The organism is Halobacterium zhouii (assembly GCF_021249405.1).
Classification (GTDB): domain Archaea; phylum Halobacteriota; class Halobacteria; order Halobacteriales; family Halobacteriaceae; genus Halobacterium; species Halobacterium zhouii.
In genome coordinates this window covers 2,334,184-2,391,346 of sequence record NZ_CP089593.1, presented here as the reverse complement: position 1 = coordinate 2,391,346, position 57,163 = coordinate 2,334,184, and the positions used below count along the sequence as shown (strand labels likewise).

53 protein-coding genes (2 of these 53 running past the window's edge) are annotated in these 57,163 nt (G+C 67.4%); 27 read left to right on the top strand and 26 right to left on the bottom strand.

The genetic code is table 11. The features are described 5' to 3' along the window. Positions 1-454, top strand: the 3' end of a protein-coding gene (gene ligA / locus LT970_RS12530) for an NAD-dependent DNA ligase LigA (RefSeq protein WP_232686814.1). The gene continues 1,673 nt to the left of window position 1, outside the view; 454 of the gene's 2,127 nt are visible here — the last part of the coding sequence; its start codon lies off the left edge, out of view; the stop codon is at positions 452-454. A gap of 94 nt (positions 455-548) precedes the next feature. Here the strand turns inward: ligA and LT970_RS12525 are convergent, their stop codons facing one another. The 3 genes from LT970_RS12525 to LT970_RS12515 all read right to left on the bottom strand — a co-directional run bounded on the left by LT970_RS12525 (position 549) and on the right by LT970_RS12515 (position 2,903). Further along, the gene (locus tag LT970_RS12525; protein WP_232686813.1) at positions 549-743 is read right to left on the bottom strand and encodes a cold-shock protein; all 195 of its coding nucleotides are present in this window, start codon (positions 741-743) and stop codon (positions 549-551) included. Between the two features lie 386 nt (positions 744-1,129). Further along, positions 1,130-1,759 carry a ferritin family protein gene (locus tag LT970_RS12520; protein ID WP_232686812.1) on the bottom strand — a complete coding sequence of 210 codons (630 nt, stop codon included), beginning with the start codon at positions 1,757-1,759 and terminating at the stop codon, positions 1,130-1,132. A 274-nt stretch (positions 1,760-2,033) separates the two neighbouring features. Further along, positions 2,034-2,903 (bottom strand): sulfurtransferase, encoded by an 870-nt coding sequence (locus LT970_RS12515; protein WP_232686811.1) that lies wholly within the window; start codon positions 2,901-2,903, stop codon positions 2,034-2,036. A gap of 220 nt (positions 2,904-3,123) precedes the next feature. Here LT970_RS12515 and LT970_RS12510 point away from each other — a divergent pair, with 220 nt between their 5' ends. From LT970_RS12510 to LT970_RS12495, 4 genes are read left to right on the top strand one after another with little or no spacing between them, the layout of a single operon-like run. Continuing rightward, on the top strand, positions 3,124-3,900 hold the full coding sequence (locus tag LT970_RS12510) for a sulfurtransferase (RefSeq protein WP_232686810.1): 777 nt from the start codon (positions 3,124-3,126) through the stop codon (positions 3,898-3,900). Between the two features lie 51 nt (positions 3,901-3,951). Further along, complete coding sequence (locus LT970_RS12505) at positions 3,952-5,007, top strand: thiamine ABC transporter substrate-binding protein (protein ID WP_232686809.1); 1,056 nt, start codon at positions 3,952-3,954, stop codon at positions 5,005-5,007. Beyond that, positions 4,968-6,851, top strand: coding sequence for an ABC transporter permease (locus LT970_RS12500; RefSeq protein WP_232686808.1), 1,884 nt, complete (start codon positions 4,968-4,970; stop codon positions 6,849-6,851). The genes LT970_RS12505 and LT970_RS12500 overlap by 40 nt, the downstream gene beginning before the upstream one ends. 34 nt (positions 6,852-6,885) lie before the next feature. After that, positions 6,886-7,905: an ABC transporter ATP-binding protein gene (locus tag LT970_RS12495; protein WP_232686807.1), complete on the top strand. Its 1,020-nt coding sequence runs from the start codon at positions 6,886-6,888 to the stop codon at positions 7,903-7,905. A gap of 22 nt (positions 7,906-7,927) precedes the next feature. Here LT970_RS12495 and LT970_RS12490 read toward each other — a convergent pair whose 3' ends face one another. Continuing rightward, entirely contained in the window at positions 7,928-8,605 is a 678-nt protein-coding gene (locus LT970_RS12490; protein ID WP_232686806.1) for a class I SAM-dependent methyltransferase, read from the bottom strand. Between the two features lie 189 nt (positions 8,606-8,794). On the opposite strand from LT970_RS12490, the gene LT970_RS12485 reads away from it, so the two are divergent. Both LT970_RS12485 and LT970_RS12480 read left to right on the top strand, forming a co-directional pair. Further along, positions 8,795-9,232, top strand: a complete 438-nt coding sequence (locus LT970_RS12485) for a DUF2391 domain-containing protein (protein ID WP_232686805.1) — start codon at positions 8,795-8,797, stop codon at positions 9,230-9,232. A gap of 73 nt (positions 9,233-9,305) precedes the next feature. Next, complete coding sequence (locus LT970_RS12480) at positions 9,306-9,884, top strand: DUF7090 family protein (RefSeq protein WP_232686804.1); 579 nt, start codon at positions 9,306-9,308, stop codon at positions 9,882-9,884. 55 nt (positions 9,885-9,939) lie between these two features. Here the strand turns inward: LT970_RS12480 and LT970_RS12475 are convergent, their stop codons facing one another. From LT970_RS12475 to LT970_RS12455, 6 genes are all read right to left on the bottom strand, one after another. Further along, on the bottom strand, positions 9,940-10,710 hold the full coding sequence (locus LT970_RS12475; RefSeq protein WP_232686803.1) for a DUF7089 family protein: 771 nt from the start codon (positions 10,708-10,710) through the stop codon (positions 9,940-9,942). Continuing rightward, positions 10,710-10,796 (bottom strand): hypothetical protein, encoded by an 87-nt coding sequence (locus LT970_RS14715; protein WP_432419615.1) that lies wholly within the window; start codon positions 10,794-10,796, stop codon positions 10,710-10,712. The genes LT970_RS12475 and LT970_RS14715 overlap by 1 nt, the downstream gene beginning before the upstream one ends. Positions 10,797-10,887: 91 nt before the next feature. Continuing rightward, on the bottom strand, positions 10,888-12,423 hold the full coding sequence (locus LT970_RS12470; protein ID WP_232686802.1) for an MATE family efflux transporter: 1,536 nt from the start codon (positions 12,421-12,423) through the stop codon (positions 10,888-10,890). Positions 12,424-12,657: 234 nt separating this feature from the next. Continuing rightward, positions 12,658-13,422, bottom strand: coding sequence for an OapC/ArvC family zinc-ribbon domain-containing protein (locus LT970_RS12465; protein ID WP_232686801.1), 765 nt, complete (start codon positions 13,420-13,422; stop codon positions 12,658-12,660). Between the two features lie 28 nt (positions 13,423-13,450). Beyond that, positions 13,451-13,840, bottom strand: a complete 390-nt coding sequence (locus tag LT970_RS12460; RefSeq protein ID WP_232686800.1) for a DUF2073 domain-containing protein — start codon at positions 13,838-13,840, stop codon at positions 13,451-13,453. 2 nt (positions 13,841-13,842) lie between these two features. After that, positions 13,843-14,487: an Era-like GTP-binding protein gene (locus LT970_RS12455; protein WP_232686799.1), complete on the bottom strand. Its 645-nt coding sequence runs from the start codon at positions 14,485-14,487 to the stop codon at positions 13,843-13,845. A gap of 1,470 nt (positions 14,488-15,957) precedes the next feature. On the opposite strand from LT970_RS12455, the gene LT970_RS12450 reads away from it, so the two are divergent. Then, positions 15,958-17,490: a Cdc6/Cdc18 family protein gene (locus tag LT970_RS12450; protein WP_232686798.1), complete on the top strand. Its 1,533-nt coding sequence runs from the start codon at positions 15,958-15,960 to the stop codon at positions 17,488-17,490. A 292-nt stretch (positions 17,491-17,782) separates the two neighbouring features. Here LT970_RS12450 and LT970_RS12445 read toward each other — a convergent pair whose 3' ends face one another. Further along, the gene (locus tag LT970_RS12445) at positions 17,783-18,655 is read right to left on the bottom strand and encodes a S26 family signal peptidase (protein WP_232686797.1); all 873 of its coding nucleotides are present in this window, start codon (positions 18,653-18,655) and stop codon (positions 17,783-17,785) included. 144 nt (positions 18,656-18,799) lie between these two features. Between LT970_RS12445 and LT970_RS12440 the strand changes: the two genes are divergently transcribed. The 8 genes from LT970_RS12440 (at position 18,800) to LT970_RS12405 (ending at position 29,205) form a co-directional block, all read left to right on the top strand. Beyond that, the gene (locus LT970_RS12440) at positions 18,800-20,452 is read left to right on the top strand and encodes a DNA-directed DNA polymerase II small subunit (protein ID WP_232686796.1); all 1,653 of its coding nucleotides are present in this window, start codon (positions 18,800-18,802) and stop codon (positions 20,450-20,452) included. Between the two features lie 563 nt (positions 20,453-21,015). Next, positions 21,016-21,174 carry a hypothetical protein gene (locus tag LT970_RS12435; RefSeq protein ID WP_232686795.1) on the top strand — a complete coding sequence of 53 codons (159 nt, stop codon included), beginning with the start codon at positions 21,016-21,018 and terminating at the stop codon, positions 21,172-21,174. A 48-nt stretch (positions 21,175-21,222) separates the two neighbouring features. Continuing rightward, positions 21,223-23,286: an excinuclease ABC subunit UvrB gene (gene uvrB / locus LT970_RS12430; RefSeq protein ID WP_232686794.1), complete on the top strand. Its 2,064-nt coding sequence runs from the start codon at positions 21,223-21,225 to the stop codon at positions 23,284-23,286. Positions 23,287-23,400: 114 nt separating this feature from the next. Then, positions 23,401-24,363: an ABC transporter ATP-binding protein gene (locus LT970_RS12425; RefSeq protein WP_232686793.1), complete on the top strand. Its 963-nt coding sequence runs from the start codon at positions 23,401-23,403 to the stop codon at positions 24,361-24,363. After that, positions 24,360-25,211 carry an ABC transporter permease gene (locus LT970_RS12420; RefSeq protein WP_232686792.1) on the top strand — a complete coding sequence of 284 codons (852 nt, stop codon included), beginning with the start codon at positions 24,360-24,362 and terminating at the stop codon, positions 25,209-25,211. The genes LT970_RS12425 and LT970_RS12420 overlap by 4 nt, the downstream gene beginning before the upstream one ends. Before the next feature lie 49 nt (positions 25,212-25,260). Next, positions 25,261-25,593 (top strand): hypothetical protein, encoded by a 333-nt coding sequence (locus tag LT970_RS12415; protein ID WP_232686791.1) that lies wholly within the window; start codon positions 25,261-25,263, stop codon positions 25,591-25,593. Positions 25,594-25,768: 175 nt separating this feature from the next. Beyond that, positions 25,769-28,210 carry a ribonucleoside-diphosphate reductase subunit alpha gene (locus LT970_RS12410; RefSeq protein WP_232686790.1) on the top strand — a complete coding sequence of 814 codons (2,442 nt, stop codon included), beginning with the start codon at positions 25,769-25,771 and terminating at the stop codon, positions 28,208-28,210. After that, complete coding sequence (locus tag LT970_RS12405; protein ID WP_232686789.1) at positions 28,210-29,205, top strand: ribonucleotide-diphosphate reductase subunit beta; 996 nt, start codon at positions 28,210-28,212, stop codon at positions 29,203-29,205. Before LT970_RS12410 ends, LT970_RS12405 begins: the two co-directional genes overlap by 1 nt. 18 nt (positions 29,206-29,223) lie before the next feature. Here the strand turns inward: LT970_RS12405 and LT970_RS12400 are convergent, their stop codons facing one another. Both LT970_RS12400 and LT970_RS12395 read right to left on the bottom strand, forming a co-directional pair. Continuing rightward, a complete protein-coding gene (locus LT970_RS12400) occupies positions 29,224-29,703 on the bottom strand; it encodes an acyl-CoA thioesterase (protein ID WP_232686788.1) in 480 nt (159 codons plus the stop codon). A gap of 66 nt (positions 29,704-29,769) precedes the next feature. Further along, the gene (locus LT970_RS12395; protein ID WP_232686787.1) at positions 29,770-31,518 is read right to left on the bottom strand and encodes an excinuclease ABC subunit C; all 1,749 of its coding nucleotides are present in this window, start codon (positions 31,516-31,518) and stop codon (positions 29,770-29,772) included. 116 nt (positions 31,519-31,634) lie between these two features. Between LT970_RS12395 and LT970_RS12390 the strand changes: the two genes are divergently transcribed. The 4 genes from LT970_RS12390 to LT970_RS12375 all read left to right on the top strand — a co-directional run bounded on the left by LT970_RS12390 (position 31,635) and on the right by LT970_RS12375 (position 34,634). Next, the gene (locus LT970_RS12390; protein ID WP_232686786.1) at positions 31,635-31,886 is read left to right on the top strand and encodes a DUF7967 family protein; all 252 of its coding nucleotides are present in this window, start codon (positions 31,635-31,637) and stop codon (positions 31,884-31,886) included. Between the two features lie 108 nt (positions 31,887-31,994). Next, positions 31,995-32,777: an ABC transporter permease subunit gene (locus tag LT970_RS12385; RefSeq protein WP_232686785.1), complete on the top strand. Its 783-nt coding sequence runs from the start codon at positions 31,995-31,997 to the stop codon at positions 32,775-32,777. Between the two features lie 103 nt (positions 32,778-32,880). Next, a complete protein-coding gene (locus LT970_RS12380) occupies positions 32,881-33,795 on the top strand; it encodes an ABC transporter ATP-binding protein (RefSeq protein ID WP_232686784.1) in 915 nt (304 codons plus the stop codon). Continuing rightward, positions 33,792-34,634: an ABC transporter permease gene (locus LT970_RS12375; RefSeq protein ID WP_232686783.1), complete on the top strand. Its 843-nt coding sequence runs from the start codon at positions 33,792-33,794 to the stop codon at positions 34,632-34,634. The genes LT970_RS12380 and LT970_RS12375 overlap by 4 nt, the downstream gene beginning before the upstream one ends. Positions 34,635-34,644: 10 nt before the next feature. Here LT970_RS12375 and LT970_RS12370 read toward each other — a convergent pair whose 3' ends face one another. After that, complete coding sequence (locus LT970_RS12370; RefSeq protein WP_232686782.1) at positions 34,645-35,034, bottom strand: GNAT family N-acetyltransferase; 390 nt, start codon at positions 35,032-35,034, stop codon at positions 34,645-34,647. A 162-nt stretch (positions 35,035-35,196) separates the two neighbouring features. Here LT970_RS12370 and LT970_RS12365 point away from each other — a divergent pair, with 162 nt between their 5' ends. Both LT970_RS12365 and LT970_RS12360 read left to right on the top strand, forming a co-directional pair. After that, on the top strand, positions 35,197-36,381 hold the full coding sequence (locus LT970_RS12365) for an aspartate kinase (RefSeq protein WP_232686781.1): 1,185 nt from the start codon (positions 35,197-35,199) through the stop codon (positions 36,379-36,381). A gap of 127 nt (positions 36,382-36,508) precedes the next feature. Next, complete coding sequence (locus tag LT970_RS12360; protein WP_432419601.1) at positions 36,509-37,885, top strand: tryptophanase; 1,377 nt, start codon at positions 36,509-36,511, stop codon at positions 37,883-37,885. 310 nt (positions 37,886-38,195) lie between these two features. On the opposite strand, the gene LT970_RS12355 is transcribed toward LT970_RS12360, so the two are convergent. From LT970_RS12355 to LT970_RS12315, 9 genes are all read right to left on the bottom strand, one after another. Then, on the bottom strand, positions 38,196-38,855 hold the full coding sequence (locus tag LT970_RS12355; protein ID WP_232688707.1) for a metallophosphoesterase family protein: 660 nt from the start codon (positions 38,853-38,855) through the stop codon (positions 38,196-38,198). A 25-nt stretch (positions 38,856-38,880) separates the two neighbouring features. Next, the gene (locus tag LT970_RS12350; protein WP_232686779.1) at positions 38,881-39,555 is read right to left on the bottom strand and encodes a DedA family protein; all 675 of its coding nucleotides are present in this window, start codon (positions 39,553-39,555) and stop codon (positions 38,881-38,883) included. Between the two features lie 43 nt (positions 39,556-39,598). After that, positions 39,599-40,201, bottom strand: a complete 603-nt coding sequence (locus tag LT970_RS12345; protein ID WP_232686778.1) for an IMP cyclohydrolase — start codon at positions 40,199-40,201, stop codon at positions 39,599-39,601. 336 nt (positions 40,202-40,537) lie between these two features. Continuing rightward, positions 40,538-41,809 (bottom strand): VWA domain-containing protein, encoded by a 1,272-nt coding sequence (locus LT970_RS12340; protein ID WP_232686777.1) that lies wholly within the window; start codon positions 41,807-41,809, stop codon positions 40,538-40,540. Continuing rightward, a complete protein-coding gene (locus LT970_RS12335) occupies positions 41,806-42,828 on the bottom strand; it encodes an AAA family ATPase (RefSeq protein ID WP_232686776.1) in 1,023 nt (340 codons plus the stop codon). The genes LT970_RS12340 and LT970_RS12335 overlap by 4 nt, the downstream gene beginning before the upstream one ends. A 95-nt stretch (positions 42,829-42,923) precedes the next feature. Beyond that, positions 42,924-43,814: an FAD binding domain-containing protein gene (locus LT970_RS12330; protein ID WP_232686775.1), complete on the bottom strand. Its 891-nt coding sequence runs from the start codon at positions 43,812-43,814 to the stop codon at positions 42,924-42,926. Then, positions 43,814-46,300: a xanthine dehydrogenase family protein molybdopterin-binding subunit gene (locus LT970_RS12325; protein ID WP_232686774.1), complete on the bottom strand. Its 2,487-nt coding sequence runs from the start codon at positions 46,298-46,300 to the stop codon at positions 43,814-43,816. The genes LT970_RS12330 and LT970_RS12325 overlap by 1 nt, the downstream gene beginning before the upstream one ends. Continuing rightward, positions 46,297-46,914 (bottom strand): (2Fe-2S)-binding protein, encoded by a 618-nt coding sequence (locus LT970_RS12320; protein ID WP_232686773.1) that lies wholly within the window; start codon positions 46,912-46,914, stop codon positions 46,297-46,299. Before LT970_RS12320 ends, LT970_RS12325 begins: the two co-directional genes overlap by 4 nt. Beyond that, complete coding sequence (locus LT970_RS12315; protein WP_232686772.1) at positions 46,911-47,663, bottom strand: SRPBCC family protein; 753 nt, start codon at positions 47,661-47,663, stop codon at positions 46,911-46,913. The genes LT970_RS12320 and LT970_RS12315 overlap by 4 nt, the downstream gene beginning before the upstream one ends. Positions 47,664-47,906: 243 nt before the next feature. Between LT970_RS12315 and LT970_RS12310 the strand changes: the two genes are divergently transcribed. The 4 genes from LT970_RS12310 (at position 47,907) to LT970_RS12295 (ending at position 52,985) form a co-directional block, all read left to right on the top strand. Further along, positions 47,907-50,819 (top strand): bacterio-opsin activator domain-containing protein, encoded by a 2,913-nt coding sequence (locus tag LT970_RS12310; RefSeq protein WP_232686771.1) that lies wholly within the window; start codon positions 47,907-47,909, stop codon positions 50,817-50,819. Between the two features lie 112 nt (positions 50,820-50,931). Beyond that, positions 50,932-51,075 (top strand): rubrerythrin-like domain-containing protein, encoded by a 144-nt coding sequence (locus LT970_RS12305; protein ID WP_232686770.1) that lies wholly within the window; start codon positions 50,932-50,934, stop codon positions 51,073-51,075. Position 51,076: 1 nt separating this feature from the next. After that, positions 51,077-52,360 (top strand): glutamate dehydrogenase GdhB, encoded by a 1,284-nt coding sequence (gdhB, locus tag LT970_RS12300; RefSeq protein WP_232686769.1) that lies wholly within the window; start codon positions 51,077-51,079, stop codon positions 52,358-52,360. Between the two features lie 238 nt (positions 52,361-52,598). Beyond that, a complete protein-coding gene (locus tag LT970_RS12295; protein WP_232686768.1) occupies positions 52,599-52,985 on the top strand; it encodes a hypothetical protein in 387 nt (128 codons plus the stop codon). Between the two features lie 221 nt (positions 52,986-53,206). Here the strand turns inward: LT970_RS12295 and LT970_RS12290 are convergent, their stop codons facing one another. Genes LT970_RS12290 through LT970_RS12280 form a run of 3 tightly spaced genes read right to left on the bottom strand, consistent with a single transcriptional unit; the run spans position 53,207 to position 56,696 of the window. Continuing rightward, complete coding sequence (locus LT970_RS12290; protein WP_232686767.1) at positions 53,207-53,719, bottom strand: DUF5789 family protein; 513 nt, start codon at positions 53,717-53,719, stop codon at positions 53,207-53,209. Between the two features lie 56 nt (positions 53,720-53,775). After that, positions 53,776-54,285, bottom strand: a complete 510-nt coding sequence (gene cgi121 / locus LT970_RS12285; RefSeq protein WP_232686766.1) for a KEOPS complex subunit Cgi121 — start codon at positions 54,283-54,285, stop codon at positions 53,776-53,778. Next, positions 54,282-56,696: an ATP-dependent DNA helicase gene (locus LT970_RS12280; protein WP_232686765.1), complete on the bottom strand. Its 2,415-nt coding sequence runs from the start codon at positions 56,694-56,696 to the stop codon at positions 54,282-54,284. The genes cgi121 and LT970_RS12280 overlap by 4 nt, the downstream gene beginning before the upstream one ends. A 457-nt stretch (positions 56,697-57,153) precedes the next feature. Here LT970_RS12280 and LT970_RS12275 point away from each other — a divergent pair, with 457 nt between their 5' ends. Next, positions 57,154-57,163, top strand: the 5' portion of a protein-coding gene (locus LT970_RS12275) for a ferredoxin (RefSeq protein ID WP_232686764.1). It continues 236 nt past the right edge of the window; 10 of the gene's 246 nt are visible here — the first part of the coding sequence; its start codon is at positions 57,154-57,156; its stop codon lies beyond the right edge, outside the window.

Sequence of the window (57,163 nt, the reverse complement as noted above, 5' to 3'; positions counted from 1 at the left end):
CGCCGCGGAGTTCGGCACGCTCGACTCGTTCCTCGCCGCGAAGGAAGCCGACTTCCGCACGGTCGACGGCGTCGGTCCGACGGTCGCACACCACATCGCGGAGTTCCTCGGTAACGAGCGCAACCGCCGCGTCATCGAGCGCCTGCGCGACGAATCCAGGCTCGGCGAACCCGAACCGGTCGAGCGCGAGGAGAGCGGGAGCGCGCTCGAGGGCCTGACGTTCGTGTTCACGGGGAGCGTCGAGGACTGGACGCGCGGCGACCTCCAGGACCTCGTAGAACGCCACGGCGCGAACGCCACCTCCTCGGTGTCCTCGAACACGGATTACCTCGTCGTCGGGGAGAACCCGGGGCAGTCCAAGCGCGACGACGCCGCCGCGAACGACGTCGAGGAACTCGATTCGGGAGCGTTCTTCGCGTTGCTCGAGGAGCGCGGTGTAGACGTCGCGGAGTAGGAGACGCGTTGCTGGGCGTTCGAAAGACAACTGCTCACCCGACGCGTCGCTACGCGATAGGAAAGCGGAAAAACCGCTCGTCAGTTACCGGGGATTACAGGCGAACGACGTTCGTCGCTCGCGGTCCCTTGTCTGCCTGTTCGATATCGAATTCGATCTCCGTACCCTCCTCGAGGTCCGCACCGCCCACGTCCTCCATGTGGAAGAACACGTCGTCGTCCTCGGCCTCAGTCTCGATGAATCCGTAACCGCCAGTCTGGTTGAAGAAGTCAACCGTACCTTCTGCCATTGCATCCAAACACATGCCCCGTCCACGGATAACGCTTCCGAGGGTCGCGGTACCACGCCGGTCGGACGGCCGAACGTCCAGAATTCGGGTGTCCAGCCACCGCCACAATCCAGAGACTGAAGCCCAATCGAACAGCCGACGACCACTAGCATCCGCGAGCGAGCGGCGGGCGGTTCGGAGCGAAGCGAGAACCGCCGAATGAGCGAACGGGGAGCAACGCGACCCGTGAGCGGCTCGACGAGCCCGAGCGAAGCGGTTCGCTCCGCGAGCGAAGCGAGCGGAGGCCGACGAGCGAACGGAGTGAAACGAAGTGAGCGAGGAGTGCTTTTAGTGCAGGTTTTGCCGAGTGGGCGCGCGAAGCGCGCCCACGCAGCGCAAAACGTGCATTAGCAGACCGGTTTGGGGTCGACGCCCTGCGCTTGGAGTTGTTCGACGTAGTCGTCGTAGGCGGCCTGGATGGTGTCGTCGGCGGCGGTTTTCGCGCGGTTCCAGGCGTCGTCGGTGTCACAGAGCGCGTCGAGGAGGTCGAGAGTGCGGTCTCGCTGGTCGTCGACGTCGGCTTTGAGGTCGCGGAAGACGTCCGCGGTCTGGGGGTCGGCCTGGCCGACGAAGAAGCCGACGAGTTGTTGTTTGGACTGTTCGGCGGCGAGCGTGCGGCCGAGGAGGCCGCCGGCGCGTTCGACGGTGGTCTCGAGTTCGCGGAGGTGGGCGTGCATCGCGGATGGGGTTTCGTCGGGGTCGTAGTCGTCGAGTTCGGCGGTGATGGCCTGTGTGTGGGCGCGTTCTTCGTCGGCGGTGGTGTCGAACGTCTCGCGGGCGTCCTCGTTTGGTTCCTCCTGGGCCCACGCCTCGAAGGTCTCCATGGCGACGAGTTCGGCGTCGGCGGCGGCTCGCAGGACGTGTTCGGCGTCGAGTTCGCCGCCGGTGTCGGCGTACAGTGCTTTCGAGGAGCCGAGGCGAGAGAGCGCGGTTTCGTTGTCGGTTCGGACGGCCTCGAGGAACTCACTGGGGGTCATGGTGGTGCGTACGCTCGCCACGGGTTTGTATGCTGGCGTCGGGGAGATGGCCGGCGTCGCGTGGCGGTACCTGGTGGACGTTCAGTGCCAGGAATGGGGAGAGGGTGCCGGGGGCTCGGCACCCTGGACAGCACACAGGGGCGACGTTCGCCCATTAGTGACATTCGTTACCATGATACATACATTTTACTGAATATCGGTTACCATAATACGACAAGGTGTCGATACGTCGGAAAAGGCGGCAGCGTTCTCGAAGACGATTCCTCGACTCCGTTCAGTTGTCGGCCTCGCCTTTCTCTATCGGCGCATCCACCAGATTCCCCCACTCGGTCCACGACCCGTCGTAGTTCACGACGTTGTCGTAGCCCAGCAGTTCCGACAGCGCGAACCACGCGATGCTGGAGCGTTCCCCGATGCGGCAGTACGCGACGACCTCCTGGTCGTCCGTGACGCCCTCGGACTCGTAGAGGTCCGCAAGTTCGTCGCGAGTCTTGAACGTCCCGTCGTCGTTCACCGTGGCCGCCCACGAGACGTTCTTCGCGCCCGGGATGTGGCCGCCGCGCTGGGCGGTCTCCTGGAGTCCAGGCGGCGCGAGGATCTCGCCGCGGAACTCCTCGGGCGAGCGCACGTCCACGAGCGGGATGTCGCGGTCGATGGCCTTCTCGACGTCGTCGCGGTACGCGCGAACGCCCTCGAAGGGGCCCCGGGGTTCGTACTCGCGCTCGGAGTGCTCCGGCACCTCGTCGGTGGTCGGGTAGTCGTTGGCCAGCCAGTAGTCCCGTCCACCGTCGAGGATGCGGACGTCGTCGTGGCCGTAGTACGTGAACTGCCAGTACGCGTACGCCGCAAACCAGTTCGAGTTGTCGCCGTACAGCACCACGGTCGAGTCCTCGGTGATGCCGTGGCTCCCCAGGAGGTCCGCGAAGTCCTGCTTCTCGAGGACGTCGCGCTGGGTCTGGTCCTGGAGCTGGGTCTCCCAGTTGAAGCCGATGGCGCCCGGCGCGTGGGAGTCGTCGTAGGCCTCCGTGTCGACGTCGACCTCCACGAGTCGGTACTCGGGGTCGTCGCTCTGGAACGCCTCCAGGTTGTCCTCCACCCAGTCGGCGGTGACGAGCACGTCGTTGGCGTAGCTGTCGTCTACCATACGACCACGTACTGTCGGCACACGCATAACTGTCGGCCACCGCGGCAGATTCCCCCGCACGTCAGTCCTACCGGCGACAGTCGCCGACTTCGACGCGCGGAGCGGCCAGCCAGCCGAAAACCCGCCAGAGATGCGGCAGAATTTGCCTGCATCGCGGATTTGGGGCCGGGCTGCTGACCGCCCGCGAGTCTAAAGGCCGGGGAACGCGTAGGAAACGACGATGACCGACGACTGGGTGGTGTCTGCGGATTGGCTTGCCGACAACCTGGAGGACGTGCGCGTCGTGGACGTCCGAGACCCCTGGGAGTACGACGGCATCGGCCACGTTCCGGGCGCGGTGAACGTCCCGTTCGAGTCGTTCCGCTCGGGGGAGCGCGACGGCGAAGGCGGGATGATGCCCGACCCCGAGGAATGGGCCGACCTGCTGGGGGAGGCGGGCGTCTCTGCGAACGACGCGCTCGTGGCGTACGACGACACTCACGGCGTGTTCGCGGCGCGGTTCCTCGTGACCGCCCTCTACTTCGGCCACGACGACCTCCACCTGCTCGACGGCGACTACTCGGGCTGGATCCAGGGCCACGAGGCGACCACCGACGCGCCGGACGTGACGCCCGTCGAGTACGAACTCCGGGACCGGCGTGGCACCCAGTTCGTGGACGCCGAGGCGGTGTCGACGGCGGTGGACGACCCCGATTCGGTGGTCGTGGACACCCGCGACCCGGAGGAGTTCGCGGAGGGCCACGTTCCGGGCGCAGTGAACCTCGACTGGCGCGAGCTCGTGGACGGCGAGACGCGACGGTTGAAGCCACGCGACGAGATCGAGTCGATCCTCGAGGCGAAGGGCGTTACACGCGAGAAACACGTCCTGCTGTACTGCAACACCGCTCGCCGCATCAGCCACACGTTCGTCGTGCTCTCGTGGCTGGGTTTTCCGGACGTCGCGTTCTACGAGGGGAGTCTCACCGACTGGGTGGCGCGCGGACACCCCGTGGAGTGACCGGCTCCGGAAGCGACGACCTTTTCTACCACTGGTTGGAACAACCAGGTAATGAGACGCCGCGAGTACCTGAAGGCCGCCGGTGCGGGCGCGCTCGGACTCACGACCGCCGGCTGTCTCCAGATCGGTGGCGGCGGTTCTGGTGGCCCACTCCAGATTGCCACGTACGATTCGTTCTTCGGCGACGAGCGCACCGCCGGACGGTGGCTGAAGACCGAGTGGGAGAAAAACCACGACGTCGACGTGGAGTTCACCGCACCCAGCAACGGCATCAACGAGTTCATCCAGCGGAAACGGGAGGGTGTCGGCATCGACGCCGACCTCTACGTCGGCCTGAACACCAGCGAACTCGTTCGCGTCGACCAGGAGTTGCCCGACGCCACGCTGTTCGACGGCATCGCCGACGACCTCCAGCACGACAGCCACATCAAGGACAGCCTCCGGGTCGACCCGGAGAACCGGGCGCTCCCCTACGACACGGGGTACATCTCCCTGGTCTACGACAGCACCGACGTGGAGAACCCGAAGACGTTCGACGCGCTCACCCAACCGGCCTACGAGGGCGCGCTGCTCGCCGAAAACGCCCAGTCGAGTGACCCCGGACGGGCGTTCCTGCTGTGGACCATCAAGCAGTTCGGCGAGGACGGCTACCTCGACTACTGGCGGAAACTCCTCGAGAACGACGTGCGCGTGCTCTCGGACTGGCAGCCCGCCTACGACGCGTTCCTCGCGGGCGAACGCCCCATCGTGGTGTCGTACTCCACGGACCAGGTGTACTACCACAGCGAGGACGAACTCCCCCACCACCAGGTCGGCTTCCTGAACGACCAGGGGTACGCCAACCCCGAGACAGTCGCCCGGTTCGCCGGCGCCGACCGGTCGGAGACCGCCGGCGAGTTCGTCGACTTCATGCTCTCCAAGCAGGCCCAGCCGAAGATCGCACAGAGGAACGTCCAGTTCCCGTCGACCGACTGGGCCGACCTTCCCGAGGGGTACGCCGAGTACGCCTACGAGCCGCCGGAGCCGGTGACGTTTACGTACGAGGAACTCGCAGGCAACGTCGAAGGATGGGTGGAGACGTGGGCACGCGAGATCGCCGCCAACTGATCCGTCACGTCGGGTGGCTGACCCACCGCGCCCGGGACCGACTGACGCGGGACACGGACCGCCTCGCGCTTCCGGTCGCAGGCGCCGTCACAGCCGCGGTGCTGGCGGTCGTCTTCTACTACCCCGTGCTGACGGTGTTCTCCGAGGCGCTCGCCGGCTACGGAGATCCCGTGTGGCGGATTCTGACCTCGGAGTTCTACCTCGGCGCGGCCCACGGCGTCTTCACGCACCCCCTCGAGGTGCCGGGCGACGTGCTCGCGTGGCTAGCGAGCGTCCGCGTGCACGCCGCGTGGGCTGGCCTGCTGCCCGACGTCTGGGTGACCGCGCCCCGGGTCCGCCTCGGACTGTTCGGATTCACGGCGTGGCAGGCGCTGCTCTCGACGCTCGCGAGCGTCGCACTCGGCCTTCCCGGCGCGTACGTGCTCGCGCGCTTCGAGTTCCCGGGGCGGCGGACGCTGCGCTCGCTGACCATCCTCCCGTTCGTCCTCCCCTCCATCATGGTCGTCGTCGGATTCGTCGCGACGTTCGGGCAGTTCGGGACGGTCAACGCCGTTCTCACTGCGTTCGGCCTGTCGCGCGTGACGCCGCTGTACACGCTCGAAATCGTGGTGCTCGCGCACGCGTTCTACAACGCGCCGCTGGTCACGCGGATGGTCGGGACCGCCTGGGAGAACGTCAACGCCAGTACGGTCGAGACGGCGCGCTCCCTGGGCGCATCGCCGTTTCACGCGTTCCGGCACGTCGTCGCCCCCCAGTTGTATCCGGCGCTCGCCGCGAGCGCGCTGCTGACGTTCGTCTTCACGTTCATGACGTTCCCCATCGTACTCGGCCTCGGCGGCCTGCGACTCGCGACCGTGGAGGTGTGGCTGTACTCGCTCGTCGGAGACCTCAACTACGACACCGCCGCCGCGCTCGCCGCGCTCGAGACGGTGCTCTCGCTTGCGCTCACGTACATCTACCTGCGCTACGAGGCCCGGCGCGCGGAGAGCGGCACTGGGAACCCGCTCCCCCGAAACCGGCTGCTGGACGCCGACACCGTGCGCGAGTGGCTGACTCGGGCGGGAATCGCCGTCTACGGCGTCGTCGTCGCGTTCGTCTTCCTCGCGCCGCTCGCCAGTATGGTGTTCGCGAGCGTCGGCGGCGTGAGCGACCCGACGCTGCGGTGGTGGTCGTTCCTGCTCGAACGCCAGTCCGGGCGAACCCGGCCCAGCACCGCGGTGTGGAACTCGCTGCTGTTCGGCGTCGGCGCGCTCGCACTCGCGCTCCCGATGGGCGTCGTCATCGCGGCGTTCACGACCCGGAGCGGGCGCGGCCGGAAGGTCGTCGACGCGGTGCTGATGGCGCCCATCGCCGTCTCCGGCATCGTCGTCGGGTTCGGCATCCTGCAGTCGCTCGTGTTCGGCGTGGAGCTGTTCGGCACGCGCGTTCGCGTCGTCGGCCCGGCAGCGGTCGTCGCCGCGCACGCCGTCGCTGGCTACCCGTTCGTGGTGCGGTCCGTCGCGCCGATGCTCGGGTCCGTAGACCACCAGCTCGTGGAGTCCGCGCGGGCGCTCGGCGCGAGTCGCGCGCGAGCGCTCTGGGACGTCGAAATCCCGCTCGTCTGGCCGGGCGTGCTCGCGGGCGCGGCGTTCGCGTTCGCCATCAGCGTCGGCGAGTTCGACGCGACCGTACTGCTCGCGGGCGAAGGCACGTACACGATGCCAGTCGCCCTGGAGCGGTATCTCGTGGACCGCACCGCCGGCCCGAGCGTCGGCCCGGCGGCCGCGATGGGCACCGTCTTGCTCGTTGTCACCGCTGCCAGTTTCGTGGTCATCGACCGCGTCGGGGGTCGGTATCGACCATGACTTGTCGCCGGACGCCCGAGCGAGGAGTCCAGCCATGACTGGCCTCGAACTGGACGGCGTCACGCGGCGGTTCGGCGCGACGACCGCCGTGGACGACGTGACGCTCTCGGTCGACGACGGCGAGTTTTTCACGCTCGTCGGCCCCTCTGGCTGCGGGAAGACGACGACGCTCAGACTCATCGCGGGCTTCGAGGGCGTGGACGAGGGCGAGGTGCGCTTCGGTGACGAATCGGTGGCGGGCGTCCCGCCGGAGGAACGCGACGTCGGCATCGTGTTCCAGAGTTACGCGCTGTTCCCCCACATGACCGTCGCGGAGAACGTCGGCTACGGCCTGCGCTTCACGGACCCCCCGGCGGGGCAGAGCCGCGAGGAGCGCGTCGAGGAGTTACTCGATCTGGTGGACCTCTCAGGGTTCGGGGACCGGTCGCCCGAAGAACTCTCCGGCGGGCAACAACAGCGCGTGGCGCTCGCTCGCGCGCTCGCCCCCGAGCCGAGCGTACTCCTGCTCGACGAACCGATGAGTGCGCTCGACGCTCGACTCCGGGAGCGCCTGCGCGTGCAGGTCAAGGAGATACAGTCCGAACTCGACATCACGACGGTCTACGTCACGCACGACCAGGAAGAGGCGCTTTCCATCTCCGACCGCGTCGCCGTGATGAACGACGGACGCGTCGAGCAGGTTGGCACGCCTGAGGCGGTGTACCGCGACCCGGCGTCCACGTTCGTGGCGTCGTTCGTCGGCGACAACAACGTCTTCTACGGCGCGTCTCCAGTCGAAATGGAGGGGTCGGCGGTTCGTGTCGGGGATTCGACGTTCGAGGTCGAGGGGGGCGTCGACGGGGTCGACACGCTCTGTATCAGGCCAGAATCCCTCCACTTCGACTCCGGAGTGAACACCATCCCGGTTCGCGTCGAGAGCGTGGAGTTCCTCGGCGACGCCTACCGCGTGCACTGCGACTGGAACGGCCGGGACGTTCTCGTGAAGACCCGCGAGAAACCGCCGACCGGCGAGGGCGTCGTCGGGTTCGACCCCGAGGACGCGACGCTGCTCTGAGTAGTCGGGCCTGCCGTCGCTCTCAGGGCGCCACGCCCACCGTCAGCAGCGTTCCGAACGTCCGGTAGCGTTCGACCATCTCCTCCCGGGTGTCGAAGCCCTCGTGGGGGAACTCGCTGGCGGGCGGAATCGGCGTCTCGTCGTCGGCGACGTTGTCCTGCTCGGCGACGTACAGGCCGGCGTCGCGGAACGCCTCGCGGTACTCCGCGCGACTCCAGCGCGTCATCTCCACGTCGATCTGCTCCTGCCACTGGTGGCTGTGGACGTTCTCCTCGTAGTAGTTCACCGCGCAGTAGAACGTCCCGCCGGGCTTCAGGATCCGGCACACCTCCTCGAGCGTCTCGCGGGGGTTGGCCGCGTAGTAGAACGCCTCCATCGTGAAGACGTGGTCGACGCTGTCGTCGGCGAACGGAAGACTCCCGAAGTCCCCGACGACGAACCCGACGTCCGGGTCGTCCGTGTACGAGCGAGCGTTGTTCGCCATCTCCGGGGAGCCATCGAGGCCGTAGCCCCGGGCGACGCCGCGCTCCCGCAGCGCGCGGAGCGCGTACCCACTCCCCGTTCCGAGGTCGAGCACGTAGTCGTCGTCCTCCACTGGCATCCGCGCGAGCACGTGCTTCGCGGTGTGCCAGTGGCGGTCCTCCATCCCCTTGTCGCGCCCGTCCGACGCCCACTCGTCGAACTCCTCGCGTACGCTCATGGCGGCACCCACGCTCGCGGCGGGCAAAACCCCACCGAACGCAGAACGCCGCGTCGAAACGGCGGTTGCAAGACCGCACCGCGAGGCGATCCGAGTACTCCAACCGCAGGACAATACAACCCCACCGCGAGACGATCCGAACACTCCACTACCCGGTGACGTTTTCCCGTCCCCCCACAATCTGCGGGTATGGTCGGTCGGAAGAAGCGCTACGCGCTCGCGGACACCGCCCAGCAGCTCGTCGGCGGGTTCCTGCTCGCGGGCCCGTTCGTCGTCACCGAGGAGGTGTGGGTGCTCGCCAACGAGATGGCGTGGTACCACGTCCTCCTCACGCTCGTCATTATCTTCGGCATCGGCTACGGCGCGCTGTACAAGGCCGACGACGACCGTGACCCCGACCGAGAGGTCGACGTCGTGGGAATCCCCGTGCGGTTCGTCTCGCTGATGAGCGTGGCGTTCGGCTCCGTCCTCCTGCTCGCGCTCGCGTTCAACGCGCCGCTGACGTTCGCGGAGAACATCGGCGTCGCAACCGACGCACGGACGCTCGCACTCCTCACCGTGAAAGCGACCGCCGTCGGCGCTATCTTCAGCGTCGTCGGCGCCGCGACCGCGGACAGCGTCTTCTGACCGGAGAGAACACCCTGTACTGCGAGACACCGTACCCCGCAAGATTAAGACGACGCGAGCGAGTATCCGCCGTATGGACTACGACCTCGCCATCGACGGCGCACCCGATACGGTCCCCGGCGGCACCGTCGTGTTGCTCCTCCACCCGAGCACCGGCGAGACGGACCGCATCGACACCGACTTCCTGAAGACCGACACCGACCACTTCCTGGTCGTCTCCACGCGAACCACAGCCCGCGAGGTGACCCAGAAACTCGAACACTACGGCGTGGACGAGGAGAAGGCCGACATCCTCGACACGCTCAGCGTCGAGCGCGGCTACTCCCGGCGCGGCGCGGCCCACATCCACTACGTCTCCGCACCAGACGACGTCGACGGCATCCTCACGTCCGTCGAGCGGTTTCTCGGCGACAACCCCGGGAAACGCCGCGTGAGTTTCGACTCGCTGACCGAACTCGCGTACTACGCCGACGAAGAGCGCGCGCTCGACGCACTCGTCCGCCTCGGCGACCTCCTCGAGGAACACGACGCCGTCGCGCTCGTCCACGTCTCCCGTGAGGTCCACGACGACGACACCATCACGGGCTTCGAGGACGCCAGCGACCTCGTCATCGAACTCGACGACGACGGCACCGTCACCGCCGACTACTGACCGCGAAAAACGAGCGGCGCCAGTTCGACATCCGCACCGCATCCACCCACTGCCGTCACTCGAACACCTTCTCCGCCCACTTCACGGCGTACCCGGCGCCGTGCTTCCGGTACGCGAGCGTGTCCAGCGCCGCGAACGGCGCCGGTAACTCGAGGTCGTGTTTCACGCCGCTGACCGCGAGTTCCGTGGCGTCCGAGAACGACGTCTCCTCGCGCGCGAGTTCCCGCGGAAGATCCTCGAGTCGCGGCGCGATCCGCTCGCCGGCGTCCACCCACGCGTCGTAGAGGGCGGGGAACTCGTCGTCCCACTCGCGGAACACCTCGCGCGTGTGGAGGCCCCGGTACGCGTCGAGGCACGCGACGGCCAACTGGTAGACGGTAGCCGGGTCCAGATCGCAGGCCGCGTCGAAATCGCGATACTGCTCCTCGAAGAAGCCCAGAAACTGCTCCGGCAGGTCGAGGCCGGCCTCGACGAGTGCCTCCGCGACGAGGAAGTCCACGAACGACTCCGGGGTCCCCTCGGTGCGCGCCTTCACGAAGACCACCGGCGGGTCGGTCTGAGTGGTCCACGCGACCGACCCGTCGCCCGGCGCCCCCACCAGGAAGTCGGTGGTGGTGAGTCGCCGGAGGAGTTCGGGCGCGTCCCCGGGGAGCCACGCCTCGTCGTAGTGGTGGGGCGTGATGGCGTCGGTAAGAAGCGCGAGGTCGTCGCGGTTCGCCGCCGGGAGCGTCTCGAAGTCCCGCTCGCAGTCCAGCACGACTGCGCCCGGTGCGTGGGCGTCGCGGACGCCCGCGAGGTCGTCCGTGAGGTCGCGCTCCGAGAACATCACCCGACGAGCGTGAAGAGAACGAACACCGATAGCAGCGCGGCGATGCCGACGGTTCCGACGACGAGTTTCGTTGCCGTGCTCATTGCCCGAGTGTGCGCGCCGCTCGCACTTGACGATAGTGGTTCGCGGCGTGATGCCAGTGGCTCGCAGCGTGATACGGTGTCACAGGCTGGCCTAGTCCGCCGTCGCCGGCGCGCCGTACGCCCGCCACGCGCCGGACCTGAAACGCACCAGGTTGACCGCCGCACGCGCGTACATGTCCCCGAGAATGGCCGCGTAGATGGCCACGAGACCGAAACCCAGGCCCGGCGAGAACGAGAGCGCGGGGATGGCCAGCGGCCCGAGCGAGAGCGGACCGAACGTGAACGCGAACCCGACCGGGAGGGCGACGAACGCGAGTGGAAGGCGCACCACGTACGTGCTGATGATGCCGCCGTAGAACGGCCACCGGGTGTCCCCCGCGCCGCGCAAGCCGCCGCGCAGCGTTCGAGACACGGAGAAGGCGGCGACGCCGAGGCCGAACACGCGCACGAACGTCACCGTGAGCTCGAGGTTGCCGGCGTCGAACGCCCGCGCGATGGGCGTCGCCGCGGCGAAGATGACCGCGCCGATGAGTAACTGGGTGGCGAGCGCGATGCGCAGCGTCTGCCACCCGTACTCGGCGGCCTCGTCCGGGTCGCCCGCACCGAGGCGCTGACCGACGAGCGTCGAGGAAGCCGTCGAGTACCCCCACGCGGGCATCAGCGCGAGCAACATCACGCGGCGCGCGATGGCGTACGCCGCGACCACCGTCGGTCCGAACACGCCGAGCACGAACAGGAACGGGAACCGGCCGAGCGTCCGTGAGAGTCGCGTACCGGCGAGCGGCAGCGCGACGCGCACGATCTCCCTGGCGACCGCCCAGTCCCACTGCTTCCCGCCGAGGTGCAACTGCACGCTCCATCGACCCGACAGCAGGACCGCGAAGAACGCCACGCCCGCGAGCGTGTTCGCGGCCGCGGTCCCCCACGCCGCGCCGACGACGCCCAGTTTCGGGAAGCCGAGCAGGCCGAAGATGAGCAACGCGTTCAACACGATGTTCGTCGGGAGCGTCACCAGGCGGACGTACATCGGTGTGCGGGTGTCGCCCGCGCCCGCGAGCGCTCGCGCCGCGGTCATGCTCCAGAACCGGAACGCCACGGAGAGCATCACCACGCGCAGGTAGTCGGCGCCGAGTGCGGTGGTCTGTGGGTCGTGGGCGAGCAGGCCGACGAGGAAGTCCGCGTACACCCACGTCCCGACCGTGATCGGCACGGAGATGAGGACGGAGAGCCACAGCGACTGCTTGATGGCGAAGTCCGCGCCGACGTCGTCCTCGGCGCCCTTCAGTCGGGAGACGACGCTGATGGTGCCACTCGTGAGCGCGAGTGCGAGACCGAACGGGATGAAGTAGTACTGGAACCCGAACTCGAGGGCGGCGACGGCCGTCGACCCGGCGGCGACGCTCACCATCAGGAAGTCCGCGGTGCGGAGCAGGGTCCGCAGGCCACCGGTGACCATCGCGGGAACCGCCAGGTCGAAGGCCTCCTCGCCCTTCTCGCGGTCGAGCACGCCGAGTCGAGCGAGTAGCGCGGGGAACGCTGCGAGCAACGCCCCAATTCGACTGGAGAGCGCCGCGAACACCGCGGCGAGGGAGGCGAGGGCCGACCGGGTTCGCTGGCGAAGACGCATCTATCGGAAGGGGGGTTCCGCGGCGGAAAACAACTTCGGCACGCGGCAAATCACTCGCCGTTTCGTGTCCGCTGGCCGCTCATCCCACCGTTTCGTTTCCACAAACTGGCCCGGTGTCTCGTGTCCGCGAACGTAGTCACCGCACCGTTTCGAGCACAAAACGGAACGTTCCACTCGAAAGAAGGGGTGGAGAGCGGTTGGTCGGTTGCCGCGTCGGCAAACAATGACTGTTCGCTACTCGTCGCCCGGTTCCGGCGCGTCCCAGGCGTCCGGCACCTCGATGACGTACCGACCGTTCTCCTGGAGCGCGATGATGTACTCCTGGCGGTCGTACAGCTCCATCAGGTTGAGCTCATACTGTCCGGGTGCGACGATGCGGATGGACTCGAACTGGTCGTTCAGTTCCGCCCGGAGCGAATCGATGTCGGGGCGGTCCTCGGGGTCGTCGGGTTCCTTGACGACGCGCCCGTCCTGTGAAGCGTCCGGCAGGGAGTTCCGGTCGACGACGTCGCTTCGCGCGCTCGCCTGCGCGATGTCCTCCTCGGACGCGCCTGAGCTCTCGGGCGCGTCTAAGCTCCCAGACGCGTCCGATTGGTCTGCGGACGCACTCGGCTCTTCGCCGTCGGCCCCTCCACTCGAGCGCGCGGACGCATTCGACCGCTCGCTGGACGCACTCGCACTCTCGTCGCCAGCAGTCGGCGACGAATCGCTCACGGCACCACCAGAGACCCCCTCCGTTTCCGGTGGAGAATTTCCTCGGACAGCCGTCTGATCGCTCGTCACGGCGTCACGAACCCGGTTCGCCGCGCGTCCGACCGCACTCGAGACGGACCCCCCTTCCGGTTCTGGCGGCTCGGAGGGTTCCGTGTCTCCGGGTTCCTCGGGCACCTCGCCGGGGTGGTACTGGAACTTGTTCCCGCCGCAGTCCGGACACCCCGACAGCATCTCCTTCGAGCCGTCGTTGAAGACGTGCCCGCAGTTCGTACACTGGTGAGGCATTACGTGAGTTGGGTGAACGTGTGGGACATTACTTGCGTGAGATGAGTGCGCTGATGAGCGTCTCGTCCTTGTGCAGGGACTGGATCTGGTTCGCCGGCCCGATGACCGTCAGCTTCGAGGTCGACTCGCGACCCATCAGCCGACCGAGCAGACTCGTATCGTTGGTCTCGGACTGCGGGAAGCTCTCGATCTCGATGCCGGAGAAGCCGTCCGGGTTGATCTCGCTCATCGTCACCTCGATGAGTTTCGACTCCTCGTCGGGCGTCAATCCGGCCTCCAGAATGACGATCTTGCCGTCTCGGACGCCGTCTAAGATCATCCGGATCTTCTCCATCGACGTCTTCCCGGCCATACGGTCGCCGCTGATGAGATCGATCTGGACGCCGTCCTCGCCGTCACCGTTCGTGATCTCAGGCATGATTAGGCGAAGTACTCCGCGATCTTCTCGTAGACCTCGTCCATGTTCTCGCCCTCCAGGGCCGAGAGCGGAATCGTCTCGTGCTGGGGGAACGCGTTCGAGATCTGCTGGATGTTCGCGCCGTCGAGGTCGGTCTTGTTCGCGAGGATGAGCACGGGCAGCTCTCGGCTCTCGATGATGCCGATGAGCATCGTGTTCACCTGCGTGAACGGATCCGTCGTGGAGTCCAGAACGTAGATGACGCCATCGACGTCCTCGCGGAGCCAGTGCATCGCCTCCGCGACACCTTCCGTGGCCTCGCGGGAGCGACGCACAGCCTCGTCTTTCTCCATGTCGTGGTCGAGGAACTCCGAGTAGTCGACTTTCGTCGTCACGCCGGGCGTGTCGACGATGTCGATTGTGACGGTCTTCCCGTTGCGCTCGATCTCGACGTTCTCCTTTCGACGCGCGCGGCGCGTCTCGTGCGGAATGTGACTCTCCGGGCCGACGGCGTCGCCGGTCCAGTCGCGAGCGATGCGGTTCGCTAGCGTCGTCTTACCCGCGTTAGGCGGGCCGTATATTCCGATGCGTTTCGGTTCCGAGTCGTCGTCGAAGAGGCTCGCCGTGACCCGGGAGATGCTGTCTCTGAGTTCTGCGAACAGTCCCATCCTTGACCTCCATACGCACCCCGCGCCTTGTATGTTTGACGCAGTATGCGGACGGTTACTGGGAAACATCCGGCGAGTATCCTTAAACCTACGTCAGACAGGTAACGGCTGGATACTGGACAGGACTGGAGGAGACGACTCCATCAGACGACCCTGCTGTTCGAGTGGAACGACAATCTGGTAGCAGGAAACGGAGACGGTCGGAGGTGAGTACGGGGTGAGGACGAAGACGAGTAGAGAGCGGGGACGGGTAAAGAGCGGAGACGAGTAGAGAGCAGGGACGAGTAGAGAGCAGGGACGAGTAGAGGGCGAGAATGAGTAGAGAGCGGGACAGGGAGAGAGTGAGTACGGGACAGAGGCGAAGATTAGCATGAAACTGGAACCAAGATCGGAATCAGGATTGGTACCGGAATCAGGATCAGGACTGGTCCCGGGACTGGAATCTGGACAGGGGCCGGGAGAGAAGGGAGTACGAGAGTAGGAGCCACAGACGGGCAAGATAACAGCGGACGATACCCGCCCCTACCCCTTCGTTTCGGGTGGAAGCCAGCGAGAGACGGGCGGTCATCAGAACGGCAAGCAAAATATCAGCAGAAACCGAACTAGAACTAGACCGCTTCTCTCCATCAACAAACGGGTAGTCCTGTATTACGGTTCCTGTTTTACAGTATATGTATTAAACCTTCTCCATTTTATTACCGGTTTTTGGCCGGGTGGGGTTCTGTGCCGTTCCACTCGAAACGAAGGGGTGGGGGGTCCCGCCCCATCCGCCACCACTACCCCATTGTTTCGTGTGGAACACAGAATAAACACACTCGGACATCCTCCCCTTCGTTACGCTCTCCATCCTGCTCTATCGACCAGAAGCCCGTTCACACTCAGCAGCAGACCGAACTCGGCACAGCTATCGAATCGGTCGACAACTCTCATTGTCGATCCGCTCCTCAATCTCTACCAATCCCGATTCAGCCTTCGATGGCCCCGGTTGTCTCTTCCTCTGCAAGCGCGCCCACCTCCGACGCATTCGAAACGGAGGGGTTGGCGGACGAATTTCGGTGAAAGGACGAATCTCGGTGGAAGGATGAATTCCGGGAAAGGACAGTCCCAGTTGAACTCGACAATCGGGCCTGGACCTTCGCTGGAAACCGCTGCGCGTTTCGATCCTGTTGTTCAGGTTTCATTCCCCGCGTCTCAGCGACCGCTCGACCCGAAAACGTCGGGAACGAATCCTCCACTTCGAACCGTGGCATGCACTCTCTCCCACCCGGTCGTAAGCTCTCCTTACTGCGAATCTCCCGCTTCGCCGAATCTACCGAAACTTATTAGTCACTCTCGTTTCCATTGGTTCATCTGCATCAAGTGGACGCGGCATTCGCCACGACGACGCGAACACGCCGTTCGCGCCGTTCTGTGGCTTGCTCTCTCCCGTCCGCGTCTTCCACTCGAAACAAGGGGGTACGGAGACGATACATGTCAGACGAACCGACGCCAGCGGAACGACGAAGGGCCGACAGGGACTTCGACGTCGACCTCGACGACGTTCTCGACGACGACGAGGACGAGGGCGACGACGGCCTGTTCGACGACCTGCTCAGCGGCGAACCCATCTTCGACAACAAGGAGGTGTTGCGGCCGTCGTACACGCCACACGAACTCCCACATCGCAAAGAACAGATCAACAACATGGCGACGATTCTCGTTGCGGCACTCCGCGGCGAGACGCCGTCGAACGTCCTCATCTACGGGAAGACCGGAACGGGGAAGACGGCGAGTGCGAAGTTCGTCAGCCAGGAACTCGAGAAGACCTCTCAGAAGTACGAGGTTCCCTGTGAGGTCGAGTACATCAACTGCGAGGTGACAGACACCCAGTATCGGGTGCTCGCGCAGCTCGCGAACACGTTCATCGAGCAGAACCACGATTGGATCGACGCGCGCGTGGAAGAACTTCAGGACCTCCGCAACGAGGCCGAATCCGATGCCTCGGGAACCGACGCGTCGAACCCAGACTCGGATACGCCCGAGAGCACCGACCTCGCTCCACTCGAAGACACGGAGTTCGACAGCGTCGACGAGGTCGATGAACAGATCGAGTCCTTGCTCCAGGACAAGGCCGACATGGAGGAGGTCCCGATGACGGGGTGGCCGACCGACCGCGTGTACGCGACGTTCTTCGACGCCGTCGACTACGTCGAGCGCGTCGCCGTCATCATGCTCGACGAGATCGACAAACTCGTCGAGAAGTCCGGGGACGACACGCTGTACAATCTCTCCCGGATGAACTCGGAACTCGACTCCTCGCGGGTCTCCATCATCGGCATCTCGAACGACCTGAAGTTCACCGACTTCCTCGACCCGCGCGTCAAGTCCTCACTCGGCGAGGAGGAGATCGTGTTCCCGCCGTACGACGCGAACCAGCTTCGGGACATCCTCCAGCACCGCTCGGAGGTGGCGTTCAAGGGCGACGCGCTCACGGAGGACGTTATCCCGTTGTGCGCGGCGTTCGCTGCACAGGAACACGGGGACGCGCGGCGCGCGCTCGACTTGCTGCGGACCGCGGGCGAACTCGCGGAGCGCGACCAGGCGGACCTCGTGACCGAGGAGAACGTCCGGAGAGCACAGGACAAGATCGAACTGGACCGCGTGGTCGAGGTCGTGCGAACGCTCCCGACTCAGAGCAAACTCGTCCTCTACGCCATCCTCCTGCTGGAGGACAACGGCGTCCACAACGTCAACACGGGCGAGGTGTACAACATCTACAAGACGCTCTGTGACGAGATCGACGCCGACGTGCTCACTCAGCGCCGCGTCACCGACCTCATCTCTGAACTGGACATGCTCGGCATCGTGAACGCAGTGGTCGTCTCGAAGGGCCGATACGGTCGCACGAAGGAGATCTCGCTCTCGGTACCCATTGAGGAGACGGAGGCGGTCCTCGAGGCCGACTCCCGTCTCGGTGACATCGAGAACGTCACCCCGTTCGTGCAGGCGCGCTTCGAGAACTGAACGCCGGCTGAACGCCGCCGTTCCGGAATTGGCTGTCGCGCCGCGGATCGACTTCCTGAAAACCAGGGGGTGGTCGGCGATCTTCCCGTCGTGGTCGCGTGAAATCTCTAGTTTCCTAGAAACCCCCTTATTTCGACTGGAGAACCACCCAACTCCACCGGGTCGAGTCGGCAGTGTGGTCTGGAATGTAGCGTCCTTTCCCCGAACACTACCTCGAATCCGACGGCGTCGATGGCTGAGAACAGAACGTTCCTGGAACTACGCCGAGAGCACTGTCACGCGGTGAGCACTGTCACGCGGAGACTTCCCGTGTGGAACCGTCGAGAGCGCCGTGGGAGAGCGAGGCCGTGTCGAGCGTCGACCGCTCTCTCACTCCAGCGTCGACGGCAGGCGTCCGAGGTGGCATTGTGACTGACGCCTGGGGTGGAATCGTGACTGATGCCTGAAACGGTGTCGCTGTGGACGTCTGCAGCGACGTCGTCGCAGGCACCTGGAGTGGCGTCGCGGCGCCGGAGAACGCGAGTCGGACCCAGCCGAGCCACGGGATGCGGTACTCCGCCGTACCGCGGATCCACGACGGCTTGACGGGGCTGGAGATACCCTTGGCCTGGTCGTAGTAGTCGTTCGTCACGGTGTTGTCGCCCTTCGTGATGAACCCGGCGTGGGGCGCGGGGCAGTTCGCGAGCTCCTCACACGAGGAGGCGTCGACGTACTTCGGGTTCGCCTCGTCGTACCAGTTCTCGCTGTCGTTCACCCAGAACCTCGCGCGGTGTATCACGGGCGTCTGGCCGTTCCGCCCGTAAGGTTCGTAGACGATGACGTCGCCGTACCCCCCGATCTTCCAGTAGTCGTGGTCGTCGGCGACCTGATACGGGACGACGCCGGTGCCCTGGTGGGCGTACTCGGGACTGAAGCGGTGTTCCTCCATCACGAACACGAGGTCTCCTTTCTGGAGGTTCGGATCCATGCTCCCGCTCTCTACGGCGACGAGCGGTGGCCAGACGCCGCTCACGGCGAACAGGATCAACCCGACCATACCGACGGCGAGCGCGCTGCTGGCGGCCTCGCGGAAGAACACGACAGCGGTGTGTTCGGTGTGGAGAAACCAGCCGAGCACGGCCCGCGGACCGCCGCTGGGGTCAGGCACGTCGTCGCCTGTCGTCATTCATTTTCTGTTGGACGGTGGCGCGTTTCAACCTTCCCCTCTGGCTACCGACGGCCACTGTGGCAGCTGACCGCCCACTCACCAGACCGTAACCGGCTCTTCAGGACCGCCATACTTTTGCTGACTGTCTACTTTCCAGTTGATGTGCCTTTGGAGCCGCCGGTTCGCGTCGTTAGGGAACTCACGAGCCGCGGCTACAACGCCGAACGCGAGGCGGTGACGCTGCTCGCGAACGCCGACGAACCGGCCGCCGCCGTCGAGCGGGCGGTGGACATCGCGCCCAGTGACGCGCTCACGCTGACCGTCGACCACGTCCGCGAAGCGGTCGGCGGCGCGGAATCCCGCGGGCCAACGGCGTCTGGCGCGGGTGGAAGCGTCGCCGAATCCCCGAGTGGTGAGTCAGCCAGCGCCGCGAACACCCCTAGTTCCCGTGGAAACAATTCTCACGATAACCAGGACACTGGGGGGCGTTCTCCAGGTGAAACGACAGGGGTTGAAACTGGAGCGGAGGAATCGACAAAGGTCGATAGCGGAACGGGCAGCGCGTCCCAGCAGCGCACTCGCGACGCGAACGCCGACGCAGACGCCGGCCACCAGAATCTCGACATCGCGGGCGACATCACCGGCGAATCCACGGGGACCGGCGAGTACAAGGACTTCGTCGCGACGTTCCGCGACCGCTACGAGCGCCTCTCGAAGAAACTCCGCGGGCGCGTCAACCACCGCCCGACGGACGCGCTTCACTCGATGCCCGGCGGCAGCGAGGCCGCCACCGTCGGCATGGTCAACGACGTCCGTTCCACAGCGAGCGGGCACTGGCTCGTGGAACTCGAGGACACAAACGGCGTGTTCCCCGTGCTCGTGATGAAAGACCGCGACATCGCCGCGCACGTCGACGAACTCCTCACCGACGAGGTCATCGCCGTCGAGGGGTCGCTCTCCTCGGACGGCGGCATCCTGTTCGTCGACGAACTCTACTTCCCGGACATCCCGCGCACGCACGAGCCGAACACCGCCGACCGCCACGTCCAGGCCGCGCTCGTCTCCGACGTCCACGTCGGCAGCCAGGAGTTCGCCGGCCGCGAGTGGACGACGTTCGCGGACTGGCTCCACACCGAGGAAGCCGACCCCGTCGAGTACCTCCTCGTCGCGGGCGACATGGTCGAGGGCGTCGGCGTCTACCCCGGCCAGGACGAGGAACTCGACATCGTCGACATCTACGAGCAGTACGAGACGTTCGCAGAACACCTCAAGGACGTTCCCGGCGACATGGAGATCGTGATGATTCCCGGGAACCACGACACCGTCCGTCTCGCGGAACCCCAGCCCGCCTTCGACGACGAACTCCGGGACATCATGTCTGCCCACGACGCCACCATCACCGGCAACCCCTCCACCGTCACCGTCGAGGGCGTCGATATTCTGATGTACCACGGCGTCTCCATCGACGAGGTCATCGCCGAACACCCCGGCGAGGACGTCTCCTACGACGCTCCGCACAAAGCCATGGAGCAACTCCTCAAGAAGCGCCACGTCGCCCCGCAGTTCGGCGGCCGCACCCGCCTCGCGCCCGAAAAAGAGGACTACCTCGTCATCGACGAGGTGCCGGACGTCTTCCACACCGGCCACGTCCACAAACTCGGCGTCGGCGGCTACCACAACGTTCGCCTGGTGAACTCCGGTTGCTGGCAACACCAGACCGCTTTCCAGGAATCCGTCAACATCCAGCCCGACGTTGCCACCGCTCCGATCCTCGACCTGGATACGCTGGACGTGACGGTCAGGAAGTTCCGCTAGCCCACTTTTTCCAGCGCTCGGGGCGCTCCGCGCCCCTCGCTTGCAAAAACTTGGGGAAAAAGCACTCCTCCTTCACTTCGCTCGCTGCGCTCGCTCCGTTCAGTCGTCGGCCTGCGCTCACTCCGTTCGCGCAGTGAACCGCTCCGATCGGGCTTTTCAAGCCGCTCACTCGCGGACGCTGGCGGCTACCGGCTGCGTAGGTTCAAGTACGAGGGCGGGACCAACCCCGGCCATGCGTTGACAGCCAGCGTAGGTCGGCCGAGGCGGGAGTACGGCGACCCGGCCTGCGATAGCGTGGTTCGGAACGAGTGCGTGGTTCGGAGCGACCGCAAGGAGCGAGAACCACGGAACTGCGAACGGGGCACAGAGTGACCCGTGAGCGTAGCGAGTGAGAACCACGTCAACGCGAGCGGGGAGGAACGACCCGCGAGCGAACCATTCCGCCGTCTGTTCGCAATCACACAACCACGTGGCGTCGGTGGCGTCCGTATTTCCTGCCGGACGAGTCGGCCGTCGTCGCTCGCGCCGATACGAGTAATAGAATCGCTGACGTTTGTACTGGTATGCCGAAACACCACCACCGCTGTAACCTCTGCGGGCGCGACTTCGAGGACAGACAGGGCCTCCGCGAGCACGTCGAGAAGCGTCACCCGAAGCGCGACGTCCACTGGTGGGTCGTCGCCGAGGACTCCTCGAACCTGCCCTTCGAGGTGGACGACTGACCCGCCGGTAGCACGCTCCTCAAGTGCCTCCGTGCCTAGACGGAGACAATGAGCGACGCCAGCGGCCCCCTCCAGCCGGACGACCCGCAGGCGGAAGTACCGTTCCGCGTGGACGCCCCGTTCGACCCCGCCGGCGACCAGCCAGACGCCATCGAACAACTGGCCGCCGGGTTCGAGGACGATGCAGACGAGCAGACACTGCTCGGGGTCACGGGCTCCGGGAAGACGAACACCGTCTCCTGGGTGGTCGAGCAGATACAGAAACCCACCCTGGTCATCGCGCACAACAAGACCCTCGCCGCCCAGTTGTACGACGAGTTCAAGAACCTGTTTCCGGACAACGCCGTGGAGTACTTCGTCTCCTACTACGACTACTACCAGCCCGAGGCGTACGTCGAGCAGACGGACACGTACATCGACAAGGACGCCTCCATCAACGACGAGATCGACCGACTGCGTCACTCCGCGACGCGCTCGCTTTTGACGCGGGACGACGTCATCGTGGTCGCGTCGGTGTCGGCCATCTACGGTCTCGGTGACCCGCAGAACTACGAGCACATGTCCCTGCGCGTAGAGCGCGGGCAGACCATCGAACGCGAGGAGTTGCTCGCGCGCCTCGTGGACCTGAACTACGAGCGCAACGACGTGGACTTCACGCAGGGCACGTTCCGCGTTCGCGGCGACACCGTCGAGGTGTTCCCGATGTACGGGCGCTATCCCGTGCGCGTGGAGTTCTGGGGCGACGAGGTCGACCGGATGGCGAAACTCGACCCCGTGGAGGGGTCGGTCGTCAGCGAGGAGCCGGCGGTCCTCTTCCACCCGGCGGAGCACTACTCGGTGCCCGAGGACGAGATGGAGAGCGCCATCGAGGAAATCCGCGAGGATATGCACGAGCGCGTCCGGCACTTCGAGCGCGACGGCAACCTCGTGGCGGCCCAGCGAATCGAGGAGCGCACCACCTTCGACCTGGAGATGATGGCCGAAGCGGGCTACTGTTCGGGCATCGAGAACTACTCGGTGTACCTCTCGGACCGCGAACCCGGGGACGCGCCGTACACGCTCCTGGACTACTTCCCGGACGACTTCCTGACGGTCATCGACGAGTCACATCGCACCGTCCCCCAGATCAAGGGCCAGTACGCGGGCGACAAGTCCCGGAAGGATAGCCTGGTGGAGAACGGCTTCCGCCTGCCGACGGCGTACGACAACCGCCCGCTGACTTTCGACGAGTTCGACGAGAAGACCGACCAGACGCTGTACGTCTCCGCGACGCCGAGCGACTACGAGCGCGAGCAGTCCGCGAACGTGGTCGAGCAGATTGTCCGTCCGACCCACCTCGTGGACCCCGAGATTTCGGTCGCGGACGCCAGCGGACAGGTCGAGGACTTGCTGGAGCGCGTGAACCAGCGGGCGGAGAACGACGAGCGCACGCTCGTCACGACGCTCACGAAGCGAATGGCCGAGGACCTCACCGAGTATCTCGAGGAAGCCGGCGTCGCCGTCGAGTACATGCACGACGAGACGGACACGCTCGAACGCCACGAACTCGTGCGGGGGCTCCGACTCGGCGAGTTCGACGTGCTGGTCGGCATCAACCTCCTTCGCGAGGGCCTGGACATCCCGGAGGTCAGCCTCGTAGCGATCCTCGACGCCGACCAGCAGGGATTCCTGCGCTCCCGCACGTCACTCATCCAGACGATGGGACGGGCGGCGCGCAACGTCGAAGGCGAGGTCGTCCTGTACGCCGACGAGACGACCGACGCGATGCAGGAGGCAATCGACGAGACCCAGCGCCGCCGCCGCATCCAGCGGGAGTTCAACGAGGAGCACGGCACCACCCCGACCACCATCGAGAAGGAGGTCTCGGAGACGAATCTCCCGGGGTCGGGATCGGACACCGCCTCGGTCTCCGAGGACGGCCCTGCGGACGCCCAGGAGGCCGCGGTGCTCGTCGACGAACTCGAGGAGCGCATGGACGCCGCCGCGGGCAACCTCGAGTTCGAGCTCGCGGCGGACCTCCGGGACCGCATCCGGGAACTCCGCGAGGAGCACGACCTCGGCGGTGACGACGGCGACGCGGACGGGGTCGCCCCCGAACCCGACGACTGGTAGCCAGCGGGCGTCTGTCGGGGACGACGAAACGAATCGTGTGGAACTGTCTCGCTTGGTAAAAACCCGGTGAGACTCTCCGGCACCTTGATACTAACCCGGACAGGACGGACTGACATGTCCGCAATAGAAACGGAGGGGTTGACGAGGCGCTTCGAGGACCTCGTCGCCGTCGACGACCTCGACCTCACGGTCGAGGAGGGGGAGGTGTTCGGGTTCCTCGGGCCGAACGGCGCCGGGAAGTCCACGACCATCAACATGCTGTTGGGGTTCCTGAACCCGAGCGACGGCGTCGCCACCGTACTGGGGATGGACGCCGCCAGCGACTCCCGAGCGGTCCGCCAGCGCGTCGGCCTGCTCCCCGAGGGATTCGGGCTGTACGAGAACCTCACAGGCCGCGAACACGTCGTCTCCGCCATCCAGACGAAGAACGCCGACGACGACCCGGACGAACTGATCGACCGGGTCGGTCTCGACGCGGAGGCCGCGCGCCGCGCCGCTGGCGGCTACTCGAAGGGGATGGGCCAACGCCTCGCGCTCGCCATCGCGCTCGTCGGCAGCCCCGACCTCCTCATCCTCGACGAACCGTCGTCGGGCCTCGACCCGAAGGGCGTCAAACTCCTCCGGGAGATCGTGCGCGAGGAGCAGGCGCGCGGCGCCACGGTGTTCTTCTCCAGTCACGTGCTCGGGCAGGTCGAGCAGGTGTGTGACCGCGTCGGCATCATGAACGACGGCCGCATGACCGCTGTGGACACCATCGACAACCTCCGCGAGCGAATCGACGCCGAGTCCGTCGTCGAAGCCACCGTCGACTCGGTGCCCGACACCAGCAACGTCGCCGCCGTCAGCGGCGTGCGCGAGGTGACGACTGCGGGCGACACCGTTCGCGTCGCCTGCACGCGTCGGGAGGCGAAGATGCCGGTCCTCCGGCGCCTCGACGACGCCACCACGGTCACCGACGTCACCATCGAGGACGCCTCGCTCGAAGCGCTGTTCGAGCAGTACACGGGTTCCACGGAACGGGACGCACCGCCGGCGCGCGAGACGCCGGTTGCCGTGCCCGGAGGTGACGACGCGTGAGCCTCTACACCGTCGCCCGCGACGACTTCAAGAACGCGCGACGGTCGTACGTCGTGCTCGGCGTTATCGGCGCGTTCGCGGCGCTCGTCGCCCTCATCTTCGCGTCCGAGATGAGCATCTACGACCACCCCTATCGGACGCTGTTCGACGTGTCGTTCTTCCAGTTCCTCGTGTTCCCGTTGATTCTCGCGCCGCTGGCGTACCTCTCCATCGCGGGCGACCGCGACACCGGCGCAATCAAGTACGCGATGGGCCTCCCGAACTCCCGGACGCAGTACGTCCTCGGGAAGTTCGCGTCCCGCCTCGGCGTCGCACTCGCTGCGGTCGTCACCGCGGTCGCCGTCGGCTTCGCGCTCGCCGCCGCCACGTTCGTCGAGTTCCCCGCTCCGATGCGGTTCCTCCGATTCGCGCTGGTGTCGTCGCTGTTCGCGTTCTCCTTCATCGGCATCTACGTCGGCATCTCGGCGGCCACTGCCAGTCGGTCGCGCGCGATGCTCGGCGTGTTCGGGGCGTACTTCCTCCTCGTTCCGTTCTGGTTCGGGTTCCTCCCCGTCATCGGACTCCCGGCGTTGCTCGACACCGCCGCGGACCTGCTGGGCACGACCATCGCGAACGACACGCGGACGTTCATCCGGTCGCTCTCCCCGGCCACGTCGTACCTGTTCAGCACCCAAATCGTCTACCAGGGGCTGTTCCCCACGCCGTACGAAGGCCTCAATCAGCAGGTCGGGAACCCCCCGGACAAACTGTACGCGAAGTTCTGGTTCAACTCGCTCGTGATGTTCGCCTGGGGCGCCGGTTCGATGCTCCTCGGGTACGTTTCGTTCCGCCGCTCGGAACTCGGCTGACGGCGCCTGCTGTTCTCCCGCCTACTCGACGCTCGAACTCGTCGCTCGCGTGAGCAGGGCGACGGCCACCGCACCGAACGCCAGGTCGAGTGCGACGAGCACCGCGAACGCCGGGACGAGCGCGCTCGTCCTGCATGGCACCATCGTCGCGGCGCTCGTCACGAACCTGCTCCTCCTCGGGTTCGCGCCGCCCGAGTTCAGCGGCCACAGCTTCACGGTTCCGTTCGGCTTCGGGTTCGCCGCTGGCCTGTGTTGTTTCGTCGGCGGACAGATCGGCGCGTACCTGAACAGCCCCATCCCCGAGCACGCCACGATGCGCGCGATGATGGTCGTCTACTCGCTCGTCGGCGTGTTCATGCTCGTTCGAGTGCTGGTCCTGTAGCGTTCTCCACCGCGAACAGCACCGAATACAAATCAGATTGTGTTTCTGAAACCACTGTTGGTAAGCTTTATTCGGCCGGCCCGAATGTGACGGAACACGACCGAGCGTCCCGCTCGCCGCCGCTCTGACCGATAGCGGCAGCCACGTCCAGCGGTGGCGCTCGGCGCGACCCATCATGAGTCAGACCACTGCCGACACGACCGAACTGCTCGCCGGAGCGCTCGACCGCGCCAGCGACGGATACGGCGACATCGTCGACGGAGACGCCCGCGAACGCGTACTCCAGGAGGCCGAGCGCAACGCCTACGACGGAGCCAGTACCGACGAACTGTACGACGCACTGCTCGGCGCGCTCACCGGCCGCATCGACCGCCACCCCGCGTACAAGTCTGTAGCCGGCCGCGTCCTTCGCGAGCGCCTCGAACGCCGCGTTGTCGACGACTACGACCCCGCCGACCGCGAGGGCGCCTACCGAGAAGCGTTCCGTGAGGGAATCCAGCGGGGTCTCGAGGCCGACCTGCTCGACGAGCGCATGGCCGACTACGACCTCGAACGACTCACGGACGCCATCCGACCGGAGCGCGACGACCGCCTCGATTACATGGCGATGGACACGCTCCGACAGCGGTACTTCCTCCGGGAACCCGACGAGGACCCCTTCGAACTCCCGCAGACGTTCTGGATGCGCGTCGCGATGGGCGTCGCGCTCCGCGAGGACCCCGAGGAACGCGAGGCGTACGCCATCGAGTTCTACGACGCGCTCTCCTCGCTGCGGTTCGTCCACTCGACGCCTACGCTGTTCCACGCCGGCACCACGCACGCTCAACTCTCCTCGTGTTACCTCACCACCGTCCCCGACGACCTCGAGGGCATCTTCGACGCGTACAAGGAACACGCGAAGCTCTCGAAGTGGAGCGGCGGCCTCGGGAACGACTGGACGCCCCTTCGGGCGGCCGGGTCGCTCATCGAATCTACGGGCGTCGAGTCCACGGGCACAGTGCCGTTCCTCAAGATTTCGAACGACGTCACCGCCGCCATCAACCGCTCCGGGAAGCGCCGCGGAGCGGCCGCTGCCTACCTCGCGTGCTGGCATCTGGACTTCCCGGCGTTCTGTGACCTCCGCCGGAACACGGGCGACGACCGCCGCCGCACCCACGACATGAACACGGCAGCCTGGATTCCCGACCTGTTCATGGAGCGCGTGCAGAACGACGAGCAGTGGACGCTGTTCTCCCCGAAGGAGACCGGCGACCTCCACGAACTGTACGGCAGCGACTTCGCGGAGCGCTACCGCGAATACGAGCAACTCGCCGACGAGGGGGAGATAGAGAACTTCGAGCGCGTCGAGGCGAGCGACCTCTGGCGCACGATGCTCACGCGCCTCTTCGAGACCGGCCACCCGTGGCTCACGTTCAAGGACCCGTGTAACGTGCGTTCGCCACAGGACCACGCGGGGACGGTTCGCTCCTCGAATCTCTGCACGGAGATCACGCTGAACACCTCCGAGGAGGAGACCGCGGTCTGCAACCTCGGCAGCGTGAACCTCGCGCGCCACGTGGCGGATGACGAAGACGGCGACGGCGGCGAACTCGACCGCGAACAGCTCTCCGACACCGTCGAAACGGCGATGCGGATGCTCGACAACGTCGTGGATCTGAACTTCTATCCGACGGAGGACGCCGAGCGCTCGAACATGCGCCACCGGCCGGTCGGTCTCGGCGTGATGGGGTTCCACGACGCGCTCCAGCAGTTACGCGTGCCGATGGCGAGCGGCGACGCGCTCGACCGCGCCGACGAGATACAGGAGTTCGTCGCGTACCACGCCATCGACGCGTCCGCGGGTCTCGCCGCCGAGCGGGGCACGTACGAGAGCTACGAGGGGTCGAAGTGGGACCGTGACGTCTTTCCGCAGGACACGGTCGACCTACTCGCCGAGGAGCGCGGCCGCGAGATTCCGGTGTCCCGAGAGGAGCGCCTCGACTGGAGCGGCGTGCGCGAGCGCGTCGCCGAGCACGGAATGCGGAACTCGAACACGATGGCAGTCGCGCCCACCGCCACCATCTCCACCATCGCTGGCACGTCGCCGTCCATCGAACCCGTCTACTCGAATCTCTACGTGAAGTCGAACATGAGCGGGGACTTCACGGTCGTGAACGACCGCCTCGTCGCGGACCTCGAGGAACGCGGCCTCTGGGACGATGAATTGCGCGACAGGCTCACGTACCACGACGGCTCCGTGCAGGAACTCGACGCCATTCCCGACGACATGCAGGAGCTCTACCGCACTGCGTTCGAAATCGACCCGCGCCACCAACTCCGACTCGCCGCTCGCCGCGGCGTCTGGATCGACCAGAGCCAGTCGGTGAACGTCTTCTTCCCGGAAACCGACGGCGACCTGCTCTCGGACGTCTACCAGACCGCGTGGGAACTCGGCCTGAAGACGACGTACTACCTGCGCACCCTCGGCGCGAGTCAACTCGAGAAGACGACCCTGGACATGGAGGAGTACGAGAACACCCAGTTCCGCGACGCGGAGGACGACCCGGACGACGAGTCCGGTGGTGACCGCGGTGACCTGCCGAGCGTCGAGGACCCGACCTGCGAGGTGTGTCAGTGATGCCGGTGCTGGATTCGGACGCTGAACACGACCCGAACAAGATCCTCCCCATCGACTACGACTGGGCGCGCGAGTACTACCAGCAGGGTGTCGCGAACAACTGGACGCCAGAGGAGGTGGCGATGCAGGACGACGTCTACCAGTGGAACAACGACGAACTCACCGAGGCCGAACGCCAGCTCGTGGAGTGGAACCTCGGCTTCTTCTCGACGGCCGAGAGCCTCACCGCGAACAACCTCGTGCTCGCCATCTACGAGTACGTCACCGCACCGGAGTGCCGGCAGTATCTGCTGCGACAGGCCTACGAGGAAGCCGTCCACACGGACACCTTCATCTACTGCTGTGACAGCCTCGGGTTCGACCCCGAGTACATGTACGGGATGTACGACCGCATCCCGAGCATCGCGGAGAAAGACGAGTTCGTCGTTGACCTCACGCGCGCCGTCGACGACCCCAAGTTCACCATCGAGACGGACGACGACCTCCGGGCGTTCCTGCGGGACCTCGTGGGGTTCTACGTCATCATGGAGGGCATCTTCTTCTACGCGGGGTTCGCGATGATGCTCGCGCTGAAGCGCCGCGGGAAGATGGTCGGCGTCGGCGAGCAGTTCGAGTACATCATGCGCGACGAGTCGCTGCACCTGAACTTCGGCGTCGACCTGATCAACCAGGTTCGGGAGGAACACCCGGGTGTCTGGACCGACGAATTCGAGGCCGAGATGGAGTCCCTGATCCGGGAAGCCGTCGACCTCGAGCAGGTGTACGCCCACGAGGCTTGCCCGGAGGACGTCCTGGGCATGTCCAGCGAGCAGTTCGCGGAGTACGTCGAGTACGTCGCGGACCGTCGCCTCCAGCAACTCCGCATGGACCCCGTCTACGGCACGGAGAACCCGTTCCCGTGGATGACCGAGCAGGTCGACCTGAACGCGGAGAAGAACTTCTTCGAGCGCAACGTCTCGGAGTACCAGCAGGGCGGCGCGCTCGACTGGGACTGACGAGAACCGTAGTGTCTGTCAGGGCGTGGGCGCCCGTTCGCGCCGCGTCCGGCGCTCGTCGATGGCGGCATCACGAAGCTCTCGTTCGTGGTCGGTTTCACAGACGAGGTCGGGGACGATAGCGGGTGATTCGGTTTCGTCGAGCGCGACGAACGTGAAAAAGGAGGACGCGGTTTCGCGCCGCTCGCCCGCGCTCGGTCGCTCCGCGGCGACGTCGACCTTGATCTCGACGCTGGTCTCCCCGGTGTCGAAGACGTACCCTTCGACGGCGACGATTTCCCCGAGGTCGATGGGCGCCCGGAAGTCGACGTGGTCCATCGACGCCGTGACGACCTGCCGGCGCGTGAACCGCCGGCCGACGATGGCGCCACAGATGTCCATCCAGTGCAGCACGCTCCCCCCGAGTGCGCGACCCAGGTTGTTCGTGTCGTTGGGCATCAGGATCTCGTGCATCTCCGTGTACGAGTCGGCGAGACTGGCCTCGTCCGGGCGGTCCATGCATGGTACTCGCCGCCCACACCTATAAAACAAGCCCAGTTGCCTTATCTAAAACAAATTTTCATGCTACAGCCGGCTCGACAGCGTCTCAGCGGTCTTCGCGCCGACGCCTTCGACGCTCCGCAGGTCGTCGGCGGACGCCGACCGCACGCCCTCCACGCTGCCGAACCGCCGGAACAGGCGCTTTCGCAACTCGGGGCCGACGCCGTCGACGTCGTCCAGCACCGTCGACACCTCGTCCCGGAGCGTCTGGTGGTACGCCACCGCGAACCGGTGGGCCTCGTCCCGCACGCGCTGGAGGACGTGTAACTGCGGCGCGTCGTCGTCCCAGTCGAACGTGCGCTCGGCCGTCACGACGATCTCCTCGTCCTTTGCGAGCGCGACCGCGGGCACGTCCCACCCGACCTCGTCGAGCGCGTCGAGCGCCGCGTTCAACTGCCCCTCGCCGCCGTCGATGAGCAGCAGGTCGGGGTCCGGGCGGTCGTCGTGAGCGTCGCCGTCTGCCGCTCCGACGGACCGCTCCGCTCGCCACCGAACCAGACGTCTCATGTTCGCGTAGTCGTCGTTCTCCTCGCCCAGTTTCTTCCGCCGGTAGTCGGACTTCTCCGCGCTCCCGTCGACGAAACAGACGTCGCTCCCGACGACCGACTTCCCCTGCGCGTGGCTCACGTCGAACCCCTCGATGCGCGCCGGACGGTCGATGCCCAGGGCGTCCGCGAGCGCGCCGACTTCGTCCCGGTCGCCCGAGCGCCGGTGGGCGTTCTTCAGTGCGAGGTCGACGAGCGTCGCGTCGCGGCCCGTCCCCGGGACGCGCACCTCCACGCCCGCCGCGTCCAGCCACGCCGCCACGTCGTCGTCGCCGTGGGCCTCCGGGAGCAGCAGGCGGTCCGGCAGGTCCCGTTCGGCGTAGAACTGCACCACGAACGCCGCGAGCACCTCCGCCACCTTGCTCTCGGTGTCGGGCGCGTCCATGACGTGCTGGTCGCGCTCCACGAGTTGCCCGTGTTCGGCGTGGAGGCGCGCGACGGTCGCCCGGTCGCCCTCGATGGCCACGCCGAGCACGTCCGTCGTCGCCTCGTCACGCCCGGAGACGGCAGCGCCCTCGCCCCCGTGGAACGCTTCCACCGCCTCCAGGCGGTCCCGGGCGTTCGCCGCCCGCTCGAAGGCCTGCTCCTGGGCGGCTTGCTCCATCTCGCGCTCCAGTGGGTCGGCGAGCGCACCCGTCTCCCCTTCGAAGAATCGCTTGGCGGCCTCGACGTCCGTCTCGTACTCCTCCTCGCTGATTTCGCCGGTGCAGGGCGCCGAACACAGCCCCATCTCGTAGTCGAGACACGGGCGCTCGCGGTTCCGGTACTTGTGCTGTGAGCACCCGCGCAAGCCGTACACTTCCCGAACCGCCTTCACTACCTCGTTCACGCGCCCGACGTCCGTGTACGGCCCGAACGCCACCGCGCCCTCGTCGGGGTCTCTGGTCACCTCGATGCGGGGGACGGCGTGGTCCGTGAACTGCACCAGCGGGTAGGACTTGTCGTCCTTCAACCGGACGTTGTACCGGGGCTGGTGGCGCTTCACGAGGTTCGCCTCCAGCAACAGCGCCTGGGTTTCCGTGTCCGTCACCGCGAAATCCAGGTCGTCGGCGCGCTCGACCATCCGCGAGATGCGCGCACTCCTGGGGTCTGCGTACGACCGGACTCGGTCGCGCACGTCGACGGCCTTCCCGACGTAGAGCACAGTTCCGTCCTCTCGCTGGAACTGGTAGACGCCGGGCTCCCGGGGCAGGTCGCTCGCGTGTGCGCGAACGTCGTCCGCGTCCATCGCCCCGCCGTACGTGCTTGGAGCGTTTGAACTGCGTGGTCACGCCCGGGTTCGGCCACCATCCTGTCGTCCGCTGGCCCCAACAGTTGAAGGAGGCGGCATCCGAACCCCCACGTATGGCCGACACCGAACGCGTCTGGCTGGTCTACCGCGAGTACACCGACAAGGGGATGCTCGACCTCACGTACGCCACCGAGGACGGCGAGCGCGTCCTCCACCGGCAGCGCTCCCTGAACGCCGGCGACCCGACCGCCGCCGTCGAGGCGGAACCCGACGAACTCGAACCCGCGGACGCGGAGGAACAGGAGCCCTACCGCGACGAAGTGACGCGGATGCGCGAACAGCACGCCCCCGAAGACGTGGTATAGGACGCTCCGGCCGCACGGACAGCCACCGGCTACGCGGGGAGAAAGACACTTGTCTACCCGCTGAGACCCCACGGACATGCACGCAGCCCTCCAGCGGGTGACGGCGCGGTGACGTGGTCGGTCGTCGCGCGCCGCGACCTCCGGATGCTCGTCGCGGACAACACGGTCACCATCTTCGTCGGCTTCTTCGCGCTGCTCGCCGCCGGCATCAGCTACGGGTCGACGAACAGTCCCATCGCGTCCCCGCTCACTGACGTGCTCTCGCTCCTGTTCATGTTCGCGGTGCCGCTCACCGCGGGGACGCTCACACACGAAGCCGTCCCGAACGCCGTCGCAAGCGGCCGTAGTCGCCTCACGCTCTCGCTCCCCCACACCCGCACGGAGTTTCTCGCCGGTGCGGGAGCGGCCCGCCTCGGGGCGGTGCTCGCGGCCGTCGGCGCGTCCGTGGTCGCCGGCGCCGCCGTCCACCTGCTCCGCGGCGGCCCGGTTTCGCTGTTCGCCGTCGCCGCCACCGTCGCGTTCGGCGCGCTCCTCGGCGCGGCGTTCGTCGGCGCGACGCTCGCGTTCACCGCGCGCTCGTCGTCCACGACGCTGGCCGCCGTCGCCGCCTACGGCTTCTTCATGCTCGCGCTCGCGTGGCCCGCCGCCGTCGCGCTCGGCACGGTCGTGCTCGCCGCGCAGTTCGGCGTCTCCCTCGAACCCGGTGTCGCCGACACCGTCATCCAACTCAGCCCCATCTACGCCTACCAGAACGCGCTCTCCGCGGTCGGCGTGAACACCTCCGGCCCGACCGGCCTCATCCCGGAGTGGGGCGGCGCGGTCGTGTTGCTCGCGTGGACCGTCGGCGGGTTCGCGCTCGCCGCCCGGCGATTCGACGGCCGGGACCTCTGAACCGGCGCGAGAACGACTGACGCCGGCCGTGTCCGTCAGCCCGTCTCGCTGAGCGTGAGAACCACCACAACGGCTTTGACTCCACGCTGTCTTCCCCCGCACAATGTCAGCTATCGAACTATCGGGCGTCACCAAGCGGTTCGGTGACGTCACCGCCCTCCACGGCCTCGACCTGACCGTCGAAGAGGGGGAGATATACGGCTTCCTCGGGCCGAACGGCGCCGGGAAATCCACGACCATCGACATCCTGCTCGACTTCGTACGCCCGACCTCCGGGCGCGCGTCGGTGCTCGACATGGACGCACAGGACGAGTCCCTCGAGATTCGCCGGCGAACCGGTGTGCTCCCGGACGGCTTCTCGGTGTACGACCGCCTCACGGCGCGCCAGCATCTCGAGTTCGCCATCGAGTCGAAGAACGCCGACGACGACCCCGACGAACTCCTCGCGCGCGTCGGCATCCCCGAGGCCGCGGACCGGAAGGCCGGCGGCTTCTCGAAGGGGATGGCCCAGCGCCTCGCGCTCGCCATCGCGCTCGTCGGCGACCCCGAACTCATCATCCTCGACGAGCCCTCGACCGGCCTCGACCCGAACGGCGCTCGCGAGATGCGCGAGATCATCACCGAGGAGGCCGAACGCGGCGCCACGGTGTTCTTCTCGAGTCACATCCTCGAGCAGGTCGAGGCGGTGTGTGACCGCGTCGGCATCCTCGACGACGGCGAACTCGTCGCCCAGGACACCATCAGCGGCCTGCGGGAGGCCGCGGGCGGTGGCGGCGGCCTCTCGGTCACCGTCACCGAAGTCACGCCCGCGGTGGTCGACGCGGTGCGCGACGTGCCTGGCGTCACCGACGTCACCGCGGACGGCGACACGCTCGTCGTCACCGCGGACGGCGGTGCGAAGACCGACATCCTCGACGCCGTCGAGGGCGCGGGCGCCCAGGTCGAGGACTTCTCCACGCGAGAGGCCTCCCTCGACGACATCTTCGCTGCGTACACCGAGGAGGAGATGACCGCATGACCTGGAGCGTCGTCGCGAAGAAGGACTTCCGTGACGCCAGCCGATCGAAGGCGCTGTGGGGGCTGACGGCGCTGTTCGTGTTGTTCATGGCGGGCGCGGCGTACGCGTACACGCTGATACAGAACTCCGCCGGCGCGGAGGCCGAGGTGCAGAGCCTGGGGCTCATCTTCTTCATCATCAGCCCGGTCACGATTCTCATCCCCATCACGGGGCTCGTGATGGCCCACAAGTCCATCGCAGGGGAGGTCGACTCCGGCAGCGCGAAGTTCCTGCTCTCGCTCCCGCACACGCGCAGGGACGCCGTCGTCGGGAAGGTCGTCGGTCGGTCCGCCGTGGTCGGCGTCTCCGTCCTCGTCGGCCTGGTCGCCGCGGCCGTCGTCACGGTCGCGCTGTACGACTCGTTCAACGCGAGCGCGTTCGCCGTGTTCTCCGCACTGACGCTCCTGCTCACGGTGTTGTACACGGCCGTCGGCGTCGGCCTGTCCGCCGCCACGAAGGACTCGGGGCGCGCGACGATACTCGCGCTCGGGTTCTACGTCGTCTTCGAACTCGCGTGGGGGCTCCTCGTCATGGCCATCTACTACCTCACGACCGGGTCGTTCTTCCCGACCGGCGTGCCGCCAGAGTGGTACCTCCTGCTCAACCGCGTGCCGCCGACGGCGGCGTTCTCTAGCGCCGTCTTCCAGTTCCTCCCAGGAAACGCGGCCACCATCGCGCAGTTGTTCCCGCAGAACGTCCCCATCTACCTCTCCGAATGGGCGGCGCTCGCGACGATGCTGCTGTGGTTCCTCGTCGTGCCGCTGGTGGGCTACCGCGTGTTCGACCGCGCCGACCTGTAGGCCCTCTCTTTCACTCCGCTGTCGGAACGTGCCGGTAGCGTCGCGTTCGCTCGCCGTCGAACATCGGCCCCGGTCCGACCTCGTCGAAGCCGGCCCGGACGACGACGTCGTGGAGCGGTTCGTCGGTGTCCAGTAACACCACCTCGACGGGTAGCGATTCGCGCTCCGCGAACGAACACGGCGCACCCAGCAGTTCTTCGACGGCGTCGGGATCGCCGCCGAGGCGAGTGACGTGAACGGTGTCCCGCCACGTGTCGAACGCGAGAAAGCCGACGACTTCCGAGTCCATCTCGGCGACCTGCACCGTTCGGTCCCTGATGAGACGGTCGGCGTCCACGTCGTCGTCGGTGAGGGTCACGAGCACGTCGGCGTCCTCGTCCACCGCATCTCGGACGCGCATAGCTACTCGTTCGTACCCGACTACCTTAATCCGGACGGTGGATAGCCGTCTCGAACGCGGGTCGTCCCGTCGCCGGCGACTGTTTCGGTGATGCAAGCAGTTATCTACCGGGCAGTGCCTACGCCCGACAATGAGTGCGTCTCGCGCGGTCGGTGAGCGGCGATGCGCGTAATCGCGAAGTTCGGCGGCACCAGTCTCGGCAGCGGCGAGCGCGTCGAGCGCGCCGCGGACTCCGTCGCCGACGCCGTCGCCGCCGGCCACGAGATAGCGGTCGTCGCGAGCGCGATGGGGGATGCCACCGACGAACTGCTAGAGGAGATCACGTTCGACGCCGAGGAGGCCGACCGCGCGGAGATCGTCTCGATGGGCGAGCGTACCGCGGTGCGGATGCTGAAGGCCGCGCTCGCCGCGCGCGGCGTGAACGCCGAGTACGTCGAACCCGGCCACCCCGACTGGCCGGTCGTGACCGACGGCCACGGCGACGTGGACGCCGAGGCGACGCGCCGACGGACCGAAGAACTCGCCGAGGAACTCGACGCCACCGTCCCCGTCATCACGGGGTTTCTCGCCGAGGGCCCCGAGGGTGGCGTGACGACGCTCGGGCGCGGCGGCTCGGACACCACGGCGGTGATGCTCGGGCGGTACGCGGACGCCGACGAAGTGGTCATTGTCACGGACGTGGAGGGGGTTATGACCGGCGACCCGCACGTCGTCGAGGGCGCGCGGAACGTCGGCGAGATCACGGTCGACGAACTCCGGAATCTCTCCTTCCGCGGCGCGGAGGTGCTCGCGCCCTCGGCGCTCTCGTTCAAGGACGACGACCTCGCGGTCCGCGTCATCCACTACCAGCACGGCGACCTGCTCTCGGGCGGCACCCACGTCGAGGGCACCTTCGAGAACATGATCGACATGCGCGAGGACCCGCTGGCCTGTCTCACCGTCGCTGGGCGCGCGATACGGAACCAGTCCGGCATCATGTCGACGCTGTCGACGGCGCTCGCCGAGAGCGACATCAACGTCGACGCGGTGGCCTCGGGGATGGACTCGATGACGTTCTACGTGGACGAATCCATCGCGGAGCGCGCGGAGAACGTCCTCCACCGCGAGGTCGTCGGCGACGACGAACTCTCCTCGGTGACGGTCACCGACAACATCGCCGTGGTGCGCGTGCTCGGCGGCGAGTTCCCGAACCGCCCGGGCGTGCTCCGCCGAATCGTCGACCCGCTCGCGGACGCCGCCATCAACGTCATCGACGTCGTCTCCAGTGCCACCTCGGTCGCGGTGTTCGTGGACTGGGCGGACCGCGAGGAGACCCTCGACATCGTCCAGCGCCACTTCGACTCGTAATCCCACCCGGCGCTCCAGCCCCGTTCTACTCCGCGCGAAACGTTCCACTCGAAGTACACGTCGGACGCACTCGGCATCACCAGTACAGGTCTGTACACTGGAGAACGACGTTCTGACGCGGGGAACTATGTCCATCCAACCCCCTCCGTTTCCTGTGCGCTCCTACAAGGCGACGATGGTCGACCCCGTCACGCTCCTCCCGCGCGACGAGCGCGAGGCCGCTCTCGAAGCGGCGGGCTACAACGTCTTCAACCTCGACAGCGAGGACGTCTTCGTCGACCTCCTCACGGACTCGGGCACCGGCACGATGAGCAACCAGCAGTGGGCCGCGCTGTTCCGCGGCGACGAAGCCTACGCCGGCAGCGACGGCTTCCGCGAACTCGAAACCGCGGTCGAAGACGTCATGGGCTTCGACCGCATCGTCCCCGCCCACCAGGGTCGCGGCGCCGAGAACGTCATCTACGGCGCGCTCGTCGAGGAAGGCGACACCGTCCTCAACAACGCGCACTTCGACACGACGCGCGCCCACGTCGCCGCGAACGGCGGCGACCCCGTGGACTGTCCGGTCGATGGCGCGACCGACATGCACGCCGACGACCCGTTCAAAGGCAACTTCTCGGTCGAGACGGCCCGCGCGGTCGTCGACGACGTCGGCGCCGACAACGTCCCCGTGGTCGTGCTCACTATCACGAACAACACGATGGCGGGCCAGCCGGTGAGCGTCGAGAACACCCGCGAGGTCGCCGACTTCGCCGACAGCATCGACGCGACGCTCGTCGTCGACGCCTGCCGGTTCGCGGAGAACGCCCACTTCGTCCAGCAGCGCGAGACTGAATTCGCGGACGCCTCGGTCGCGGACATCGCCCGCGAGCAACTCTCGTACGCCGACGCGTGCGTGATGAGCGGAAAGAAAGACGGTCTCGTCAACATCGGCGGGTTCGTCGGCGTCGCCGACGGCCAGGACGAGCTCTTCGAAGCGTGCCGCCAGCGCGGCATCCTCTTCGAGGGCTTTTCCACGTACGGCGGTATGGCGGGTCGCGACCTCGCGGCGTTCGCCGAAGGACTCCGGGAAGCCGTCGAACCGCCATACGTCGCCGAACGCGTCGCTCAGGTCGAATCGCTCTGCGAGCAACTCGCCGACCGCGACGTTCCCGTTTACCAGCCAGCGGGCGGCCACGCCGTCTACATCGACGCTAACGAAGCCCTCCCCCACATCCCCCGCGAGGAGTTCCCCGGACAGGCGTTCGTCTGCGAACTCTACCGCGAAGGCGGCGTCCGCGGCGTCGAGTTGGGTCGCTTCGCGTTCCCCGAAACGGAGCGCGCGGACCTCGTCCGTCTCGCGCTTCCGCGGCGCACCTACGGCCCCGACCACGTCGAACACGTCGCGGACACCGCCGAAGCTGTCTGCGAGCGCGCCGACGAGATTCCGGGTCTGGAAATCGTCTCCAACTCCTCGATGCCGGAACTCCGGCACTTCTCGGCTGAACTCCGACCACTAGACTGAGTGAGCGCTGTCTCTTCTGATTTCGACGCTACCTGAAAGCCCTCGGCGCTCTCGCGCCCGCTCCGCGACATATCCGCAAATTGCGGATAGGGGTCGCGGAGGCGCGCAAGGCCTCCGGCCGCGAGTGGGAGGTCGGCTGCGCCGACCTCCACATAACGTGACGTTCACAAATCGCCATGGCGATTTGTGCAGCCCATCAGAACGCGAAGCGTTCTGAGGACGGCTTCGCCGTCACGCGCCCCTCGCCCTTTCAATCCTCCAGGCTACCGGCTGTGTGGTCGGGTGACTAGCACACTGGAAAACGAGCCTGTTATCGCCCTTCCGCAAGCCGGTCGGCCGTCCCCGACGGCAGCCCTGCCTTCCGAACCCCCTCCTGAACCCGCTCGACGTCGTACTCGACCCGGTGCTCTTCGACTTCGAGCGCGTCCAGGTCGAGGACGGCGTACGCCGCCCGGGGGTCGCGGTCCCGCGGCTGGCCGACGCTTCCCGGGTTCATCACGACGCCGTCGTCGTACGTCTCGTGGTGCTGGACGTGCGTGTGCCCCAGAATCAGGACGTCCTCGTCACCGAGCAGGTGCGGGCCGAACTCCTCGGGGTACGTGTACTTGTCCTGGACCTCGGGGTGGTCGTGGACGAGTTTCACGCGGCCGTCCGCCAGCGTTCGCTCCCGAGGGAGGTTCTCCACCCACGTCCGCTGTACGTCGTTCAGCTCCTCGACGGCGTGTTTCACGCCCGCTTCCGCCATCGAGTTCCCGCGGAAGTTCCGGCCGGTCGCCACCATCCGGTCGTGGTTCCCCATCACCGTCGGCACGTCCCGTTCCCGGACCGCGTCCACGCACTCCGCGGGCCACGGGTTGTAGCCGACGACGTCGCCCGCGCAGACCAGACGGTCCACGTCCGGCATATCCTCGAGCACGGCCTCCAGCGCGACCAGATTCGAGTGGATGTCCGAGATGACGCCGACCTTCATGGCTGCTTCTGGGTCGCGCTCGCCCTTAGTCCTCGGGTCCGTCACCGGTACCGTCCTCCCGGCGACGCCGAGCGTACCGCCAGCCGACACCGAGCGCGACGAGCACCAGGCCGCCGAGCAACACGGCGAGCACGGGCGACGCCGCGAGCGGGGCCGTCAGCCAGTCGGGCAGCGCGACCCAGACGAACGAGTACACCGACCGCTGTCTCCCGTAGTAGACGACCGCCCCGACGCCGAGCGCGAACAACAGACTGCCGACCGCGGAGTACGCCGCGAACGTCGCGCGGTTCATCCGCGCGAACCCGGCCGGAATCGAGATCACCGACCGGAGGACGGGGAGCAGGCGGCCCCAGAGCACGGCGGTCTCGCCCCACCGCTGGAACCACCGCCGGCTCCGCTCGATGTCGGTCTGGGAGACGCGAACGTACGCCCCGTACCGGTCGGCCGCCCGCACGCCGGCCGTCCCGAAGACAACGTACGCGAAGAGGCTCCCGGCCGTCGCGCCGCCCGCGGCGACGAGCGCGAACGCGACGAGCGTGACCGGGCCGTGAACCAGTAACCCCGCGGCAACCGGGAGGACGAGTTCACTGGGGAGCAACGGGAACACCATCGACGTCTCCAGGAACGCGAAGACGAACAGCGCGAGGTAGCCGTATCGCGTAAGAAACTCGACTGCTGCCTGGGTTAATCCACCGAGCACGCGTCTGGGTGGTCTACGGACTGCTCGGCGAACCGTCTTGTGTTCACTCTCCGTCGTTCACGATGGCCGTCTCGTAGCCACCGTCCTCGCGCACCACACCGACCGCACAGACCACGTGCTCGAACGCCGCGCTGTACGCCTCCCGCGCGGCCGCGCTCGCGGTCACTGCGCCGTCCCCGCCGTCCGTCGCATCGAACCCGATGGGTTCGGGGCTGTCTTTCTCGTAGGTCGCGACGAGCGTCGGCTCGTCGACGGCCTCGACGAGCAGCGCGTCCTTCCGGACGGTGCCGACGAACGAACTGTCGTTAGGCCCGAGCACGCCCGCGATGCGGGGCGTGTCGTAGTCGTCCTTCTCGTAGTCGAGCGCGAGCAGGCTCTCGGCGAGCGCGTCCCGCGCCGGATACCCCAGTTCGAGTTTCTCGGCGATCGGGTCGACGTGCGAGCCGTTTCCGACGACGGCGTGGCCCGCCGCCTCGCGGTAGCAGTTGTACGACACGTAGGGGTTCTCGGTCTCTGGCGCGTCCGGCGTCGGCGCGACCGTCAGCGCGTCCTCGCGCTCCACCACGCGGCGATTCGGGAACGACCGCGAGGACACCCGGTAGGCGGCGACGTCCGGACCGACGACGACGAACCGTCCGACGTACATGCGAAAACATGCATTCCACGACGGCAAATAGGCGTCGGTGTGTGCACGTTCGGGGGCCACCGCTAGAGTGCCGTGAACCCCGTTCACCGCGGTTCGCAACACTCATAAGCCCGCCTGCACTCCATTTGGGTGCAGGCAGTTCCGTGGGGTAGTGGCCAATCCTGTTGCCTTCTGGGGGCAACGACGGAAGTTCGAATCTTCCCGGAACTATTCTCCGACCCGTCACGCGCGGAGCGAATCGTCTGAATTCGAACCCGGGGAGACGCCAGTCTGGCTCCGGTTCGAATCCAGTAGACTGCTGCTTCGACGTCACACGTCCAGTGCCGCCTGTCGCGTTCACTCGCGGCGCGAATCGTACTCGTAGCCGACGCGTTCGCGCGGGCCGCGCGTCCGGAGCTGTCGCGCCAGTTCCGTGAGGTCTGCCGCCTCACTGAACGCGAAGATGCCGTCCACGAACGGCTGTGCCGCCGCCATGCCGCGAGCCGCCGGCTCGTAGGCGGGCGACGCCGCGAGCGGGTTCAGCCAGCGGACACTCGCCGCGCGCTGCGCGATGCCCGAGAGTGCTCGCTCCAGTTCCGCGACGTCCCCGGTTTCGAGGCCGTCGCTCACGACGAACACGTCAGTGCGGTGGTCGACGGCGTCCGGCGGCAGTTGCGCGAGCGACGCGCCGATGCGGGTGCCGCCACCCCACTCCGCTTCCGCACGCTCCAGCGCGTCGAGGGCCGCGGTCTGCGAGGGCGCGTCGAACGCGTTGGAGACGTCCCGCAACTCCTCGTCGAAGAAGTAGACGCTGGCGTCCCGCCAGTCCGCGCGAGCGCGCCGCAAGAATCCCAGCAGGAAGGAGCGGTCGACGGTGTCGAGGACGGACTGGCTCACGTCCACGAGCAGGAGTGCGCGCACCGCGGGCCGCGTGCGCTCGCGCTGGGGCATCGAGACCACGATACCGCCCGTGCCGAAACTCGAGCGGAGCGCGCGCCGGGCGTCCGCTCGCTCGTCGCCGCCCGCCGTCCACCGCCGCCCTCGCAGTCCAGCGAGCGCGTCGGTGAGGTCCGCGAACGCGCGCTCGAACTCCTGGTCCGGGGTCGTCGTCGCGGCGGCCACCGGGGTCGGGGTTCCCGTCGGACTTCGCTTCGTGGCCACGTGTTCGCCGACGTGCTCGCCCGCGTTCTTGCTGACGACGCCGCCCAGCGACGACGACGCGGCGGCTCCGCGCTGGTCGTCGCTGTCGCCGTCCGTCTCGCGCCCACTGGACTCCTCGACCCGCTCGTCTGCTGGCGCGCCGCCGAGGGGCGCGAACCCGCCGTCGGGGTCGTCCTCGCGCCGTTCGGCGGATCCCTCGGGTGTCACGCCGGCGGTGAGCCGGCGCCAGAACTCCCCGAACAGGCGGTCGAACGTGTCGAGGTCCTCGCGCTCCGTGACGAGGCACGCCCGGAGCGCGACGTTCGCGCGGCTCTCGTCGTCGAAGCCGACCTCCACGAGCGCGCGGGCCGCCGTCGTCTGCGCGTTCGCAGGAACGCCGACTCCGGCGCGCCGGAGCGCTCGCGTGAACCGCACGAGTTCGTCGCGGACGTGGTCGCGCGCCACCTCGAAGTCGGGGACGTCGCTCATCTCGCCGCGTCCGTACTCGCCCGTGCTTCGCTCGCCGCGTCGAGCAGATCCGCGAGCAGGTCGTCGTCCACGCGCTCGACGTCCTCGACCTCCTTCAACAGGCAGCCCAGGGTCTGCTCGACCTCCGCGCTCGACAGCGATTCGTCTCCGTTCGTTCGTAACGCTGCGACCGCGCGCGCCCAGTCGATGGTTTCGGCGGCGCCCGGCGGTTTCCGCAGCGGTTCCTCGCGCAGGCGGCCCGCGGCGGCACACAGTTCCGCGGCGACCGCGCCGTCGAGTTCCGGGACCTTCCGCGCGAGGATGGCTCGCTCCTTCTCGAAGGACGGCGGCGAGACGTGGAGGTAGAGACACCGGCGCTTCAGCGCGTCGCTCAACCCCCGGGTCCGGTTCGACGTGACGACGACGACCGGCGGCGTCTCCGCGCGCACCGTCCCGAGTTCCGGGACGGACACCTGGAAGTCGCTCAGCACCTCCAGCAGCAGCGCCTCGAACTCCTCGTCCGCGCGGTCCACCTCGTCGATGAGCAACACCGGTGGGGTTTCTCCGTCGTTCCGCAACGCCCGCAGGAGCGGTCGCTCCAGTAGGTACTCCTCCGTAAACACGGATTCACCTCGCTCGCCGTCTTCCGCGCCGGCGTCGCTGCCGTCGCTACCGTCTCCATTGCCGTCGCTACCGCTTCCACCGCCGTCGCTACCGCCTCCGCTACTGTGCCGATTCCCGCGCTGCACCGCGAGCAACTGTTTCGTGTAGTTCCACTCGTACAGCGCGCTCTCCGCGGTCAACCCCTCGTAACACTGCAGGCGCACGAGGTCGGTGTCGAAGCCGGCGGCAAGCACCTTCGCCAGTTCGGTCTTCCCCGCGCCCGGTTCGCCCTCGACGAGCAGCGGCTTCCCGAGGCGGAGCGCGAGCAACACGGTGGTCACGACGTCGTCGTCCGCGACGTAGTCCTCGGCGTCGAACGCTGCCCGCACGTCGGACTCGGTCGCGTCCGCGAACGCCGTCGTCCGTCGGTCTGTCATGCTGTCTGGATGGGATTCGTTGGGGCCGAGCGAGTATATGGTCGTTGCTCACACACCACGCGAGAGCGCGGCGCGGGAATCGGCTGGCGAGACGGTCAGTCCGCGGCAGCGGGCGCGGACGCCTCCTCCATCGCCGTCGTCAGCGCGCGCTCCGTGTACACCTCCAGGAGGTGGGCGCGGAACTCCCCTGAGGCCTGCAGGTCGTCCATCGTCATCGCCTCGTCGATGTCGTCGGTGGCGCGGGACGCCGCACGCCCGATGGTGTCTTCGTCGAGCGTCTCGCCGTCGAGTGCGTCCGCGACGCTATCGAGTCGCACGCCGTGGTCGAGGACGCCGTTCGCGGCGACGCTCGCGGATTCGACGGTGCCGCCGTCGACGTCCAGGAGCGCGGCGACGCCGACCATCGCGTACCCCGAGGACGGACTCGCCTTCTTCGCGTACGCGCCCACCGAACCCGCCGCCGAGGGCACCTCGACCCGAGTCAGCAACTCGCCGGGCGCGAGGTCAGTGGCGTACATCCCGTAGAAGAACTCCTCGGCAGGAATCTTGCGCTCGCCGTCTGTCCCTTGCACGACGACTGTCGCGTCCGACGCGAGCGCCGCGCCCGGCAGGTCCGAGGCGGGGTCGGCGTGCGCGAGATTGCCCCCAACTGTGCCGCGATTTCGCACCTGCGCGTCCCCGACCTCTCGGGTGGCCGCGGCGAGCGCCGGCGCGTGCTCCCACGACTCGTCGGCGTCGAGGAAGTCGCTGTACGCCGTCATCGCGCCGACGGACAGTACGTCGCCGTCCGTGCGCACGCCGTGGAGTTCGTCCACGCCGCCGAGGTCCACGAGCACGTCGGGACTCGACAGGCCGGTCTTCATCGCCGGCAGCAGACTGTGCCCGCCAGCGAGCAGTTCGACCTCCTCGCCCGCGTGCTCGTCGAGCAGTTCAACCGCCTCGTCGACGGAGTCGGCCTCGTAGTAGTCGAACTCGTCCGGGAACATCAGTTCTCACCTCCACTGTCCGCGGCCGCATCACGGCCGTCCCGCGGCTCGCCTGCATCACCGCTGTTAGACGCGTTGCCGCTTCCGTCCGCGGTCGCCTGCGCGTTCGCCGCCTCCCAGACGCGCTCGGCGGTCATCGGCATCTCGACGCCCTCGACGCCGAACGGTTCGAGCGCGTCAGCGACGGCGTTCACGACCGCCTGCGGCGCGGCGATAGTGCCGGCTTCCCCGACCCCCTTCACGCCGAGGGGGTTGTGGGGGCTCGGCGTCACGGTCGAATCGGTCTCCATCTCCGGGATGTGCTCGGCCTTCGGCACCGCGTAGTCCTGCATCGACCCGGTGACGAGGCTGCCGTTGTCGTCGTACTCCGCGCCCTCGTACAGCGCCTGCCCGATGCCCTGCGCGACGCCGCCGTGAATCTGGCCCTCCACGATTTTGGGGTTGATCTGGTTGCCGACGTCGTCCACCGCGACGTACTGCTCGAACTCGATTTCGCCCGAGTCCGGGTCGACCTCGACGATTGCGACGTGCGTGCCGAACGGGAACACGAAGTTGTCCGGGTCGTAGAACGACGTCGCCTCGAGTCCGGGTTCCATCCCCTCGGGCGTGTCGTGGCCGAGGTACGCCTCCTGTGCGATCGTCTGGATGCCGATGTTGCGGTCGGGCGCGCCCGACACCCTGAACTTCCCGTCCTCGAACTCGACGTCCTCGGGGTCGGCCTCGAGCTGGTGGGCGGCGATCTCTTTGGCCTTGTCGACGACCTTCTCGGCGCTCTTCACGAGCGAACTGCCGCCGACCGCCGCGCTCCGCGACCCGTAGGTGCCCATCCCGTGGGGAATCTCGTCGGTGTCGCCCTCCACGACCTCCACGTCGTCGTAGGGGATGCCGAGTTCGTTCGCGACGATCTGGGCGTACGTCGTGCCGTGGCCCTGCCCGTGGCCGGAGGTGCCACAGAACGCGGTCACTGTGCCCGACGGGTGGAAGCGCACGACGCTCGACTCCCAGAGACCCGCCTGCGCGCCGAGTTGACCCGCCAACTCGGAGGGCGCGAGCCCGCAGGCCTCGATATAACACGAGAACCCGATGCCGAGGTAGCGCCCCTCCTCGCGGGCCTGCTCCTGGCGCTCCCGGAAGCTATCGTAGTCCACCATGTCGAGGGCCGTCTCCATGGGTTTCTCGTAGTCGCCGCTGTCGTAGACGACCGCGACCTGCGTCTCGTACGGGAACTGGTCGGGTTCGACGAAGTTCCGGCGCCGGAACTCCACGGGATCCATCCCCAGTTCCTTCGCGCCGAGACGCATCAGCCGTTCCACGAGGAACGACGCCTCCGGGCGGCCGGCGCCCCGGTATGCGTCCACCGGCGGCACGTTCGTGAACGCGCCGTCCACCGAGCAGTGGATGGCCGGGATGTCGTACTGTCCGGACAGCAGCGTTCCGTAGAGGTATGTGGGGACGGCGGGGGCGAACGTCGAGAGATACGCGCCGAGGTTCGCCTTCGTGTCCACGCGCAGTCCCTCGATGTCGCCGTCGTCGCTCACCGCGAGTTCCGCGTGCGTCTCGTGGCCGCGGCCCTGCGCGTCCGTGAGATACGTCTCCGAGCGCGTCGCCGTCCACTTCACGGGCCGTTCGAGGTGCTTCGACGCCCACGCCACGAGCGCTTCGTCGGCGTAGTGGTGGATCTTGCTCCCGAACCCGCCGCCGACCTCGGGCGCCTTGATGCGGAGTTTGTGCTCCGGGTGGCCGATGACACCCGACATGAGGAGCCGGTGAACGTGGGGGTTCTGGGTCGTCATGAACACGTCCAGTTCGTCCGTGCCGGGGCTGTAATCCGCGACCGCTGCTCGCGGCTCCATCGCGTTCGGGATGAGCAACTGGTTCTCTAGGTCGATCTCGACGGTGTTCGCGGCGCTCTCGAACGCATCGTCGGTCTTCGACTCGTCGCCGATCTCCCAGTCGAACGCGACGTTCCGGTCGGCGTCGCCGTGGAGTTCCGCCGCACCGCTGGCGAGTGCGTCGCCCGGCGTGGTCACCGCGTCCCTGCGCTCGTAATCCACGTCGATGCCGTCGAGCGCGTCGTGCGCGAGGTAGCGCTCCTCTGCAACGACGGCGGCGATGGCCTCGCCCTGATAGCGCACGCGGCCGTCCGCAAGGATGGGGTGGTCGACGGCGTTCAGACTCGGGAGCAGCCACGCGGTCGGCACCAGGAACGGGAGTTCGCCGGGCGTGTCCTCGCGAGCCAGGTCGTCGTGCGTGTAGACGCCGAGCACGCCCTCCATCTCCTCGGCCTCGCTGGTGTCCACGTCCTCGATGTCCGCGTGGGCGTACTGGCTCCGCAGTATCGCCATGTGCGCGGTGTTCGGGAGCTGAATGTCGTCTGTGTACTCCGCGTCGCCCGTGACCAGCGCGGGGTCCTCGCGGCGCTCGATGGCCGAGCCCAGGATGTCCGCCGCGTCGACGTCGTCCGGGTCGACGGAGTCGACGGTCATTCGCCCTCACCTCCCATGGGTTCGCCGCCATCGGTCTCTGCCCCGCCGTCGGACGAGTGGTCCGACGAGGGTCGCGCTCCGGTGGAGCACTCCCCGCCGTCGGCCGCCCGCTTGCGACCGCCGGCCGCCTCGCCAGCCGACCCCTCGCCCATCTCGTTCGCGGCGTTCTCCACCGCGTTGACGATGTTCTGGTAGCCCGTGCACCGGCAGAGGTTCCCCTCGATTCCCTCGCGGATCTCCTCCCGCGAGGGGTCCGGGTTCTCTTCCAGCAGGTCGACGGCGCTCAACATCATGCCGGGTGTGCAGTAGCCACACTGGAGGCCGTGTTCCTCCTGGAACCCGGTCTGTACGGGGTGGAACTCGCCGCCCTCCGCGAGGCTCTCGACGGTCTGTATCTCCGCGCCGTCGGCCTGCACCGCGAGCGCCGTGCAGGACTTCACCGCGTCGCCGTCCATCCGCACCGTGCACGCGCCGCAGATGCTGCTCTCGCAGCCGACGTTCGTGCCCGTGTAGCCGAGTTCGTCGCGCAGCGCGTGGACGAGGAGTGTTCGCGCATCGACCTCGAGGTCGTGGTCTGTACCGTTCACTGTGAGTGTGATGTCGTGTTCTGTCATCTGTCGTCCCCTCCCCTCGACCGACCGAGGATTCGGTCCACGAGGCTCGGTTCGTCGCTCCCACCACCCGATTCGTCCACCGACTCGCGAGTCGGCTCCGTCGCTGACTCGTCTCCTGTCTCCGCCGCCGTCTCGTCTCCTGTCTCCGCCGCCCCCTCCGACGACTCGTCCGCTGTGTCTGCCGCATTCGCTGTCTCCGTCGCCATCGAGAGGTCACGCAACTGCTCTTGCACCGACGAGAAGAACCGCTTGACGACCTGGTTCGCCACCGGGTTGACGACGCGCTGCCCCATCTGGGCGACGCGGCCGAACACGTCGGCCTGGGTCTCCCATTCGACTGCGACGCCGTCGTCGGCTTCGGAGAGCACCATCGACGACGACATCTCGAAGGAACTGTCGCCCGAAGAGCCCTCCCCGGAGGCCGACATCTCGGGTTTCTCCCGGTGGTCGATGGTCACTACTGTCTCGAACGTCGGGTTCACCGGGCCGACGCTGATCTGGACGAGGGCCGCGTACCGCTCGCCCTCCTCGAAGGCGCGCTCGGCGATGACGTCGGGGTCGGCAGTCGGTTCCACGTCTCGGTCGGCGTACTGCTCTCTGAGCGCGTCGAAGTCGACGTCCTCGTCGTCGACCTGCACCAGAAACTCACAGCCGGGGAGCGATTCCTCGACGAGCACCGGGTCCGAGAGCGCGAGCCACACTTCCTCGGTGGTCGTGTCCTCGAGTTCGAACGTGCCGTTGAATTCCATCTTTCATACACGCTCCTTGGCGGATGTGAACATCCTCCACATTATGGTCTGTTAACAATCCTAAAAAGTCTTTGTGAGGATACGCATCTTCCCGGGATACGAAACCGAATCAGGGTTCGAAACACGGATGACGTAACTATTCTCCGTCAACGCTGAAGGGGGCCGTCGGCGCGACCACACTGCTCCACGCGTCCACTGTTCGAGTCGAAACCCTCTACCACCCTCGTTCCTCACTATCGTTCTATGCAGACCCGTCCGTCGCGCCCACGCGTCCTCTGTGCCGGCAGTGGTTCGCTGGCACGAGCGCTCACAGACGCGTTCGCGGAGTTCGACTGCGACGCCGACCACGCCACGGAGGCGGCGAGCGCGCGCGACGCCCTCGGAGCCGAGTTCGACCTCGTCGTCGCGACGCCCTCGCTTCACGACCCCGCCTCGTTCGTCGGACGCGCGGCCGCCGATAGCACCGTCGTCGTGTACGACGCTGGGGGCGATGGCGCGCTCGCCAGCCGCGTGCTCGACGCCGGCGCGACGGACTACGTCACCGTGGCGGATTTCGGTGGGGAGACCGGCACACCGGACGTCGAGCGAGCGCTCGCTGCACTCGAGACGCGAGCACTCGACCACGGCGAACCCGCGAGCCAGGCAGACACTCCAGACACTCGCTCGCGGGCGCAGTGGTTCGACGCCATCTTCCGCGACGACGAGACGTACGCGTGGGTGCTGGACAGCGACGGGCGGGTCACCCGGCGGAACGACGCCGCGTCGCGGCTCTCCGGAGCGGACCACCGCCACGCGCCGCTCGCCGCGCTCCCGCACTGGGCCGACGGCGACGCAGAAGCAGTCGGCGAACTCGTCGACCGCGCGCTCGCCGGGGAGTCCGCGAGCGCGGAAGTGACTGCCGTCAGGCCCGACGACGAGGACGTGACGCTCTCGCTGTCCCTGCGCCCCGTCGAGGACGCTGCCGGGGGCCCGGCGGGGGCCGTCGCGCAGGCCGCCGACATCACCGAGCGGGTCCGCCTCGAGGAGGAACTCCGGGCGTCCGAGGAACTCCACCGGGTCACGCTGAACAACATGACGGACACGGTGTTGATGACCGACGAGGACGGCGAGTTCACGTACGTCTGCCCGAACGTCCACTTCATCTTCGGCTACGACGCCGCCCAGATACACGAGATGGACGGCGTCGAGGAACTGCTCGGCGAGAATCTCTACGACCCCGACAGACTCGACGAGGAGGGCGTGCTCACGAACATCGAGTGTCGTGCGACCGACGAGGCCGGCGAGGAACACGTCCTCCTCATCAACGTCCGCGAGGTGTCCATCCAGGACGGCACCGTCCTCTACAGCTGTCGGGACGTCACGAAGCGGAAACGCCGCGAGGAGGCGCTGACCGCCCTCCAGGGGACCGCTCGTGACCTGTTGTACGCGGAGTCGGTCGGCGAGGTCGCACACGTCGTTGCGGGTGACGCGCAGGACATCCTCGGCGCCGACGCCACGGCGGTGTACGAGTTCGACGAGGAGACGAACGCGCTCGACCCGGTTGCCGCCGAACCCGACCGGTTGCGCGGCGAGCGCGTCGTTCGACCCGTCGGAGCGACCGCCGACAACCCCGTCAGACGGGCGTTCATCGACTCCACGACTCGGCACGTCACCGGCCCGGACGCGGTAGCCGACGCGCTCGCGCCGACGACGTCGCTGGCGGCGCTCGCGGCCGTGCCCCTCGGGTCGCACGGCGTCTTCCTGGCGGGGTTCGAGGACGCCTCGGGCAATCGGACGCGGTCCGATGACGGAGAGGGACGGAGTCCCTCAGGCAATCGGACGTGGTCCGATGACGCCGACGCGTTCGACGAGGTGACCGAGGAACTCGTGGACGTCGTGGCGTCGACCGCGGAGGCGGCCCTCGACCGCCTCGAACGGGAGGCCACGCTCCACTCGAAGGAGCGGGAACTCCACGCGCAGAACGAGCGCCTGACCCAGGCCAACCGGGCGAACGCCATCATCCGCGAGATCGGGCAGGCGCTCGTTCGCGCGGAGACGCGCTCGGAGATCGAGGCCGCGGTCTGTGAGCGTCTCACCGCGGACGACCGGTTCGCGTTCGCGTGGGTCGGCAGTCGACCGCCGAAGGGTGAGGTCGTGGAACCGCGAGCGTGGGCGGGTGACGGGGACGGCTACCTCGACGAGGTGTCGTTCGGCGTCGATGCGTCCAGAACGGATCCCGCCGGCGTCACCGCTGCGACCGGGGCGGCGACCACCGTCGAGCGCGTCCGCGACGGCTTCCGGAGCGTGCCGTGGCGCCGCGCGGCGTTCTCCCGGGGGTTCCAGTCGGCGGTCTCGGTCCCGCTCGCGTACGACGAGTTCGCGTACGGCGTGCTGACGGTGTACGCCACCCGCCCGAACGCCTTCGAGGGCGATGTCGCGTCCGTGCTGGCGGAACTCGGGGAGATGGTGGCGTCCGCGGTGAGCGCGACCGAGCGGAAGGCCGCGCTGCTTACGCAGTCGGGGACGCGCCTGCGGTTCGAGGTCGCCGACGGACAGTTCACCGCGGTCCGACTGGCGCGCGCGGCCGACTGCCGCGTCGTCTTCGAGGGCGGCATCGCCCGAACGGACGACGGGACCGACGTGTTCGTGACGGTGAGTGGTCGGCCGGCGACCGAGGTGGCCGCGGCGGTGCGCGAACTCGCGTTCGTCTCCCAGGCCACGGTGATGACCGAGCGGGCGGATGGTGGCGTGCTCCGGGTCGGTGTGACCGGGTCGCTGCTCGCCGTGCAGTTGGCGAACCACGGCGCGGTCGTCCAGCGAATCGTCGCCGACGCCTCGGACGCGACCGCCGTCGTCGACGTGCCCGGCGGCGTGGGCGTGCAACGAACCATCGGCGTGGTGCTCGACCGATTCGGGGACGCCGAACTGGTCGCGCGGACCGAGCACACGGACGGCACGCTCGCGGACCTCCGGTCGACGCTCTTGGAGCGACTCACCGACCGACAGGTGGAGGTGTTGCAGACGGCGTACTACAGCGGGTTCTTCGAGTCGCCTCGCGAGCGCACGGGGGAGGAGGTGGCGGAGACACTCGACATCTCGCCGGCGGCGTTCTACGAGCACAACCGCGCCGTGCAGCGGACGCTGTTCGGCGCGTTGTTCGGCGATGCCGAGACGTAACGGTTCACTATTCAACCCCGAGAGGGAGAACGGGTTTGGCTTTCAACGGCCACGCTCTTTCTGGTGAGGCCGCTACGACCGATAGCCACCGGACGGTGGCGGATTCGCTACAATGTGGGATGTCGAAGTCAACAGACGGGACGAATCTGACTACGAGTGTTTCGCGTGCGGGGAGATCGTGACCGACTCCTCCCACCCGGGCACGTGTCCGGAATGCGGAGGCAACGTGCGCAACCGATCGACGCCCCTCGAGTGACATGTCCGGACAGAGCACCACACCTGTCGACAGTCAGGACGAGGAGCCGGCGTCGGCGCTCGAGACCGCGCGACGACAACTCGACAACGCGGCGGCGCACGTCGACATCGACCCGAACATCGTCGAGCGCCTGAAACATCCTGCACAGGTCCACGAGGTGACCATCCCACTGGAGCGCGACGACGGCACGCTCGAGGCGTTCACCGGCTACCGGGCCCAACACGACAGCGTTCGCGGCCCGTACAAGGGCGGACTGCGATTCCACCCTGAGGTGTCCCGCGACGAGTGCGTCGGCCTCTCGATGTGGATGACCTGGAAGTGCGCCGTCATGGACCTCCCGTTCGGCGGCGCGAAGGGCGGCGTCGTCGCGAACCCGAAGGCGCTCAGCGACGACGAAGTCGAACGACTCACCCGCCGCTTCGCCCAGGAGATTCGGCCGGTCGTCGGGCCGACGAAGGATATTCCCGCCCCCGACATGGGAACGGACGCGCAGACGATGTCCTGGTTCATGGACGCGTACAGCATGCAGGAAGGCGAAACCGTTCCCGGCGTCGTCACCGGCAAGCCGCCGGTCGTCGGCGGCAGCCACGGCCGGGAGGAAGCGCCAGGCCGGAGCGTCGCGCTCGTCACCCGCGAGGTGTGTGACTACTACGGCCTCGGCCTCGACGGCACCACGATTGCCGTCCAGGGGTACGGAAGCGTCGGCGCGAACGCCGCCGAACTCCTCGACGAGTGGGGGGCGTCGGTCGTCGCCGTCAGCGACGTCAACGGCGCCGCCTACGACCCCGACGGCCTCGACATCGGCTCGATTCCCGCTCACTCCGAGCGCCCGGAAGCCGTCACCGAGGTTGCGGACAACGTCATCCCGAACGACGAACTCCTGGGCCTCGACGTCGACGTGCTGATTCCGGCGGCCGTCGGCAACGCCATCACGGCGGACAACGTCGACGACGTCGACGCCGACATCGTCGTCGAGGGCGCGAACGGCCCGACGACAGCCGTCGCCGACCGACGACTCGCCGAGCGCGACATCCCAGTCGTTCCCGACATCCTCGCGAACGCGGGCGGCGTCACCGTCTCGTACTTCGAGTGGCTTCAGGACATCAACCGACGGTCGTGGTCGCCCGAACGCGTCAACGAGGAACTCGAGACCGAGATGCTCGCCGCGTTCGACCGCGTCCAGGAGGAGGTCGACGCTCGCGATCTGTCGTGGCGCGAAGCCGCGTACGTCGTTGCGCTGTCGCGCGTCGCAGCGGCCCACGAGAAACGCGGCGTCTGGCCGTAGCACCGCTCGCTGACCGCCGGCCGCCGGCGTGGGTTGGAGCCCGTACTGCCGGTGGCCGGTTCTTTCCTCACCGCTACCCGGACCGAGAGCGACAGCACCGCCTCGGCCACATTACTTTCACTTTCACCACGCGGCAGGATTTGGTATATGGGTGAGACGCACGTGGTCGCGTCCAGGTGACCCTACGAATGACGACCACACTGACTGCGGTTCTGGCGGCCCAGCGGGGTGAGCGACGGTGTCCGTAGACCCGCGCGCGAACAGCGTCGCTAACGGCACGCGTAGCGTGCTCCGCGGGAACCCCGACGCCACCACTCGCCTCCCGTCACCCGCCGAGGAGTACGCGCTCCGGGACCTTCCGGCCGAACTGCGTCGGGTGTTCCGCCGGTTCCGCGAACACGGCGTCATCAAGCGCGTCGGCGACGCGGGCGGCGACCCGAACACGTACCGGACGGACGCCGGCGCGTACGAGGTCGCTCGCGACATCCGGCGCTCGCGGACCACCCTCCCCTGTGGCCACGGCGGCATGCAGAACCTCCGCGGCGACGACTACACCTGCGGCGACCCGAACTGCGACGCGCGCTACGACCGCGACACCATCGCGGACGTCGTGTTCCAGAAGTAACCTGTTTTCCGCCACCGTCCGCCGGTTGTCTGACGCACGCACGCCGACCGCGGGCGCCGTTTCGACTGGAGCGTTCGGGGACGGCACCGACCCGCACAGGACCACGGACGACCTTCCACCAGCCGAAACCAGGGGGTTGCGCCCGGGCGCAACCCCTCTGTTTCGACTGGAACGTGGTGCGGTGACGGATGACAATCACCGGTGGCTGCTCTACTGTGCCGTCACTCTTGCTCCCGGTTCCGCTGTTCGTCTTCGGATTGCTCCCGTTCGTCCTGCTCGCGACTTTCTTGGCCCCGCTCACTCGAACGCTCCTCGCCGTGTCCCGCCGCGTCTAGCGTCCGCTCGTCGCCCTCCTCGAAGCGTTGCACGTCCGCCTCGCGCTCCGAATCCAGCGCGTCCAACTCCTCGTCGGAACTGTACTCCGCGCGATCCCCGGGACCGGCGCCCGACTCGCCCTCCAGTTCCGCCAGCACCGCCTCGCGCGCCTCCTGCTCGGTCTCGTACTCCTGGTCGGGCGCCATCCGGTCGAAGACGTCCCCCAGGGACTCCGTCTCGTTCCGCAGGTCCCCCGGTGTGTTCCCGTACGTCTCGTTCAGTTCGCTCGCGTTCGTCGGGTAACTCGAATTCCCGACCACGGCGTCCACCGCCTCCAGGGTCTCCTCGGTGTGCTCCGCGCGCTCGTTCTCGCGCTGTGCCGCCTCCTCGACGTGGTCGTCGTCCTGTCGGTCTACCATAGGGACACCTAACGACGCCCACAAGAAGACGGTGCTGGCCAGTTACTTCGACCGGGTCACTTCTCGACGTCCAGCAGCGCCACGCGCTCCCGCACGACGCCCGCGAGGTCGCCGGCCGCCGCGTCCAGTTCCGCGTCGCTCACGTCGAAGAACCCAGCGAGCGTCTCCGCGTCGCCGCCCAGCGTCTCGCGCTCCGAGAGCAACGCCGCGACGTCGGCGGCCGCGTCCGCCTCGTTCTCGTCCGTGTCCCTCGCGTCGGCCGACCCATCCACGACCACCACGACCGCCTGCTCGCCCTCGCTCACACCCATCTCCAGGGCGTCCCGGATCTGCCGGCGGCCCGCCGCGTACAGCAGAATCTCGACCGCCCGCTCGTCGGCGACCGCCACGCCACGCGCTACCGACCGGTTCGCGTGCGTCACGGCCGCTTCGAGGTGGTCGCGGTCCGCCACGTAGTCGGCGTCGAACGCCTGCACCGCGCAGTCGTGCTCGTCGCTGACCGCGCCGAGGTCCGCGACGAACTCCTCGACGCTCCCGACGTCCGCGACGCCCTCGACGACTCTCACGAGAAATCACCGAGACTCGTCTGGTCCTCAGCGTCGTCCTCTGTATCGCCGGAACCGCTCACGCTCGCCGCCACGCTCGAATCCGCGTCCACCCCCTCGAAGTCGGGGTCCGAGTGGCCGACGTTCTGCAGAATCGTGCGCGCGGTCTTCCGGCGGCCGCGCACCGCGCCCAGCACCACGCTCTTCTCCGCGTTCCGGAGGTCCGCCCGCGACTCCACGCCGGCGTTGTAGAGGCGACGCGCACGCTTCCGACCGACGTCCCGCACGCCAGCGAGGTCGAGCAGTTCCTCGCGCACGCCGTACTCCACGCGCTTGCGCGCTTCGCGGACGGCCGTCGCGCACTCCACGTCCAGTGCGCCGGCCAGTCGCTCCGCGGCGTGCAACAGCCAGTCCGCCGTCTCTACCTTCCCGCGGATGTCCCCCGGCCCGACGCCGTACCGCTCCGCGAGTCGGTCCTCGTCCAGTTCCGAGGCCCAGTCCTCCAGCAGTTTCGCGGTCTTCAGCGCGGACAGCCAGTCCTCCCAGCGCGCGTCCTCGTACTCCGTCGGCGCGCTCCCGAGCAACTCGGTCTCACGCTCGTACGCCAGTTCCGTGTACTTCTCGTTGTCCCCCGACCGGAGGTAGAGTTCGTACATGTCCGGTGTTCGACTCACGAGGTGGTAGAGGCCCAGCGGCGTCGGGTCGGCAGTCGGAGCGTCCTCGTCCCCCTCGTTCGCTGCGCCGTCCTCCCCAGCAGGCGTCTCTCGCTCCTCGCGCAACTCGTTGGCCGTCTGGAAGCCAGCGGACTCGTCGCCGCTGTCCGCATCCGCACCCGCGCGCTGCTTCACACTGCTCGCCCCCGTGGACGGCCGTGCGGCGTCCCGTAGGCCGTCGATGAGCGTCGCCGCGCTCATCGGGTCGACGTACAACTGGCTCACCAGGTGGCCGGTCGTCGTCGCCTCCAGGTTCTCCCCGTCACTCTCCACGAACCCGTTTGCCTCCAGATACGCGAGCACGTCCTCCGCGACGGTCTTCAGACGCCTCGGGTCGTCGGTCTGGGCGGCGTACAGCGTCTCCCCGAGGAACTCGTGGAGCGCGCCCTCCGTCGTCGTGAACCCGGTGGCGACGGCGGCGAGCACGTGGGTTCGGAGCGCCGGTTCCGCCGCGAGTTTCGAGCGCACGGGGTCGGGGTCGGCGTAGATGTAGCGGTCGAACAACTCCTCGAGTTCGTCGTGGTTGTTCGCCAGCAGCACGGCCTCGCCGTACGGGTCCAGGCCCGGCCGTCCGGCGCGCCCGAACATCTGGTGGACTTCCAGCACCGAAAGCGGCTGCATCCCGCCTGCGGTGCCGTCGTAGCGCTGCCAGTCCCGCACGATTACGCGGCGGGACGGCGTGTTCACGCCCGCCGCCAGGGTGGGGGTCGCCGCGACCACCCGGATGAGGCGGTCGCGGAACGCGTCCTCCACGAGTTCGCGGTGCTGGCGCGCGAGGCCGGCGTGGTGGAACGCCGCGCCCTGCTCGACGGCGTCCGCCAGGTCGTCGCTCGTCTCCGTGTCGCTCACGCCCCGGATCTCCTCGGCGACCTCCCGCAACTGGTCGCGCTGCTCGGCGTCGAGTGACTCACTCGACACGTCCGCGAGCCGGCGCGCGGCGGCCTCCGCGTTCCGCCGCGAGTTCACGAACACGAGCGTCGACCCGTCGTCCCGCAGCGTGTCCTCCACGATGGCTGCCGTCTGGCTCTGGGACCCGCCCGACAGTTCCTCCTGGGTGCCGTCGTCGTAGTGCACCGACTGGCCGTAGTGGACGCCGGTCCGCAGGTCGATGGGCCGCCAGTCCGAGTCCACGAGTTCGGCGTCCAGCCAGTCCGCTATCTCGTCGGCGTTCCCGACTGTCGCCGACAGCGCGACGACCTGGAGGTCCGCCACGCGCTGGCGGAGTTTCGCCAGCGTCACCTCGAGCGTGGGGCCGCGACTCGCGTCGTCCACGAGGTGAACCTCGTCGGCCACCACGCACGCCAGGTCGTCGATCCAGTCCGCGCCGTTGCGCACCAGCGAGTCCACCTTCTCCGACGTCGCGACGACGATGTCGTTGTCCGCGAGCCGGTCGCCGTCACTCTCGTAGTTCCCCGTCGAGACGCCCACCGAGAGGCCGTACTGCTCGAACTGCTCGAACTCCGTGGCCTTCTCGCCCGCCAGCGCGCGCAGCGGCACGATGTACAGCGCGGTGCCGCCGCGCTCGATGGCCGACAGCATCCCCAACTCGGCTATCAGCGTCTTCCCGCTGGCCGTCGGCACGCTCGCCACCACGCTCTCTCCGTCGGTGACGCCTGCCTCGACTGCCTCGGCTTGCGGGGGGTAGAGCTCCTCGATTCCCTCGCCTTCGAGGTGCTCCGGGACGCCGTCTGGAAGTCCCGTGAGCTCCGCGACGTTCATTGCACCGAGGTAGGGCCGTCCTCCGGTTTAAACTGTCGCACGGGAGTTTCGGGTGTGTTTGGTTCTGGAGTGGATGCCGGAACTGGTTCTACGAACGCTTAGAAAGCCCCGGCAGTCTCGACTCGGGAGACTCGCTGCGCGCGTTCGCTCCTTTCAGTCGCTCACGTGCTTTCGTCGCCTGCCTTCGCCGAGACTGCCGCCCCTTTCAATCCCGCCACCTACCGGCTGACCAACCGGCCAACGGGAGGACTGAAAGGGGCGGTGCTGTCGCGCTCGTGTAGTCGCCTCGGCGGCCCCTATCTTCGAAGGAGCGAAGCGACTGAGAGGATATGCCGGCGAGCGACCGCGACAGCACCGGGGCTTTCTGAGTGTTGAAACTAGGCCAGAAGTTGGTTTCCGGATTCGAAAACCCGACTAGCCCGGCAACGATTTACGCGAGCGAATTCGACACACACCCATGCAAATCG

Coding starts and splice junctions, on each gene's coding strand:
- LT970_RS12525 (WP_232686813.1), bottom strand. CDS start 743: ATGGCAGAAGGTACGGTTGACTTCTTCAACCAGACTGGCGGTTACGGA.
- LT970_RS12520 (WP_232686812.1), bottom strand. CDS start 1,759: ATGACCCCCAGTGAGTTCCTCGAGGCCGTCCGAACCGACAACGAAACC.
- LT970_RS12515 (WP_232686811.1), bottom strand. CDS start 2,903: ATGGTAGACGACAGCTACGCCAACGACGTGCTCGTCACCGCCGACTGG.
- LT970_RS12510 (WP_232686810.1), top strand. CDS start 3,124: ATGACCGACGACTGGGTGGTGTCTGCGGATTGGCTTGCCGACAACCTG.
- LT970_RS12505 (WP_232686809.1), top strand. CDS start 3,952: ATGAGACGCCGCGAGTACCTGAAGGCCGCCGGTGCGGGCGCGCTCGGA.
- LT970_RS12500 (WP_232686808.1), top strand. CDS start 4,968: ATGGGTGGAGACGTGGGCACGCGAGATCGCCGCCAACTGATCCGTCAC.
- LT970_RS12495 (WP_232686807.1), top strand. CDS start 6,886: ATGACTGGCCTCGAACTGGACGGCGTCACGCGGCGGTTCGGCGCGACG.
- LT970_RS12490 (WP_232686806.1), bottom strand. CDS start 8,605: ATGAGCGTACGCGAGGAGTTCGACGAGTGGGCGTCGGACGGGCGCGAC.
- LT970_RS12485 (WP_232686805.1), top strand. CDS start 8,795: ATGGTCGGTCGGAAGAAGCGCTACGCGCTCGCGGACACCGCCCAGCAG.
- LT970_RS12480 (WP_232686804.1), top strand. CDS start 9,306: ATGGACTACGACCTCGCCATCGACGGCGCACCCGATACGGTCCCCGGC.
- LT970_RS12475 (WP_232686803.1), bottom strand. CDS start 10,710: ATGTTCTCGGAGCGCGACCTCACGGACGACCTCGCGGGCGTCCGCGAC.
- LT970_RS14715 (WP_432419615.1), bottom strand. CDS start 10,796: ATGAGCACGGCAACGAAACTCGTCGTCGGAACCGTCGGCATCGCCGCG.
- LT970_RS12470 (WP_232686802.1), bottom strand. CDS start 12,423: ATGCGTCTTCGCCAGCGAACCCGGTCGGCCCTCGCCTCCCTCGCCGCG.
- LT970_RS12465 (WP_232686801.1), bottom strand. CDS start 13,422: ATGCCTCACCAGTGTACGAACTGCGGGCACGTCTTCAACGACGGCTCG.
- LT970_RS12460 (WP_232686800.1), bottom strand. CDS start 13,840: ATGCCTGAGATCACGAACGGTGACGGCGAGGACGGCGTCCAGATCGAT.
- LT970_RS12455 (WP_232686799.1), bottom strand. CDS start 14,487: ATGGGACTGTTCGCAGAACTCAGAGACAGCATCTCCCGGGTCACGGCG.
- LT970_RS12450 (WP_232686798.1), top strand. CDS start 15,958: ATGTCAGACGAACCGACGCCAGCGGAACGACGAAGGGCCGACAGGGAC.
- LT970_RS12445 (WP_232686797.1), bottom strand. CDS start 18,655: ATGACGACAGGCGACGACGTGCCTGACCCCAGCGGCGGTCCGCGGGCC.
- LT970_RS12435 (WP_232686795.1), top strand. CDS start 21,016: ATGCCGAAACACCACCACCGCTGTAACCTCTGCGGGCGCGACTTCGAG.
- uvrB (WP_232686794.1), top strand. CDS start 21,223: ATGAGCGACGCCAGCGGCCCCCTCCAGCCGGACGACCCGCAGGCGGAA.
- LT970_RS12425 (WP_232686793.1), top strand. CDS start 23,401: ATGTCCGCAATAGAAACGGAGGGGTTGACGAGGCGCTTCGAGGACCTC.
- LT970_RS12410 (WP_232686790.1), top strand. CDS start 25,769: ATGAGTCAGACCACTGCCGACACGACCGAACTGCTCGCCGGAGCGCTC.
- LT970_RS12405 (WP_232686789.1), top strand. CDS start 28,210: ATGCCGGTGCTGGATTCGGACGCTGAACACGACCCGAACAAGATCCTC.
- LT970_RS12400 (WP_232686788.1), bottom strand. CDS start 29,703: ATGGACCGCCCGGACGAGGCCAGTCTCGCCGACTCGTACACGGAGATG.
- LT970_RS12395 (WP_232686787.1), bottom strand. CDS start 31,518: ATGGACGCGGACGACGTTCGCGCACACGCGAGCGACCTGCCCCGGGAG.
- LT970_RS12390 (WP_232686786.1), top strand. CDS start 31,635: ATGGCCGACACCGAACGCGTCTGGCTGGTCTACCGCGAGTACACCGAC.
- LT970_RS12380 (WP_232686784.1), top strand. CDS start 32,881: ATGTCAGCTATCGAACTATCGGGCGTCACCAAGCGGTTCGGTGACGTC.
- LT970_RS12375 (WP_232686783.1), top strand. CDS start 33,792: ATGACCTGGAGCGTCGTCGCGAAGAAGGACTTCCGTGACGCCAGCCGA.
- LT970_RS12370 (WP_232686782.1), bottom strand. CDS start 35,034: ATGCGCGTCCGAGATGCGGTGGACGAGGACGCCGACGTGCTCGTGACC.
- LT970_RS12365 (WP_232686781.1), top strand. CDS start 35,197: ATGCGCGTAATCGCGAAGTTCGGCGGCACCAGTCTCGGCAGCGGCGAG.
- LT970_RS12360 (WP_432419601.1), top strand. CDS start 36,509: ATGTCCATCCAACCCCCTCCGTTTCCTGTGCGCTCCTACAAGGCGACG.
- LT970_RS12355 (WP_232688707.1), bottom strand. CDS start 38,855: ATGAAGGTCGGCGTCATCTCGGACATCCACTCGAATCTGGTCGCGCTG.
- LT970_RS12345 (WP_232686778.1), bottom strand. CDS start 40,201: ATGTACGTCGGACGGTTCGTCGTCGTCGGTCCGGACGTCGCCGCCTAC.
- LT970_RS12340 (WP_232686777.1), bottom strand. CDS start 41,809: ATGAGCGACGTCCCCGACTTCGAGGTGGCGCGCGACCACGTCCGCGAC.
- LT970_RS12335 (WP_232686776.1), bottom strand. CDS start 42,828: ATGACAGACCGACGGACGACGGCGTTCGCGGACGCGACCGAGTCCGAC.
- LT970_RS12330 (WP_232686775.1), bottom strand. CDS start 43,814: ATGTTCCCGGACGAGTTCGACTACTACGAGGCCGACTCCGTCGACGAG.
- LT970_RS12325 (WP_232686774.1), bottom strand. CDS start 46,300: ATGACCGTCGACTCCGTCGACCCGGACGACGTCGACGCGGCGGACATC.
- LT970_RS12320 (WP_232686773.1), bottom strand. CDS start 46,914: ATGACAGAACACGACATCACACTCACAGTGAACGGTACAGACCACGAC.
- LT970_RS12315 (WP_232686772.1), bottom strand. CDS start 47,663: ATGGAATTCAACGGCACGTTCGAACTCGAGGACACGACCACCGAGGAA.
- LT970_RS12310 (WP_232686771.1), top strand. CDS start 47,907: ATGCAGACCCGTCCGTCGCGCCCACGCGTCCTCTGTGCCGGCAGTGGT.
- LT970_RS12305 (WP_232686770.1), top strand. CDS start 50,932: ATGTGGGATGTCGAAGTCAACAGACGGGACGAATCTGACTACGAGTGT.
- gdhB (WP_232686769.1), top strand. CDS start 51,077: ATGTCCGGACAGAGCACCACACCTGTCGACAGTCAGGACGAGGAGCCG.
- LT970_RS12290 (WP_232686767.1), bottom strand. CDS start 53,719: ATGGTAGACCGACAGGACGACGACCACGTCGAGGAGGCGGCACAGCGC.
- LT970_RS12280 (WP_232686765.1), bottom strand. CDS start 56,696: ATGAACGTCGCGGAGCTCACGGGACTTCCAGACGGCGTCCCGGAGCAC.